At 71.7% G+C, this 57,387-nt stretch carries 50 protein-coding genes; 29 read left to right on the plus strand and 21 right to left on the minus strand.

Going from position 1 to position 57,387, the window contains the following annotated elements:
• Window positions 1–377 (plus strand): substrate-binding domain-containing protein (locus tag ACZ4MU_RS25735; protein ID WP_467880973.1); only part of this gene is annotated, 377 nt, incomplete at its 5' end.
• A gap of 66 nt (window positions 378–443) precedes the next feature.
• Here the strand turns inward: ACZ4MU_RS25735 and ACZ4MU_RS25740 are convergent.
• A complete protein-coding gene (locus tag ACZ4MU_RS25740; protein WP_467880976.1) occupies window positions 444–926 on the minus strand; it encodes a MarR family winged helix-turn-helix transcriptional regulator in 483 nt (160 codons plus the stop codon).
• A 115-nt stretch (window positions 927–1,041) separates the two neighbouring features.
• Between ACZ4MU_RS25740 and ACZ4MU_RS25745 the strand changes: the two genes are divergently transcribed.
• Window positions 1,042–1,452, plus strand: a complete 411-nt coding sequence (locus tag ACZ4MU_RS25745; RefSeq protein WP_467880978.1) for an organic hydroperoxide resistance protein — start codon at window positions 1,042–1,044, stop codon at window positions 1,450–1,452.
• 121 nt (window positions 1,453–1,573) lie between these two features.
• On the opposite strand, the gene ACZ4MU_RS25750 is transcribed toward ACZ4MU_RS25745, so the two are convergent.
• Window positions 1,574–2,008: a nuclear transport factor 2 family protein gene (locus ACZ4MU_RS25750; RefSeq protein ID WP_467880981.1), complete on the minus strand. Its 435-nt coding sequence runs from the start codon at window positions 2,006–2,008 to the stop codon at window positions 1,574–1,576.
• A 327-nt stretch (window positions 2,009–2,335) separates the two neighbouring features.
• On the opposite strand from ACZ4MU_RS25750, the gene ACZ4MU_RS25755 reads away from it, so the two are divergent.
• Complete coding sequence (locus ACZ4MU_RS25755) at window positions 2,336–3,970, plus strand: M4 family metallopeptidase (RefSeq protein WP_467880983.1); 1,635 nt, start codon at window positions 2,336–2,338, stop codon at window positions 3,968–3,970.
• A 62-nt stretch (window positions 3,971–4,032) separates the two neighbouring features.
• Here the strand turns inward: ACZ4MU_RS25755 and ACZ4MU_RS25760 are convergent, their stop codons facing one another.
• A complete protein-coding gene (locus tag ACZ4MU_RS25760; RefSeq protein WP_467880986.1) occupies window positions 4,033–4,224 on the minus strand; it encodes a hypothetical protein in 192 nt (63 codons plus the stop codon).
• Between the two features lie 450 nt (window positions 4,225–4,674).
• Here ACZ4MU_RS25760 and ACZ4MU_RS25765 point away from each other — a divergent pair, with 450 nt between their 5' ends.
• Window positions 4,675–5,685, plus strand: a complete 1,011-nt coding sequence (locus ACZ4MU_RS25765) for an isopenicillin N synthase family dioxygenase (RefSeq protein WP_467880988.1) — start codon at window positions 4,675–4,677, stop codon at window positions 5,683–5,685.
• Between the two features lie 456 nt (window positions 5,686–6,141).
• Window positions 6,142–6,804 carry a hypothetical protein gene (locus ACZ4MU_RS25770; protein WP_467880991.1) on the plus strand — a complete coding sequence of 221 codons (663 nt, stop codon included), beginning with the start codon at window positions 6,142–6,144 and terminating at the stop codon, window positions 6,802–6,804.
• 59 nt (window positions 6,805–6,863) lie between these two features.
• Here the strand turns inward: ACZ4MU_RS25770 and ACZ4MU_RS25775 are convergent, their stop codons facing one another.
• The 6 genes from ACZ4MU_RS25775 to ACZ4MU_RS25800 all read right to left on the minus strand — a co-directional run bounded on the left by ACZ4MU_RS25775 (window position 6,864) and on the right by ACZ4MU_RS25800 (window position 13,507).
• The gene (locus tag ACZ4MU_RS25775; RefSeq protein WP_467880994.1) at window positions 6,864–7,544 is read right to left on the minus strand and encodes a hypothetical protein; all 681 of its coding nucleotides are present in this window, start codon (window positions 7,542–7,544) and stop codon (window positions 6,864–6,866) included.
• 143 nt (window positions 7,545–7,687) lie between these two features.
• Window positions 7,688–8,077, minus strand: a complete 390-nt coding sequence (rbsD, locus tag ACZ4MU_RS25780; RefSeq protein WP_467880997.1) for a D-ribose pyranase — start codon at window positions 8,075–8,077, stop codon at window positions 7,688–7,690.
• The gene (locus ACZ4MU_RS25785) at window positions 8,074–8,979 is read right to left on the minus strand and encodes a ribokinase (RefSeq protein ID WP_467881000.1); all 906 of its coding nucleotides are present in this window, start codon (window positions 8,977–8,979) and stop codon (window positions 8,074–8,076) included. The genes rbsD and ACZ4MU_RS25785 overlap by 4 nt, the downstream gene beginning before the upstream one ends.
• A gap of 37 nt (window positions 8,980–9,016) precedes the next feature.
• Window positions 9,017–10,966 (minus strand): ABC transporter permease/substrate-binding protein, encoded by a 1,950-nt coding sequence (locus ACZ4MU_RS25790; protein ID WP_467881003.1) that lies wholly within the window; start codon window positions 10,964–10,966, stop codon window positions 9,017–9,019.
• Window positions 10,956–12,494, minus strand: a complete 1,539-nt coding sequence (locus ACZ4MU_RS25795) for a sugar ABC transporter ATP-binding protein (protein WP_467881005.1) — start codon at window positions 12,492–12,494, stop codon at window positions 10,956–10,958. The genes ACZ4MU_RS25790 and ACZ4MU_RS25795 overlap by 11 nt, the downstream gene beginning before the upstream one ends.
• The gene (locus tag ACZ4MU_RS25800; protein WP_467881008.1) at window positions 12,491–13,507 is read right to left on the minus strand and encodes a LacI family DNA-binding transcriptional regulator; all 1,017 of its coding nucleotides are present in this window, start codon (window positions 13,505–13,507) and stop codon (window positions 12,491–12,493) included. Before ACZ4MU_RS25800 ends, ACZ4MU_RS25795 begins: the two co-directional genes overlap by 4 nt.
• Window positions 13,508–13,843: 336 nt before the next feature.
• Here ACZ4MU_RS25800 and ACZ4MU_RS25805 point away from each other — a divergent pair, with 336 nt between their 5' ends.
• From ACZ4MU_RS25805 to ACZ4MU_RS25815, 3 genes are all read left to right on the plus strand, one after another.
• A complete protein-coding gene (locus ACZ4MU_RS25805; protein WP_467881011.1) occupies window positions 13,844–16,072 on the plus strand; it encodes a WD40/YVTN/BNR-like repeat-containing protein in 2,229 nt (742 codons plus the stop codon).
• A 193-nt stretch (window positions 16,073–16,265) separates the two neighbouring features.
• Window positions 16,266–17,555, plus strand: coding sequence for a YncE family protein (locus ACZ4MU_RS25810; RefSeq protein WP_467881014.1), 1,290 nt, complete (start codon window positions 16,266–16,268; stop codon window positions 17,553–17,555).
• Between the two features lie 407 nt (window positions 17,556–17,962).
• On the plus strand, window positions 17,963–19,768 hold the full coding sequence (locus ACZ4MU_RS25815) for a M4 family metallopeptidase (RefSeq protein ID WP_467881017.1): 1,806 nt from the start codon (window positions 17,963–17,965) through the stop codon (window positions 19,766–19,768).
• A 90-nt stretch (window positions 19,769–19,858) separates the two neighbouring features.
• Here ACZ4MU_RS25815 and ACZ4MU_RS25820 read toward each other — a convergent pair whose 3' ends face one another.
• Both ACZ4MU_RS25820 and ACZ4MU_RS25825 read right to left on the minus strand, forming a co-directional pair.
• Window positions 19,859–21,337 (minus strand): MFS transporter, encoded by a 1,479-nt coding sequence (locus ACZ4MU_RS25820; protein ID WP_467881020.1) that lies wholly within the window; start codon window positions 21,335–21,337, stop codon window positions 19,859–19,861.
• 159 nt (window positions 21,338–21,496) lie between these two features.
• A complete protein-coding gene (locus tag ACZ4MU_RS25825) occupies window positions 21,497–22,492 on the minus strand; it encodes a GNAT family N-acetyltransferase (protein ID WP_467881023.1) in 996 nt (331 codons plus the stop codon).
• Window positions 22,493–22,614: 122 nt separating this feature from the next.
• Here ACZ4MU_RS25825 and ACZ4MU_RS25830 point away from each other — a divergent pair, with 122 nt between their 5' ends.
• Entirely contained in the window at window positions 22,615–23,673 is a 1,059-nt protein-coding gene (locus ACZ4MU_RS25830) for a DUF6528 family protein (RefSeq protein WP_467881026.1), read from the plus strand.
• A 51-nt stretch (window positions 23,674–23,724) separates the two neighbouring features.
• Here the strand turns inward: ACZ4MU_RS25830 and ACZ4MU_RS25835 are convergent, their stop codons facing one another.
• Window positions 23,725–24,663: a carbohydrate-binding protein gene (locus tag ACZ4MU_RS25835; protein ID WP_467881029.1), complete on the minus strand. Its 939-nt coding sequence runs from the start codon at window positions 24,661–24,663 to the stop codon at window positions 23,725–23,727.
• Window positions 24,664–24,918: 255 nt separating this feature from the next.
• Window positions 24,919–25,395 carry an SsgA family sporulation/cell division regulator gene (locus ACZ4MU_RS25840; RefSeq protein WP_467881032.1) on the minus strand — a complete coding sequence of 159 codons (477 nt, stop codon included), beginning with the start codon at window positions 25,393–25,395 and terminating at the stop codon, window positions 24,919–24,921.
• Window positions 25,396–25,752: 357 nt separating this feature from the next.
• Between ACZ4MU_RS25840 and ACZ4MU_RS25845 the strand changes: the two genes are divergently transcribed.
• From ACZ4MU_RS25845 to ACZ4MU_RS25895, 11 genes are all read left to right on the plus strand, one after another.
• On the plus strand, window positions 25,753–25,980 hold the full coding sequence (locus ACZ4MU_RS25845; RefSeq protein ID WP_371656044.1) for a hypothetical protein: 228 nt from the start codon (window positions 25,753–25,755) through the stop codon (window positions 25,978–25,980).
• Between the two features lie 61 nt (window positions 25,981–26,041).
• A complete protein-coding gene (locus ACZ4MU_RS25850; RefSeq protein ID WP_467881036.1) occupies window positions 26,042–26,506 on the plus strand; it encodes a cupin domain-containing protein in 465 nt (154 codons plus the stop codon).
• 140 nt (window positions 26,507–26,646) lie between these two features.
• Window positions 26,647–27,429: a GntR family transcriptional regulator gene (locus ACZ4MU_RS25855; RefSeq protein WP_467881039.1), complete on the plus strand. Its 783-nt coding sequence runs from the start codon at window positions 26,647–26,649 to the stop codon at window positions 27,427–27,429.
• 18 nt (window positions 27,430–27,447) lie between these two features.
• Window positions 27,448–28,776 carry a hypothetical protein gene (locus ACZ4MU_RS25860; RefSeq protein ID WP_467881042.1) on the plus strand — a complete coding sequence of 443 codons (1,329 nt, stop codon included), beginning with the start codon at window positions 27,448–27,450 and terminating at the stop codon, window positions 28,774–28,776.
• 234 nt (window positions 28,777–29,010) lie between these two features.
• Entirely contained in the window at window positions 29,011–30,102 is a 1,092-nt protein-coding gene (locus ACZ4MU_RS25865; RefSeq protein ID WP_467881044.1) for a phosphatidylinositol-specific phospholipase C domain-containing protein, read from the plus strand.
• Window positions 30,103–30,189: 87 nt separating this feature from the next.
• Window positions 30,190–31,035, plus strand: a complete 846-nt coding sequence (locus ACZ4MU_RS25870; RefSeq protein ID WP_467881047.1) for a serine hydrolase domain-containing protein — start codon at window positions 30,190–30,192, stop codon at window positions 31,033–31,035.
• Between the two features lie 106 nt (window positions 31,036–31,141).
• Window positions 31,142–31,630, plus strand: a complete 489-nt coding sequence (locus tag ACZ4MU_RS25875; protein ID WP_467881050.1) for a hypothetical protein — start codon at window positions 31,142–31,144, stop codon at window positions 31,628–31,630.
• Window positions 31,631–31,866: 236 nt separating this feature from the next.
• Entirely contained in the window at window positions 31,867–32,571 is a 705-nt protein-coding gene (locus tag ACZ4MU_RS25880) for an SDR family oxidoreductase (protein ID WP_467881052.1), read from the plus strand.
• Entirely contained in the window at window positions 32,558–33,997 is a 1,440-nt protein-coding gene (locus ACZ4MU_RS25885) for an MFS transporter (protein WP_467881055.1), read from the plus strand. The genes ACZ4MU_RS25880 and ACZ4MU_RS25885 overlap by 14 nt, the downstream gene beginning before the upstream one ends.
• Before the next feature lie 351 nt (window positions 33,998–34,348).
• Window positions 34,349–36,838 carry a discoidin domain-containing protein gene (locus tag ACZ4MU_RS25890; RefSeq protein ID WP_467881058.1) on the plus strand — a complete coding sequence of 830 codons (2,490 nt, stop codon included), beginning with the start codon at window positions 34,349–34,351 and terminating at the stop codon, window positions 36,836–36,838.
• A gap of 168 nt (window positions 36,839–37,006) precedes the next feature.
• Window positions 37,007–38,146 (plus strand): hypothetical protein, encoded by a 1,140-nt coding sequence (locus tag ACZ4MU_RS25895; RefSeq protein WP_467881396.1) that lies wholly within the window; start codon window positions 37,007–37,009, stop codon window positions 38,144–38,146.
• A gap of 59 nt (window positions 38,147–38,205) precedes the next feature.
• Here ACZ4MU_RS25895 and ACZ4MU_RS25900 read toward each other — a convergent pair whose 3' ends face one another.
• Window positions 38,206–39,276 carry a DUF6397 family protein gene (locus tag ACZ4MU_RS25900; protein ID WP_467881061.1) on the minus strand — a complete coding sequence of 357 codons (1,071 nt, stop codon included), beginning with the start codon at window positions 39,274–39,276 and terminating at the stop codon, window positions 38,206–38,208.
• 121 nt (window positions 39,277–39,397) lie between these two features.
• Window positions 39,398–39,808, minus strand: a complete 411-nt coding sequence (locus ACZ4MU_RS25905) for a roadblock/LC7 domain-containing protein (protein ID WP_467881064.1) — start codon at window positions 39,806–39,808, stop codon at window positions 39,398–39,400.
• 358 nt (window positions 39,809–40,166) lie between these two features.
• Here ACZ4MU_RS25905 and ACZ4MU_RS25910 point away from each other — a divergent pair, with 358 nt between their 5' ends.
• The 4 genes from ACZ4MU_RS25910 (at window position 40,167) to ACZ4MU_RS25925 (ending at window position 43,386) form a co-directional block, all read left to right on the plus strand.
• Window positions 40,167–40,766, plus strand: coding sequence for a class I SAM-dependent methyltransferase (locus ACZ4MU_RS25910; protein WP_467881068.1), 600 nt, complete (start codon window positions 40,167–40,169; stop codon window positions 40,764–40,766).
• Between the two features lie 384 nt (window positions 40,767–41,150).
• Window positions 41,151–41,411 carry a hypothetical protein gene (locus ACZ4MU_RS25915; protein WP_467881072.1) on the plus strand — a complete coding sequence of 87 codons (261 nt, stop codon included), beginning with the start codon at window positions 41,151–41,153 and terminating at the stop codon, window positions 41,409–41,411.
• Window positions 41,412–41,606: 195 nt separating this feature from the next.
• Window positions 41,607–42,668, plus strand: coding sequence for a hypothetical protein (locus tag ACZ4MU_RS25920; protein WP_467881075.1), 1,062 nt, complete (start codon window positions 41,607–41,609; stop codon window positions 42,666–42,668).
• Between the two features lie 190 nt (window positions 42,669–42,858).
• Window positions 42,859–43,386 carry an SAM-dependent methyltransferase gene (locus ACZ4MU_RS25925; RefSeq protein ID WP_467881077.1) on the plus strand — a complete coding sequence of 176 codons (528 nt, stop codon included), beginning with the start codon at window positions 42,859–42,861 and terminating at the stop codon, window positions 43,384–43,386.
• 299 nt (window positions 43,387–43,685) lie between these two features.
• Here the strand turns inward: ACZ4MU_RS25925 and ACZ4MU_RS25930 are convergent, their stop codons facing one another.
• Window positions 43,686–43,865 carry a hypothetical protein gene (locus ACZ4MU_RS25930; RefSeq protein WP_467881080.1) on the minus strand — a complete coding sequence of 60 codons (180 nt, stop codon included), beginning with the start codon at window positions 43,863–43,865 and terminating at the stop codon, window positions 43,686–43,688.
• Between the two features lie 145 nt (window positions 43,866–44,010).
• On the minus strand, window positions 44,011–45,135 hold the full coding sequence (locus ACZ4MU_RS25935; RefSeq protein ID WP_467881083.1) for a fatty acid desaturase family protein: 1,125 nt from the start codon (window positions 45,133–45,135) through the stop codon (window positions 44,011–44,013).
• 239 nt (window positions 45,136–45,374) lie between these two features.
• Here ACZ4MU_RS25935 and ACZ4MU_RS25940 point away from each other — a divergent pair, with 239 nt between their 5' ends.
• Window positions 45,375–48,464: a DEAD/DEAH box helicase gene (locus tag ACZ4MU_RS25940; protein WP_467881086.1), complete on the plus strand. Its 3,090-nt coding sequence runs from the start codon at window positions 45,375–45,377 to the stop codon at window positions 48,462–48,464.
• Window positions 48,461–49,756: an SWIM zinc finger family protein gene (locus tag ACZ4MU_RS25945; protein WP_467881089.1), complete on the plus strand. Its 1,296-nt coding sequence runs from the start codon at window positions 48,461–48,463 to the stop codon at window positions 49,754–49,756. Before ACZ4MU_RS25940 ends, ACZ4MU_RS25945 begins: the two co-directional genes overlap by 4 nt.
• A gap of 22 nt (window positions 49,757–49,778) precedes the next feature.
• Here the strand turns inward: ACZ4MU_RS25945 and ACZ4MU_RS25950 are convergent, their stop codons facing one another.
• A complete protein-coding gene (locus ACZ4MU_RS25950; protein WP_467881092.1) occupies window positions 49,779–50,186 on the minus strand; it encodes a hypothetical protein in 408 nt (135 codons plus the stop codon).
• Between the two features lie 401 nt (window positions 50,187–50,587).
• On the opposite strand from ACZ4MU_RS25950, the gene ACZ4MU_RS25955 reads away from it, so the two are divergent.
• The 3 genes from ACZ4MU_RS25955 to exaC all read left to right on the plus strand — a co-directional run bounded on the left by ACZ4MU_RS25955 (window position 50,588) and on the right by exaC (window position 54,318).
• Entirely contained in the window at window positions 50,588–51,163 is a 576-nt protein-coding gene (locus ACZ4MU_RS25955) for an N-acetylmuramoyl-L-alanine amidase (protein WP_467881095.1), read from the plus strand.
• A 140-nt stretch (window positions 51,164–51,303) separates the two neighbouring features.
• A complete protein-coding gene (locus ACZ4MU_RS25960; protein WP_467881098.1) occupies window positions 51,304–52,617 on the plus strand; it encodes a GAF domain-containing protein in 1,314 nt (437 codons plus the stop codon).
• 177 nt (window positions 52,618–52,794) lie between these two features.
• Entirely contained in the window at window positions 52,795–54,318 is a 1,524-nt protein-coding gene (exaC, locus tag ACZ4MU_RS25965) for an acetaldehyde dehydrogenase ExaC (protein ID WP_467881101.1), read from the plus strand.
• 836 nt (window positions 54,319–55,154) lie between these two features.
• Here the strand turns inward: exaC and ACZ4MU_RS25970 are convergent.
• From ACZ4MU_RS25970 to ACZ4MU_RS25980, 3 genes are read right to left on the minus strand one after another with little or no spacing between them, the layout of a single operon-like run.
• A complete protein-coding gene (locus ACZ4MU_RS25970) occupies window positions 55,155–56,288 on the minus strand; it encodes a hypothetical protein (RefSeq protein WP_467881104.1) in 1,134 nt (377 codons plus the stop codon).
• Window positions 56,285–56,593 carry a helix-turn-helix domain-containing protein gene (locus ACZ4MU_RS25975; protein WP_467881107.1) on the minus strand — a complete coding sequence of 103 codons (309 nt, stop codon included), beginning with the start codon at window positions 56,591–56,593 and terminating at the stop codon, window positions 56,285–56,287. Before ACZ4MU_RS25975 ends, ACZ4MU_RS25970 begins: the two co-directional genes overlap by 4 nt.
• Window positions 56,590–57,333 (minus strand): hypothetical protein, encoded by a 744-nt coding sequence (locus ACZ4MU_RS25980; protein ID WP_467881110.1) that lies wholly within the window; start codon window positions 57,331–57,333, stop codon window positions 56,590–56,592. Before ACZ4MU_RS25980 ends, ACZ4MU_RS25975 begins: the two co-directional genes overlap by 4 nt.
• Window positions 57,334–57,387: the final 54 nt, after the last annotated feature.

The following is a 57,387-nucleotide window of genomic DNA, read 5'->3' on the forward strand; positions in this document are numbered from 1 at the left end:
GCGGCATCATCACGGCCCTGAAGGCCGCCGGTCTCTCCAAGCTTCCCCCCGTCACCGGCCAGGACGCCGAACTCGCCGGAGTCCAGCGCATCGTCATGGGCGAGCAGTTCATGAGCGTCTACAAGCCGTACGTCCAGGAGGGGCCCGTGGCCGCGCAGATGGCCGTCGCCCTGGCTAAGGGCCAGCCGCTGACCATGATCACCAAGACAACGGTCGACTCCCCCACCCGGCAGGCCATCCCCTCGGTGATCATCCCGATCGTCTCCCTCACCCGGGCCAACATCAAGGAGACGGTCATCCGCGACGGCGTCTACACGAAGGCCGAGATCTGCACGGCCAACGTGAAGGACGCCTGCGACGCGATGGGCCTGAAGTAGCCGCGCCACGCGCGAGGCGGCACGCGTGGCCGCCGGGTGCCCCCCGATCGCCGGGGCCCGGCGGCTTCAGTGCGCCTGGTCCAGGGAGGTCGTGATCCGCCCCAGGAGCTGCTGGAGGGAGAGGACCTCCTCGACCGAGAGACCCGTCGCCGAGAGGATCTTCAGCGGGACGGGCAGGGCTCGCTCCCGCAGGCCGGAGCCCTCCTCGGTGAGGCGGACCGTGACCGAGCGCTCGTCCTCGGCGCTGCGCTCCCGGGTGACGAGGCCCGCCGTCTCCAGCCGCTTGAGCAGCGGCGAGAGCGTGCCGGAGTCGAGCCGCAGCCGTTCGCCGATGACCTTGACCGGCTGCGGCCCGTGCTCCCACAGCACCAGCATCACCAGGTACTGCGGATAGGTCAGGCCGAGGTCCTTGAGCGCCTCCCGGTAGACACCGCCGAAGGCGCGTGACGCGGCGTGCAGGGAGAAGCAGACCTGGTGGTCCAGGCGGAGGAGATCGACGTCGGACGGCAGGGGCGCGGACGACGCGGCGGGGGTCGACGAGGAGCTCATGTCACCAGAGTAGCGGGCCGGACGCCATTTAGTTGCGCACAATTTAGTTGTGTGCAACTCTTTGTGCGAAGGAGAGCGGCAGCCGCTCACCACCGGACGGAAGAAGAGGCATCCCATGGACGCGCTGTACACCGCCGCCGCCACCGCCAACGGGCGCGAGGGCCGGGCCGTGAGCTCGGACGGCCGACTCGACCTGCCCCTGGCCATGCCCCCGGCGCTGGGCGGGAACGGCGAGGGCACCAACCCCGAGCAGCTCTTCGCCGCCGGGTACGCGGCCTGCTTCGCCAGCGCCATGGGAGCCGTCGGGCGCGAGATGAAGCTCGACACCAAGGACGTCTCCGTCACCGCCGAGGTCTCCATAGGCAAGGACGACACCGGCTTCGGCCTCGCCGTCGTCATGCGCGTGGAGCTGCCGGACGAGCTGGGCGGCGAGACCGGTCGCCGGCTGGTGGAGGCCACCCACGCCTTCTGCCCGTACTCCAAGGCGACGCGCGGCAACATCGAGGTCGAGCTCGTCATCGAGTAGCCGACAGCGAAAAGCCGCCGGTCGCACGGCGGCCGCCGGCACGCACGCAAAGGCCCGGGTCTGCGAGGACGTCCTCGCAGACCCGGGCCTTTGCGTGCCCCGTCCCGGCTCCGCGCGGCGCTCAGCCCGCGGCCGCCGCCTCCTCGCGGATGCGGCCGAACTGCGCCCCCATCGCCTCCGACAGCGCCCGAGCCCCCGACAGCGGGCGGACCATGACCGTGAAGTCGTCGATGAGGCCGTCCTCGTCGAAGTGGAGGAAGTCGCAGCCGTTGACCTCCAGTTCGCCGACCTTCGCCGTGAAGACCAGCGCCTGGTCGCGGCCGTCGACGCCGACGATCTCCCGCACATAGCGGAAGTCGGTGAAGACCCGGCTCACCCCCCGCAGGATCGCCGCCGTGATCGCCCTGCCCGGATACGGCTTGAACGCCACCGGGCTGGTGAACACCACGTCCGGCGCGAGCAGTTCCTCGATCGCGGCATGGTCACCGGACTCCACGGCCTTTCGGAAGGCACTCGTCGTCGCCATCTTCCCGATCTCTCTTCCCTCGTCAGCCATACTCAATTTTTTGAATAGGTGACGGCGACAGTAACCACCCACCTCTCCCCGGTCCAGGCCCTCGCAGGCCCCTTCACATCTCGCTGGGTCACTTTTCAGCCACAACGGAACGTGACAGCCGGTTCACAGCTTGACGTGCGACGACCTGGGGCGCCCGAAATCCCTTGACCGGAAAGCCACTTCCCGTTCCGCCCCGGCTCGGCGCCCCTCGGATGCTTTCCGGTCATTCTGCTGACACCTCAATGACATGTACGCGCCCCTCCTGCAACGCTGTGCTCGCACGTGGCACCCGCACCCCCCACCTCCCCCTCAGAAAGGGACGCTCGCGTGACCTCTCGTATAACGCGTTCTACGCGCGTCGTCGGCCCCGTCGCCGGCGCCGCCCTGCTCGCCGCCGGACTGACCGGCCTGGCCTCCGGATCCGCCGGAGCCTCCCCCACGGCCGACGGTCCGTCCGCGCAGCCGCTCCGCCTCTCCGCCTCCCAGCGGGCCGAGCTGATCCGTGAGGCGAACACCACCACCGCCAAGACCGCGGCCGAACTGGGCCTCGGTGTCCAGGAGAAGCTCGTCGTCCGCGATGTGATCAAGGACGCCGACGGCACCGTCCACACCCGGTACGAGCGCACCTACGCCGGACTGCCCGTCCTCGGCGGCGACCTCGTCGTGCACGAGACCGAGGCGGGCGCGACCGCGGGCGTGACCCGGGCGACCAGAGCCGCCATCAAGGTCGCCTCCACCACCCCCGCCCTCGGCACGGCCGCCGTCCAGCAGAAGGCGCTCGCCGCCGCCAAGGGCGCGGGCGCCGCGAAGGCCACCGCCGACCGGGCGCCGCGCAAGGTGATCTGGGCCGCGGGCGGCACCCCGGTCCTCGCCTACGAGACGGTGGTCGGCGGGCTCCAGGACGACGGCACCCCGAGCCAGCTGCACGTCGTCACCGACGCCACCACCGGGAAGAAGCTCACCCAGTGGCAGGCCGTCAAGACCGGCACGGGCAACAGCGAGTACAGCGGCAAGGTGACCCTCGGCACCACCAAGTCCGGCTCGTCGTACCAGCTCAGCGACGCCGCGCGGGGCGGCCACAAGACGTACAACCTCGCCCACAAGACCGGCGGCAAGGGCACGCTCCTGACCGACACGGACGACGTGTGGGGCAACGGCCTGGCCTCCAACACCCAGACCGCGGCCGTGGACGCGCACTACGGCGCCGCCGTCACCTGGGACTTCTACAAGAACGTGCTGGGCCGCAACGGCATCAAGAACGACGGCGTGGCCTCCTACAGCCGCGTCCACTACGGCAACGCCTACGTCAACGCCTTCTGGGACGACAGCTGCTTCTGCATGACGTACGGCGACGGGACCGGCAACGCCGCCCCGCTCACCTCGCTGGACGTCGCCGGGCACGAGATGTCGCACGGTCTGACGGCGGCCACCGCCAACCTCCAGTACAGCGGTGAGTCCGGCGGCCTCAACGAGGCCACCTCGGACATCTTCGGCACCTCGGTGGAGTTCTTCGCGAAGAACGCCACCGACGTCGGCGACTACCTCATCGGCGAGAAGATCGACATCAACGGCGACGGCACCCCGCTGCGCTACATGGACAAGCCGAGCAAGGACGGCGGCTCCAAGGACGCCTGGGCCTCCGGCATCGGCAACCTCGACGTGCACTACTCGTCGGGCCCGGCCAACCACTTCTTCTACCTGCTCTCGGAGGGCAGCGGCGCCAAGACCATCAACGGCGTCAGCTACAACTCGCCCACCTCGAACGGCTCCACGGTCACCGGCATCGGCCGGGACAAGGCCGTGCAGATCTGGTACAAGGCGCTCACCACGTACATGACGTCCACGACCAACTACGCGGGCGCCCGCACCGCCACGCTCAGCGCGGCCGGCGCGCTCTACGGCACGAGCAGCACCGAGTACAAGGCGGTGAACGCGGCCTGGGCCGCGGTCAACGTCGGCTGACCCCGGCACACGGCCGGAGGCGGGCGTCCACCCCGAAGGGGGCGGGCGCCCGCCTCGTCGTGTCAGAGACCCGTGCCACGCATCGGCGCACCGCCGAAGATGCCGCCGAGCAGCTGGCCCGCGAACTGCAGACCCGCCTGCTCACGGGGCGTCAGATCGTTGGGCCCATCGGTGGGGAGGGCGGTCGCGGTGCCCGCGGTGAGGCAAGCGGCGGCGGAAAGAGCGGCGAGAACGACGGCGAGACGACGGAGCATGGGAATCCCTTGGCTGCTGTACGGGGCCGGCGTGCGGCTGGACGGTACGATTTTCGCCAACCCGGGGCACCCGACACGGGAGGCGGGGCTGGGGGATGCCCCGATCGGATGAGCGGACCGCTTCCATCGCGCGCGATTGTGGGGAAGGTCTCCTCCGCGACCGGGCGCCGCGGGCGTACCCTCATGGCATGACTCTTCTGGTGATGCGCCGACACGTGGACTACGTGCGCGTCACCAGCATGAGCTGTCGCCCGCAGGACTGACCCTCGCGGCCTTCGCGGCCATGGCCCCGGCCCGGCTCTCCGCCCGCCCCGGCCCTCGCCCTTCGCCCACGGTCCTGTCGCGGTCTCCCGGTTCCGGCGCACCCCTTCGCCCTGCCGTCCCGGCCGTCCTCCCGCCAACCCCGGGAACAGGACCTCCGTACATCCCGGAACGGAAACGGAACCGCTCATGTCCAGCACCACCCTGCTTCCCACCTCCCTGCCCGTCGTCGACCTCTCCCTGGCCGACGACCCGGCCACGCGCGACGCCTTCCGCGACGGGCTGCACCGAGCGGCTCGCGACACCGGGTTCTTCCATCTCACCGGGCATGGCGTCGACGCCGCCGAGTTCGCCCGCATATTGCGGCTGACAAAAGAGTTCTTCGCGCTGCCCGAGGCCGACCGGCTCGCCCTGAGCAATCTGCGCTCGCCGCACTTCCGCGGCTACACCCGCATCGGCCACGAGCTGACCGGCGGGCGTTCGGACTGGCGCGACCAGCTGGACGTGGGGGCCGAGCGGCCGGTGCCCGTGGTGGGCCCGGACGACCCCGCGTACCGCTGGCTGGAGGGGCCGAACCAGTGGCCCGAGGCGCTGCCGGAGCTGCGTACGGTCGTGCTCGACTGGCAGGACCGGCTCGCGGCCGTCGCGCACCGGCTGCTCCAGGAGCTCCTCGCCTCGATCGGGGCCCCGGCCGATTTCTTCGACGCCGCCTTCGCGGACCGCCCGCATCTGCACACCAAGCTGATCCGCTACCCCGGCAGCGCGCCGGAGGGCGACGGCCAGGGGGTGGGAGCCCACAAGGACTACGGCTTCCTCACGCTGCTGCTCCAGGACTCGGTGGGCGGCCTCCAGGTCCGGCTCGGGGACGGCTTCGTGGACGTGCCGCCGCTGCCCGGCGCCTTCGTCGTCAACCTCGGCGAGCTCCTGGAGATCGCGACCCGGGGGTATCTGTCCGCGACCGACCACCGGGTGGTCTCGCCGCCCGGAGCGGTGGAGCGGTACTCGGTGCCGTTCTTCTACAACCCGCGCCTGGACGCCCGTATCGACACGGTCCCCGGCGACTATCTGGCCCAGGCACCGGGAGTGGCGCACAGCGCGGACAACCCGCTGCACGCCGAGTACGGCCGCAACGAGCTCAAGGGGTGGCTGCGGGCCCATCCGCAGGTGGCCCGGCTGCACCACCCGGAGCTGGTGGCCTGAGCACCCCTTTTCGGGGCGCCGTCCTCCCGCGGTCGGCGGCGCCCCGGAGGGAGCGGGGCCGTCTGCTCGGGGTGAGACGGCCCGGCTCCGCTTCCAGCTTGCGCCGCAATTCCCGGAAAAGCACCAGGTGTGCGACCACGTAAAGTGGCCAATTCGGCTGCGCCAGGGCGCCCTGTGGAGGGCGTGCCGGGTGGGGCGCGCGTGGTCACCTGGCGTAACCGTGTGAGCCTGTCAGGGTGACCGAGGAGTGGAGCGGCCCCGGTGCCGTCCTCGGCTCGGCGCGCGGCTACCACGGGCGGCCTACCGCCGGGGTATGAGCCGCCCGCCGCGGCTACCCCTGAGGTTCATCCGGGTTCAACCCCACGGTGAATGCCGTGCGGTGACCGTGATTCCTAGGGTGTTCGACACACCGGGGACAGCGGTCCTCGGGGGAACCCTCAGGAAGGGAACGAGTCCATGACCACGGTACGGGGGAAGTCCGGGTTCGCTTACGGCGCGGTCGTCGCGATGGCGGTCGCCGGGATCGGCGCCCTGCCCGCGCAGGCCGCCCCGGCGCACGCCAAGGCCGCACAGCAGCAGTCGGCCGCGTCCGCCACCGGCACCACGGGCGCCACCGGCAAGGCCGCCGCGTCCCGCAGCTACACGTATCTCTCCTTCAAGATCAACCGCAAGGACACCTCCAACTCGCGGCTGAGCCTGGTCTACGTCCAGGTCGTCAACCCGGACAAGGTCCGCACGTACACCGTGAAGACCTGGCGCGCCGGGTCGGGGACGGGCAGCACCAACTCGTGCCTGAAGAACCGCGGCGTGCTGCCGAGCGGCGACTACAAGATCCGCACGTTCGAGGCCCACAAGGACGGCGGGCGGGGCGGGATCCACGGTCTGGCCTGGTACATCGGCGAGCGCCTCTGCAAGCCGCACGGGACGAAGAGGGACGCCCTGTTCGTCCACAGCGAGATGCTGCCCAACGGCAAGCAGGGCTCCACCGAGCCCTACCGCTGGGACGGCAACAAGGACTACAAGTCCAACGGCTGCATCAAGCTCAAGCCGTCCGACGCCCGTTCCCTGGCCGGTTTCCGGTCCACCTACCCGCACCCCGGGAAGCTGTACGTGTCATAGCCGCGGCGCGCGCCTGGGCCCTCCTCGACATCCGTCGAGGAGGGCCCTTCGGCCGTGGGTCAGCCGCCGACGAACTCCTCGTCCCCGTACCGCACCTCCGCCTTGTTCCAGTCGACACCCAGCTCGCCCACGAACTTCCTGGCGAGCGCCAGGTCGGCGAGGGGGGCGATGAGGACGAGGCGGCCGTCCCGGACGGTGACCGAGCCGCCGCCGAGCTCGTCACGGGCCTCGGGGTCCGCCAGGAGCGCGTCGTGGAGCGTGCGCGCGGTCACCCCGCTCGCCTCGATGCCGACCGCGTCGGTCTCGGGCGAGGTACGCGGGAGGTGACGGAAGGTCAGCACGGACTCCTGGTGGTACTGCTTGCGGATGACGTCGGCGATCTGGTGCAGCCCGGCCGCGCCGACGTGGTTGACGTCGAACTCGCGGGAGCGCTCGTACGTCGCCTGCTTGAGGTCCGAGGACCAGAAGACGCCGTCCAGGAGAGTGGAGCGGCCGGCCTTCGCGCCATGGGCGCGGATGATGTCGCGGACCTGGTGGCCGAAACGGACCAGCCGCGTCCGCAGGCGCGGGTCGGCGGGGTCGGTGATGGTGGCGGTGTTGTCCGTGGCGAAGATCTCGGCCGTCGCCGTGGCGTGTCCCGTCCCACCCGAGGACGGGGCCGAGGCCGTCGCCGTGCCCGCGCCCGTCACCGCGAGGCTCAGCGCGCCGGCCGCCGCGAGGGTGCCCAGTCGTCGTCCCATTCCCGTACTCCCCGGCCGCGGCCCGCTGGGCCGTCTGGTGCTGCGTCGGCCGACGCATCGGGGAACACGATAAGGGTCGCGAGGAGGTGTGTTGTGGGACTTGTACGCGTATGGCCGACCGTCGATGTCGCCGCCGTACCGTCCTAGAAGAACACCCCGCACCTGAGCAGCACGTTCGCGTACGGCCGCGCCTCCCCCGTCCGTACGACCAGGCGCGCGCCAGCCGACAGCGCCTTCAGCTCGTCGTGCGCGACGAAGCCGAGCCCCGGGAGGCGGGCCGCCAGCAGCCGCGCGGCCTCCGGGTTCGCCTCGCGCACCTCCCGCGCGGCGGTCGCGCCCTCCACCACCAGCTCGGCCAGCAGCCCGTCGAGCACCTCCGCGAACGAGGGCACCCCGGCCCGGAAGGCCAGGTCGACCACGCGCGGGCCGGCCGGGATGGGCATGCCGGCGTCGCAGACGAGGACCCCGTCGCCATGGCCCAACTCGGCCAGCGCGCCCGACAGATGACGGTTGAGGATGCCGGCCTTCCTCACCGCGCGAAGACCTCGTCGGCGGTGGGGAAGGACTCCTGCGCCCCCTGCCGGGTGACGGCGGCCGCGCCGACACGCGCGGCGAACGCGGCGGCGTCCGCCAGGCTCTCGCGCAGGCTCAGCCGCCAGGCGAGCGCCGCGGTGAAGGCGTCGCCGGCGCCCGTCGTGTCCACCGCCTCGACCCGCGGGCTCTCCACCCGGACGAACGAGCTCGTACTGCCGGCCGCGACCAGGGCGCCCGCCGCGCCCAGAGTGATCACCACCGAGCGCGGCCCGCGCAGCAGCAGTGCCCGCGCCCAGTCCTCGGGGGCGGGGCCCGCCGAGGGGCCCAGCAGGGACCGGGCCTCGTGCTCGTTGACGATCAGCGGGTCGCAGGCGGCGAGCACCTCGGCGGGCAGTGGACCGGCCGGCGAGGGGTTGAGGACGAACCGGCTGTCGAAGGCGAGGCTGCGGACGGTCTCGACGACCGTCTCCAGCGGGATCTCCAACTGCGCCGAAACCACCCGGGACGCCTGGAAGAGACTGGCGGCGGCACGTATGTCCTGCGGGGTCAGACGGGCGTTGGCGCCGGGCGAGACCACGATGCTGTTGTCCCCCGACGGATCCACCGTGATCAGCGCGACCCCGGTGGGCGCCCCGCCGACCAGCAGGCCGACCGTGTCGACTCCGGCCGCCCGCTGGGAGTCGAGCAGCAGCCGCCCGTACTCGTCGTCCCCGACGCGGGCGAGCAGCGCGGCGCGCGCCCCCAGGCGGGCGGCGGCCACCGCCTGGTTGGCGCCCTTGCCGCCGGGGTGGACCGCCAGGTCCGAGCCGAGGACCGTCTCGCCGGGCCCGGGGCGCCGGTCGACGCCGATGACGAGGTCGGCGTTGGCGGACCCGACGACCAGGAGGTCGTAGTCGTACATCCCTGTCCTGCTTTCGCTGAGTGGCGGACGGCGTCCGTCAGGAGAAGTCGGCGACGTTCTGCCGGGTGACGACCTTGACCGGGACCTTCACGGCGCTCTCGACCGTGCCGCCCTTCGCCGCCCGGACCGCGTTGCGCACCGCGATGCGGCCGAGTTCGGCGGGCTGCTGCGCGACCGTCGCGTACAGCGTGCCCGCTGCGACCGCCTTCAGGCCATCGGGGGTGCCGTCGAATCCGACGACCGTGACGGAGGCGCCGGCCCGGTCGCCGAGCGCCTTGACCGCGCCGAGCGCCATCTCGTCGTTCTCGGCGAAGACCCCGGTGACCCCGGTGTGGGACTGGAGCAGGTTGGTCATGACGTCGAGGCCCTTGGCGCGGTCGAAGTCGGCGGGCTGGCGGGCGACGACGGTGATGCCGGGGTACGCCCTGATGCCCTCGGCGAAGCCCTGGCCGCGCTCGCGGCTGGCGGAGGTGCCCGCGGTGCCCTGGAGGACGACGATCCGGCCCTTGCCGCCGAGCCTGTCGGCGAGGGTCTTCGCGGCGAGCCTGCCGCCCGCGACGTTGTCGGAGGCCACCAGGGTCGCGGTGTCGGCCTTGTTGACGCCCCGGTCGGCGGCGACCACCGGGATGTCCGCCTTGTTGGCGCCGCGCACCGAGGGTCCGACGGCGTCGGAGTCGACCGGGTTGACGATGATCGACTTCACTCCGGCGCCGGTGAAGTTCTGGATCTGGTTGGCCTGCTGGGAGGCGTCGTTCTGGGCGTCGGTGACGGTCAGGTCGACTCCCGCCGCCTTCGCCTCCGCCCTGGCCCCGGCCTCCATCTGCACGAAGAAGGGGTTGTTGAGGGTGGAGAGCGACATGCCCACCTTGGTGGACGAGCCGGAGGAGCCGGTGTCGACGAACGACAGGGCGCCCAGGACCGCTGCCAGGGCGACGGCCGCGACCGCGAGCTTGGCCGCGCCCCGCCTGCCGCCCGACCCGGGCGCGCTCCCCGCGGCGGAGGCGCTCGTCGCCCCGGCGCGACGGCGTGCCGTGTCGAGCAGCACCGCGAGCGCGATGACGACGCCGATGACGACCTGCTGCCAGAAGGCGGACACCGACAGCAGGTTGAGGCCGTTGCGCAGCACCGCGAGGATCAGCGCGCCGATGAGGGTGCCGGACGCCTTGCCGACGCCGCCGGACAGACTGGCGCCGCCGATGACGACGGCCGCGATCGCGTCGAGTTCGTACCCCTGGGCGGCCTGCGGCTGGGCCGAGACGAGCCGGGAGGCGAGCACGATGCCCGCGACGGCGGCGAACAGGCCCGAGAGCGCGTAGATCGCGATCTTCTGCCGCCGCACGCGCAGCCCCGAGAGCCGGGCCGCCTCCTCGTTGCCGCCGATCGCGTACATGGAGCGCCCGATGTACGTACGGGACAGGATCAGGGCGGTCAGCAGGCCCATCACCACCATCACGATCACCGGGACCGGCAGATGCCCGCCGAGGGTGTCGCCCACGCGGGAGACGGACTCGGGGAAGGCGATCGGACTGCCCTGCGAGAGCACCAGGGACAGGCCCCGGCCGACCGAGAGCATGGCCAACGTGGCGATGAACGGCGGGAGTTTGCCGTAGGCGACGAGGGCGCCGTTGACAGCGCCGCAGGCCAGGCCCGTGCCGATGGCGAGGAGGACCGCGAGCCAGACGGGCAGGCCCTGCTCCGTCGCCGTCCAGGCGAGCACGGTGGCGCTGAGGGCGGCCACCGAGCCGACCGAGAGGTCGATGCCGGCCGAGACGATGACGAAGGTGACGCCGAACGCGAGGATCGCGGTGACGGCGGCCTGGACACCGACGTTGAGCAGGTTCTGCGTGGTGAGGAAGTCACCGGAGAGCAGCGACATCGCCACCGCCAGGACCACCAGGGCGCTCAGGGCGCCGTTGTCGAGCAGCAGACGGCGCACGGCCCGGGCGCCGCTCGCGCCCGTGGTGCTCCGGAGCGTGTCAGTGGCCACGGGGGCCCTCCTCTTCGTGCGGTGCCGGGGCGGCGGCAAAGGCCGTGCCGACGGCGAGTTCCATGACCGCTTCCTGGGTGGCCCGGGCGGCCGGGAGTTCCCCGGCGATCCGCCCCTGGGCCATGACCAGGACCCGGTCGCTCATGCCGAGCACTTCGGGCAGATCGCTGGAGATCATGAGGACGGCGTGCCCGGCGGCGGTCAGTTCGTTGATGAGCCGGTAGATCTCGACCTTGGCGCCGACGTCGATGCCCCGGGTCGGCTCGTCGAGGATGAGCACCCTGGTCTCGGCGAGCAGCCACTTGCCGATGACGACCTTCTGCTGGTTGCCACCGGACAGGGTGCGCACCTGCTGGCCGATCCCGGCCATCCGTACGCCCAGCCGCTCGGCGATCCGCGCGGCGGCCGTCCGCTGGCCCCTGCGGTCCACGAGTCCGGCGCGGGTGGCGGAGCGGAGGGTGACCAGGCCGAGGTTCTCCTGGACGGAGGCATCCAGGACCAGGCCCTGGCCCTTGCGGTCCTCGGGGACGAGGCCGATCCCGGCGCTCATGGCGGCGTTCACGTCGTGCCGGGCGACGGGTGCGCCCAGCACCTCGACGGTTCCGCTGTCGTAGCGGTCGGCGCCGAAGACGGCCCGGGCGACCTCGGTGCGGCCCGCGCCGACCAGCCCCGCGAGACCGACGACCTCGCCGGCGCGCACCTCGAAGCCGACGTCGTGGAAGGCGCCGTCGCGGGTGAGCCCGCGCACCGAGAGCAACGGGGCGCCCGGGTCGGGGCGTTCGCGCGGGTACTGCTGGTCGATGTCGCGTCCGACCATCAGGCGGACGAGTTCGGCCTCCGGGGTGGCGGCCGGCACCTGGCCGACGCTCCTGCCGTCGCGCAGGACGGTGACGCGGTCGCCGAGCGCCGCGATCTCTTCGAGGTGGTGGGTGATGAAGACGACGCCCACGCCGTCCGCCCGCAGCGAGCGCACGATCGTGAAGAGCGTGTCGACCTCCTCGGAGGTGAGGACGGCGGTGGGCTCGTCCATGATGAGCACGCGCGCGTCCAGGCTGAGCGCCTTGGCGATCTCGACCATCTGGAGCCGGGCGATGCCCAGGTCCCGTACGCGCGCGTGGGGCGGCACGTCGACGCCGACCCGCTCCAGGAGCACGGCGGCGTCCGCCTCCATCCGTCTGCGGTCGATCATGCCGAAGCGGCGCGGCTGGCGGCCCAGGAAGATGTTCTCCGCCACCGAGAGGTCGGGGACGAGGGTGAACTCCTGGTGGATGGTGGCGATGCCGAGCCGTTCGGCGTCCTGTGCGGAGCGCAGGCGCACCTCGCGTCCGTCGACCAGGACGCGGCCGCTGTCGGGGTGGTGGGCGCCGGAGAGCACCTTGATGAGGGTGCTCTTGCCCGCCCCGTTCTCACCGAGCAGGACGTGCACCTCGCCGGGGCGCAGGGCGAAGTCGACGCCGTCGAGGGCGAGTACGCCGGGGAAGGCCTTGCGTATGCCCTCGACGCGCAGAAGTTCGGCGGAACCGCTCACGGGGTGCTCCTCCGGGTGGGGGCGGCCTCGCCGCAGGAGCTGCGGACGACCAGGCGCGCGGGCAGGGTGACGGACTGCGGGGGCCGGCCCTCGATACGGTCGACGAGGGCGCGGACGGCGGCGCGGCCCAGTGCGCCGGTGGGCTGCGCGATGGCGGTGATCGGCGGGTCGGTGTGCACGAACCAGGGGATGTCGTCGAAGGCGGCGAGCCCGATGTCGTGCGGCACGCGCAGGCCGTGCGCGCGAATGGCGTCGAGCGCGCCCAGCGCCATCAGGTTGTCGGCGGCGAAGACGACGTCGGGCGGCTCGGGGAGGGCGAGGAAGCGCTCGGTGCTGCGGCGGCCGCTGTCTGCCTGGAAGTCGCCGTGGCCGATGTAGGCCTCGGGCAGGGGCAGGCGGTGCTCGTGCAGGGCGTCGCGGAAGGCCTCGACGCGTTCGCTGCCGGTGGTGGTGGCGGCGGGGCCCGCGATGATGGCGAGCCTGCGGTGGCCCAGGGCGTGCAGATGGGCGACGAGGTCGCGGACGGCGGCCCGGCCGTCGGCCCGTACGACGGGCACGTCCACGCCGGGGATCCAGCGGTCGACGAAGACCATGGGGGTGCCGGCCCGGGCCGCGTCCAGGATCAGCGGGGAGCCGCCGTCGGTGGGCGAGACGAGCAGGCCGTCGATCCTGCGGTCGAGGAGGGTGCGGACGTGGTGGTCCTGGAGCTCGGGCCGCTCGTCGGCGTTGCCGATGATGACGCTGTAGCCGAGCGTGCGGGCCTCCTCCTCGACGGAGCGGGCGAGTGCGGTGAAGTACGGGTTGAGTACGTCGCTGATGACCAGGCCCAGGGTGCGCGTCTGGTCGGTGCGCAGCGACCTGGCCACGGCGTTGGGCCGGTAGCCGAGGGCGTCGACGGCGGCGAGGACGCGGGCGCGCGCCTCGGGGCTGACGGACGGGTGGCTGTTGAGGACCCGGGAGACCGTGGCGACGGACACGCCCGCGCGGGCGGCCACGTCCTTGATGCTCGCCATGTGCCGGACCACCTCCTTGTGCGTCCGTGGAATCGATTACACGGAGGATTGGAATCGATTACAGGCCTCCCGGCAACCCCCTGCCCCGGCTCCGAGATCCGATCGTGATGAACCCCCGCTCCGGGCGTGCGCCACGGCGGGACGTGCGGCCCGGCGCGGGCCGCCCTCGTCGGCGGCGCCGCCCCGAGGGACGGGGGGCGGCGCGTCCGGGTCGCAGGTGCGCCCCAACCACTGGTGGGGACACGGCCGTTGCTGAACACTCTGCTGCTGTCACGTGCCGGGAACGCTCTTCCCCTCGTCGCGCGCCGGGCACACCGGCCGCGGAAGGAGCCGTCCATGCGTACAGGGAGATCGAGAGCTCTGCGTACGGCCGCGGTCGCCGTCCTGGCGATCGCGGGACTGCTGGTCCCGGGCGGTCCGGCCGCCGGAACCGGAGCCCAGGAGGAGGACGACGAGGGCGGACCGGCCGCCCCCGCCGAGTACAGCTACCTGCAGAAGGCGGTGCCGGGGCAGCCGCTGCCCCGGCACGCCTACGACACCGCTGCGGCGCAGGCCGCCGCCCTGCCCGCCACCGGCGGCACCTGGCGGTCCGTCGGGCCCACCAACATCGGCGGCCGGGTCGTCTCGCTCGCGCTCGACCCGCACCGGGCCGGCACCGTGTACGCGGCCGCCGCCAGCGGCGGGGTGTGGCGTTCGGCAGACGCGGGCCGGACGTTCACCCCCGCCTGGCCCGAGCGCGGCACCCAGGCCATGGGCGCGCTCGCCGCGGCCCCCGACGGCACCCTCTACGCCGGGACCGGCGAGCCGAACCCCGGCGGCGGCAGCGTCACCTACGAGGGAACCGGCGTCTACCGCTCCACCGACCGGGGCCGCAGCTGGCGGCCGGCCGGGCTGCGGGACTCGGGGGCCGTCGGAGCGTTCGCGGTGGACCCGCGCAGACCCCGCCGGGTGCTGGTCGCGGCGACCGGCTCGCTCTACAACCCGGGCGGCGACCGCGGTGTCTACCTCTCCGAGAACGCGGGCGGCTCCTGGCGCCGGGTGCTGGACGTGCCCAACGCCTTCACCGGCGCCGTCGACGTCCAGCGCGACCCGGCCGACCCCGACCGGGTGTACGCCGTGCTGTGGGACCACCGGCGCGAGCCGGACAAGCGCACCTATGGCGGCGCGGGCTCCGGGGTCTACCGCTCCGACGACGGCGGCGCCCACTGGCGGCGCCTCGGCGGCGGGCTGCCCACGGCCGGCTCGGGGCGGATCGGCCTCGGTGTCGCCGCCTCCGAGCCCGGCCGCCTCTACGCCCTCGTCGGCGCCACCGACGGCACCTTCGGCTCCTTCCTCACCTCGGCCGACGGCGGCGACAGCTGGACCGCGCTGCCGCCGGACGAGACCCTGGCCGACTCCCAGTCCAACTACTCGTGGTGGTTCGGCAAGGTGTGGGTGGACCCGGCCGACGCCCGGCACGTCCATGTGGCCGGGGTGGCCCTGCTCACCACCAAGGACGGCGGGGCCACCTGGAGCGCCGAGGAGGACGCCGTCCACGCCGACCAGCACGCCATGCTCTGGGACCCGCGCACACCCGGCCGCGTCTACCTCGGCAACGACGGCGGGGTCTACCGCTCCGACGCGCGCGGGGACGGCGGCTGGACCAAGGCGGTGTACGAGCCGTGGACCCAGCTCTACACCGTGGCGGCGACCCCGCAGGGCCCGAGCCGGATCTCCGGCGGCGCCCAGGACAACGGCTCCGTCCGGTCCTGGGGCGGCGACCGGTTCAACGAGTACCTGGGCGGCGACGGACTCCAGAACCTCATCGACCCGACCGACGTGAACCGGGTGTACGCCTGCTACCAGTACGGCAACTGCTTCCGCTCCACCGACGGCGGCGCCACGCTCACCGAGTACACCGACGCCACCACCGCCGACCGGCGCAACTGGCTCACCCCTGTCCAGTTCGACCCGGTGAATCCCGATGTCCTCTACTACGGGGGCAACCGGCTGAACCGTTCCACCGACGGCGGCGCCACCTGGCAGCCCATCAGCCCCGACCTGACGGGCGGCCCCGGCGACGACTCCTACCCGTACGGCACGATCACCACGGTCGCGGCCGCGCGGGACGGGCACACCGTCTGGGCGGGCACGGACGACGGCCGGGTATGGGTGACGCGGGACCTCGGCGCCCACTGGACCAAGGTCCTCACCGGCCGGCCGTGGGTGACCCGGGTCGCGGTGGACCCGGCCGACCCGGCGACCGCGTACGTATCGCTGTCCGGGTACCGGTCGGGCTCGCCGCGGCCGCATGTGCTGCGGACCCGGGACGCGGGGGCGCACTGGAGCGATCTGTCCGGAAACCTTCCCCAGGCACCGGTGAACGACGTGGTGCTCGGTGGCCGGAACACGCTCTACGCCGCCACCGACCAGGGTGTCTTCGTCGGTGGCCGGGGCGGCTGGCGCAGGCTCGGCGGCGGGCTTCCGCTCGTACCGGTGTCGGACATCACGTATGACCCCGTCCACCACCGCCTGCTGGCGGCCACCTTCGGGCGCGGCTTCTACAGTCTCCTTGTGCGCCAGTAGATCTGACGGCGTATCAGGCCCCCGGCGGCATGCCCGGCCGGGGGCCCTTCACCGTCCGGGCGCGGGGCCGCCGGGCCGGCAGCCATCCGTCGCCGTCGTGGCTCTTGTCTTGTGGGGCGCGGCTCACTACCGTCCGGTGGCCACATCGCACCGTGATTGTCATGCCCCCCCCACGAGATCATCCGGAGTGACGATGCCCGTCCACCGAACCCTCGGCTCCCTGGCGGCCGTGATAACCCTTGCCGTGACCGGTGCCTCCGCCACCGCTTCCGCGTCCCCGCCGGCTTCCGACTCCCCCAGGGCGCGGGGCGCCGGTGCCGGGGCCCTGCGGGAGGTGATGTTCGTCGGCAACAACTGGGACGGCACCGCAGATGTGGTGAGGTCCGGTGGCGACCTGGCCCGGATCGGACGGATCAGTGTCATCCCGGACAAGGACCAGCGGCTCGCCGAGATCTACCTCAACCCGATCAAGCTGGCCTATTTCCTCGGCATCCGACAGGGCCCCGGCGAGGGTCACGACCAGTTCGTGGACGACATGTACTCCACACCCGACGGCTCCGCGGTCGTGGTCTCCCGGCCCAGCTTCGCCGACGTGGTCTCCATCGACCTGGCCACCGGACACCTCAACTGGCGCTTCCCGGTGTCGGGTTACCGCTCGGACCACATGGCGGTCTCCCCCGACGGCACCCGGGTCGCCGTCTCCGCCTCCACCTCGAACACCGTGCACGTCCTGGACATCGCGACCGGCCGGCAGCTCGGCTCGTTCGCGACCGGCGACAAACCGCACGAGAACGTCTTCACCGACGGCGGGAAGTACCTGTGGAACATGGCGATCGGGGAGGTGAACACGGCCCTCGACGACCCGGCGTGGGACTGGACGAAGGGCGACCGGCGCATCACGGTCGTGGACGCGCACACCTTCAAGCCGGTCAAGGTCATCGACATGCGCGACCGGCTCGACGCGTTCGGGCGCAAGGACCTCTCCGACGCCGTACGGCCCGTGGTCTTCACGCCCGACGAGTCCACGCTCTACTTCCAGGTGTCGTTCTTCAACGGCCTGTTGGAATACGACATCGCCACCGACCGGATCACCCGCTCCAAGACCCTGCCCAAGAACCCCGCGACCAGCGAGGACCGCACCACCTGGGTCAATGACTCGCGCCACCACGGCCTCTCGATCAGCCCGGACGGGGCCCGCCTCTGCGTCGCCGGGACGATGGACGACTACGTGACGGTCCTCGACCGCGCCACCTTGCGGGAGGGGCCGCTGGTCCCCGCGTCCAAGCCGTACTGGGCGACCGTGAGCGGGGACGGGAAGTCGTGCGTCATCTCCGAGAGCGGCGCGGACCGGATCACCGCGATCGACTTCGCGACCGGGCAGAAGACGGTGTCCGTCGCGGTCGGCGACCATCCACAGCGGGTCCGTCTGGGCCATGTCACCGCCGACTGGACCGGCCCGGCGGCCCACCGCACGGTGAACTGAACCGGCTGGGGCCGGGGCTGGGGCTGCGACTGCCGTTGCGACCGCGACTGCGCCCCGCCAACGATCCGTGCATTTCCGCCCGTACACGAGGAAATCGCCGCCCGCGCACTGTGATGACCGGCACAGTGCGCGGCAGGCGCAACCATCCTGGTCGGGTGCGCATCTGGACCGGTGGGATGATCGGGGGAACACGCACTCCGCACGGCCGGTAGCCCTGTGTCCACGGGGGCGGGGGAGATTGTTAAATCTCGGCTCCAAAGACGCCCAAGCCGCACAAACGGCTTTACATGCGCATGTCAGGCGTAGCAGTGTTCGCCCGGGACCACACAGTCCCCGCGGTGCTCAGAAACACCGTGCGTACGGGCGGTCGCAGCCGGCCGCCCCGCAACACCTAAGGATCCTCCATAGTGCGTACACCCCACATACGCAGACTGGCGATCGCCCTGGCCGTCACCACGGCCGCGACCATCACGGTGGGGGGCGTGGGCACCGCCGTCGCGACTTCCTCCGCCACCGGGACCTCCCCCGTCGCCTCCGCCAGGTCCGCGAAGTCGGTCGTGGACGCGGCGCGTGCCGCCGCCTTCGCGCACGCCGCCGCCACCGGTGTCTCCAAGGACGACACCCTGACGGCCACCGACACCCTGGTCGACCCGGACGGCAAGCAGCACGTCCGGTTCGCCCGCGCCCACAAGGGGATGCCGGTGCTCGGTGGTGACCTGGTCATCCACCTCGACGCCAAGTCCGCGTACCTCGACGTGACCCGGGCCACCCGCCGCCAGGTCGCCGTCACCGCCAAGGCCCCGAAGCTGACGGCCGCGCAGGCCAGGGCGAAGGCCGCCGCCAGGGCGAAGGGCGAGCCGGGCACGCCCGAACTCGTCGTCGACGTCCGCGCGGGCCGCACCGCCCTCGCCTACCAGATCAAGGTCAGCAACAGCAGGACCACCGAGGCGGGCGGCGTCCGCACGGTCGTCATCGACGCCACGACCGGCGCCGTGCTCACCGACATCCCCGCCGCGGACACGTTCATCTCGCCGCGCCTGAAGAGCAAGCTGCGCAAGAGCGGCGTGAAGGCCGCGCCGCTCACGGGGGCGAAGACCTCGGCCGCCGCCGTCACCGCGTCCGCGGCCAAGCCGTTCAACCCGCCGCGGACCGCGGGCATCCCCACGGTCGGGTCCGGCTCGTCGCTGTTCGTCGGCAAGGTGCCGCTGAACACCCTGAAGACCGGCGGCACTTCGTACCTGCTCAAGGACGCCACCCGCGGCAACACCGAGACACGCGACGCGGGCGGCCGTGAGCTGGAGCGGTTCACCCAGGGCAAGGCGTTCACCAGCACGTCCAACACCTGGGGCAACGGCGCCACGAACAACCGGCAGACCGCCGCCGTGGACGCCCAGTACGGCATCGCCAGCACCCTCGACTTCTACAAGAAGGTGCTGGGCCGCAACGGCATCAAGAACGACGGCGCCGGGGCCCGCGCGATGGTGCACTTCGGCTCCAACATCGGCAATGCCTTCTGGTACTCCGAGTGCGGCTGCATGCTCTACGGGGACGGCGACGGCGCCACCTTCACCAAGCCGCTGGTCGTCCTCGACGTCACGGGCCACGAGCTGAGCCACGGCGTGGTCGACGCCACGGCCAACCTGCAGCCGACCCGGGTCGACGACCAGGGCAACCAGTACGGTGAGCCGGGCTCGCTCAACGAGTCGCTCGCCGACATCTTCGGCAGCAACGTCGAGTTCCAGACCAACAACCCCAACAACGAGCCCAACTACCTGGTGGGCGAGAAGCTGGGGCTGGCGCAGACCTTCCTGCGCCGCCTGGACAAGCCGTCGCTCGACGAGCTGGAGGGCACGGTCGACTACTGGTCGCCGGCCTCCTACGACGCCGAGGTGCACGGCGGTTCGGGCGTCTCCTCGCACGCGTACTACCTGCTCGCCGAGGGCAGCGGCAAGAAGACGATCGGCTCGGTCGCCTACGACTCGCCGACCTACGACGGCGCCGCCGTGACCGGTATCGGCCGCGCCAAGGCGACGCAGATCTTCTACCGCGCCCTGACCCGCTACATGGTCTCCACGACCGACTTCCACGACGCCCGCACGGCGACGCTGAAGGCGGCGGGCGACCTGTACGGCACGTCGAGCGTCGAGTACAAGACGGTCGACCGGGCCTGGGCCGCGGTCAACGTCACCGCGGCGAACACGCCGAGGCGCTGACACCCCGGCGCGGACAGGGAGGCGCCCCCGCGGGAATCCGCGGGGGCGCCTTCGCGCTGTCCGGCCGCCCCAGGACGGCGCTCCGCCACCTCAGTCTCCGGCGGCCGCCTCCCGGGCCGACAGGGGTGTGGCGATGTCCTCCAGCGCCTTGCCCTCGGCGTCGACCGCGAAGAACGCCGCCACCCCGCCCGCGATCGTCATCAGGGCGGCGCCGACGCAGAACGCCACCACCGCGTCGTCGACGATGCCGCTGGACGTGAGACCGGAGAAGACCAGGGGCCCGGAGATACCGCCGGCCGCTGTGCCGATCGCGTAGAAGAAGGCGATCGCCATCGCCCTCGTCTCCATCGGGAAGATCTCACTGACCGTCAGATAGGCCGAACTGGCCCCCGCCGAGGCGAAGAAGAGCACCACGCACCAGCAGGCGGTCATCGTGGTCGCGGTGAGCCACCCCTGGCTGAAGAACCAGGCGGTGACGAAGAGCAGGGCGCCGGAGAGCAGATAGGTCCCGGCGATCATCACCCTGCGCCCGATGGTGTCGAAGAACCGGCCGAGCAGCAGCGGCCCGAGGAAGTTCCCGAAGGCGACCACGGCGAAGAAGTAGCCGGTGTGGCCGCTGTCGACGTCGAAGAACTTCACCAGGATCGAGCTGAAGCCGAACGTGATGGCGTTGTAGAGGAAGGCCTGCCCGATGAAGAGGGCGAAGCCGAGCACCGCGCGCTTGGGATAGGAACGGAAGAGGGTTTTGGCGATCTCCAGGAACCCCACGCTCTCGCGCTGTTCGATGGTGATGGCCCGCCCCGGGGCGGGCAGCGGCTCGCCCCTCTCCTCCTCGACCTGCCGTTCCACGTCCTTGACGAGCCCCTCCGCGCCCTCCTCCTGGCCGTGGATGAACATCCAGCGCGGGCTCTCCGGCACATGCCGCCGCACCAGCAGGATGACCAGGCCCAGCACCACGCCGAGCGCGAAGGTGAGCCGCCAGCCGAGGTCCTTGGGGAAGATGTTGGTGTTCAGGGCGAGTACGGACAGGAGCGCGCCGCCCATCGCGCCGAGCCAGTAGCTGCCGTTGATGATGAGGTCCACCCGGCCGCGGTACTTGCTGGGGATGAGCTCGTCGATCGCGGAGTTGATGGCCGCGTACTCGCCGCCGATGCCGAAACCGGTGAGGAAGCGGAACAGGAAGAACCACCAGGCGGAGAAGGACAGCGCGGTCATGGCGGTGGCCGCCAGATAGACCGCGAGGGTGATGAGGAAGAGCTTCTTGCGGCCGTACCGGTCGGTGAGCCAGCCGAAGAAGAGGGCGCCGAAGCAGGCACCGGACACGTAGAGCGCGGCGCCGAGACCGGTGATCTGCGCGTCGGTGATGGCCAGGCCGCTGCCGTCCTCGGAGAGGCGGCTGGCGATGTTGCCGACGACGGTCACTTCGAGACCGTCGAGAATCCACACGGTGCCGAGCCCGATGACGATCATCCAGTGCCAGCCGGACCAGGGCAACCGGTCCAGCCGCGCGGGGACCTCGGTGGTGATGGTCCGGCCCCGCGCCTTACTGCCCACCGTCGCACCGTCCATGCGTGCCTCCTGCCTGCCGAGGTCCGATGAGCGTCCGGGATACCGGACGTGTCCGCCACGGGTACCCGAAGATCATCGCGATTAACCCGCCCGGACGCGGCGCGTACCCGCTCGTGCCGGCACCCGGCGGGCCCGGCACGCCCCCTCTTCGCGGCGCTCTCAGCCGCCCCTCAGCGGTCGGGCGTAGGTCACGTACTCGCGGTGGGCGGTGAAGCCCAGCCGTTCGTAGAGGCCCAGGGCGCCGGACGGGTTGGCCGTGTCGACGGTGAGGGAGGCGCTGTCGTACCCGTGGGTGAGGGCGGCGTCGAGGGTGGCGGCCATCAGGGCGGGGGCGGCGCCGCGGCCGCGGTGCGAGCGGCGGGTGGCGAGGTAGCCGACATGGCAGTCGCGGGTGCCGTCGGCGGCGGTGTCCGCCTCGTACTCCTCGGCGATCAGATACGCCACCACCTGCTCGCCGTCCAGCAGCAGCCGGGACAGGGCCGGGCGGAACGAGCGCGCGCCCACGACCTGGGTCCGCCAGTCGGTGGAGTCCATCGCCGTGAAGTCCCAGTGGTCCCGGAAGGCGTCGTTGTGGGCCAGCCGGGTGGGCTCGTCCCAGGCGGGCCCGAACGGCACGAGCCGCAGCCCCTCCGGTACGCCCCCGGTCATCGGGCGGCCCGTGCTGAGCGGATGGGTCATCTCGAACCACCAGCGGCAGGCGGTGAACCCGCCGCTCGCCGCCAGCGCCTCAAGGTTCGGATCCCCGGACTTCCCGCTGATCAGCAGTTCGCCGGGCAGGTGCGCGAAGCGCTCGGCGTGGAGCGCGCGGGCCCGGGTGTCCATCCAGGAGACCAGATGGCGGCCGATGCCCTGGCGCCGCCAGTCGGGGTGGACCGCCGCGTCGCCGCGGAAGCGGGCCGCGTCCACGGCTCCGTCCGGGGCGTGCACCAGGGCGTGGGCGACCAGCCGGGCGCCGTCCCACAGCGTGAGCGTGTCCCGCTCCAGGTCCAGCTTGGGGTTCTCCAGCTCTTCGGCGAGGTCGTCGGCGTCCACGTGGTGGCCGCTCCTGTCGACGCGCTCCGCGTCGGCGCGCAGCTTCAGCCAGGCGGGCACGTCGGCCTTGTCCATCGGGCGCGTCAGGAATCCCCCGGGTGCGATGTGCGACGTGGTGTTCACCGCCCCATCGTCGGTCGCTTGCGCGGTGGCCGCCCGCTGGCCCGTCCGGGTGGAGTACGCGGGGACCGCGCGCCCCTCACCACCGGGGACGGCCGCGCCTGTCAACGTGGGACCTCGTGCCCATGCCACCTCCCGCGTCCTCGTCGCGCGCTCCCCGCCGGGCCCTGCTGCGCGCCGCCGTGGCCGGCGGGCTCGCCGCGCTGGCGGCCCCGACGGCCCGCGCGGCCGGGCGAGCCCCCTCCCCCGCCTCCGCGCCCCGCTACCCGCAAGCGCCGGGGACCCAGATCCTCGCCTGCGACCAGGCGTCCCAGTCGGTGATCCTGCTGGACGCGACCAGCGCCTACTGGCGCTCCGGGAGCCCCGACCGGACGGCCCGGGCCGCCGATCTGCAACCGCTGTGGTCCTGGTCGCCGCTGGCCGACCCCGCCCTCGCCGATCTGGATCCGGGCAGCGGCTGGCAGAACGTCAGCGAGGCCAAGGCCCGTGCCACCACCGCCGGGCCGCTGCTGCTGACCTGCGCCTCCGGCGGTTTCGTGGCGGCGGTGCACCGCGAGGGCGGGGCGGTGTACTGGGCGGCCTCCCTGCCCGCCGCCGCCAACCCGCACAGCGTGGAGCTGCTGCCGGACGGCAATGTGGCGGTGGCGGCGAGCACCGGCGGCTTCGTCCGCGTCTATACCGCCTCGCGGGGCGCGCGCTCGGGGACGCACGCCTCCTTCGCGCTGCCCGGGGCGCACGGACTGCTGTGGGACGCGGGCAGCGGACTGCTGTGGGCACTGGGCGAACGGCTCCTGGTGGGCCTTGCCGTGGAGGGCGGCGCCGCGAGCCCGAGGCTGACGGCGGCGCGGACGGTCACCCTGCCTGAGACCGGCGGCCACGACCTGGCGCGGGCGCTCGGCACCGACAGCGCGATGTGGCTGTCGACCAGCACCCATGTGCGCCGGTTCGCCGTCCGCACCGGCACGTTCGTCCCGTACACGGACGAGGGCGCCGTGGACCGTCCCTCGGTCAAGAGCATCAGCCAGAACCCGGCCACCGGGCAGCTCCTGACCGTGAGCCCGGAGCCGGGCGCCCCCTGCACCTGGTGCACCTCGCGCATCCGCTTCCACGGGCCGGGCGGGGAGGAGGAGCTCAAGGGGTCGAGCCTGTACAAGGCGCGGTGGTGGACTGCCGACGCTCCCTGACGCCCCGCCGCGGGAGCGTGGCCGGGCGCGGGCGCCGCCTCCGGGGGACGGTCACTGCCGTACGGTCCAGTGGTCGTTGGCGCCCGCCTGGAGGAACTTCAGGGGCGGGCAGAGGAAGTCCCGCCCTGACGGGTTGGCCTCGGTCCAGGGGGAGTCGGCCGGGCGCGCGGGCTTCCAGACGCCCGCCTTGCGCAACTGGATGGCACTGCTGTCGAAGACGGTGTTCCTGGCCTCCGTGCAGTAGTAGCCCACACCGGTGGCCGGGTTGACGCTCGCGTAGATCTCGAAGATGTCCCAGCCGTGGTCCAGGTCGCTCCGGTCGGTGCCGGACTGGCGGTAGAGCAGTTCCCACCGCGCGGTGCGGTGGTTGTACAGGTACGAGGACCAGCGGTTGCCCGAGCCGCTGTCCTTGACGAGCTGGACGCTGAAGGCCGGGCGGCCGTCGACGGAGGTGGTGTACTTCGCGCGGAAGTCGGCGTCCAGCGGCAGGATCTTGGCGGGGCCGCCGTCGCGCGAACACCAGTCCCACGCCCACAGTTCACTGCCGCTGTTCCAGTAGGCGGTGACCACTTCGATGCAGGAGCTCTGCGCCTTGGTGGTGGGCGCGTAGGTGAAGTTGTCCGCGTCGCTCACGCGGTAGGCGGGGTCGAGGCTGTGGGTGGCGGTGATGCCGTCGTGGGTGCCGGGCTGCGGGAAGATCCCCCACCAGTTGTGGGTGAGGGCGGCGGGGCGTGCGGCGCGGCCTTCCTTGAGCGCCGCCACCGCCCGGTCGCGGCCCGCGTCGTGGCCGGGTGCGCGGGCCGAGACGACGGCGCCGCGGTGCGGGGCGTCGGGCGAGGGCGGGGTGCCGGGGCGTTCGGTGGGGCGGGCGGCGGCGGTTCCCGCGCTCCGCACGGTGCCCAATGCCGCGGCGGCTACGAGCAGGGCGGCCGCGAGGGCGGTTCTCGCGGATCTGGCAGACCTCGCCCGGGTGCGCGTTTCCGTGTTCACGTGGCTCCTCCAGGCCGGACTCGGAGTCCGGACGTCATGGGGTACGACGGTGGGGGGTGGGAGCACGGTCCGGCGGCGGCGCGGGGTGGTGCGCCGCGGCGGAACCGGATGAGCGACTAGTAATGTCCATGTCATTAACACGACTGTCAACAGCCGCTGGAGCCACACGCGTTGATTCGGGGCGCTTTCGAGCCGCGCCCGCTCCGGAGCGCCGGGGCGGGCGGCGGCCTCAGGAATCCGTTCCCCCCGTCTGGCCTACTGTGGGCCGTGGTCCAGACAGGGACACTCCCGGCCGCACCAGCGGCAGGCCGGGGCGGGCGAGGGGGTCGGCGCCAGCAGCAGCTCCAGGACCGCGTCCACGTCATAGCCGTCCAGCTCGCTTCCTTCCGGAACGAGTTGGTACGTACGGGAAAGGAACTCCGCGACGTCCTCCAGACCGGCCAGCAGATCGGCGCTGCCTTCGTCCGAATCCAGCCTGATCCGTAACCCCCCGTCGCCGCAGTACCAGACGCGGACGTCCCCCATCCCGACCGGACGGCGGGAGGTCAGCCCCTCAGCGACCAGGTCCCGGCCCATCGTCCAGGTGGTGTGGGTGCCGTTGCCGCACACGAAGTCCACGGACACCGCGAGCGGGTCGTCGGAGTCGTACGTCATCACGGCTTCCACCGGCGTCATGGCATCACCCCCCTCGTGCAGCAGCTCCACATACAGCGGTACGCAGATCTCTTCCATGTCTCCCCCCTCGGGACGGGCACCAGCGTTGTCTCTATGTCCTCTATGACGAAATGGACCGTGGTGTTAGTGACGGATTCCACCACCTCACATACGCACCGCGCGCCAGAACCCGCTCAACTGGCCACAGCGGCCCGGAAAACGTGTAGGCGCACCCCCGGTGAAGGGGGCGCGCCGGACACACGCAGGCGGCGGAGGGACCCAGCACGCCCCCTCGTCCTGCCACACGCCCCGCGCGCCGGAGGTCCCGGGCTCCTTGTCCGGGGCCCACCCCTTGGCGCACCCCCCGTTGTCAGTGCCGCGAGAGATGCTTGACGATCCGACACCTTTATCGACGGACACGAGGGAGAAGCCGAGATGACCGAACCGGAGCGCACGGCCGCCAAGGCGTACGTCCGGCTGCTGCAGACCGCGCAGGCCGTGCTCGCGGACCCGGCGACCGCGCCGCGCGCCCTGGCGCTGCTGGCCGGGCCGATGGCCGAGGCCGAGGAGTCCCTGCGGGCGGCGGGCCTCGCGGGCAACGAGGCCCGTCTGTTCGCGCTGGTGGAGGACCTCCAGACCGATACGTGCGCCTCGGGTCCCTGAGCCCGGAGCGCGCCTGCCACTATGGGGCCCGGGGGCGACGGCGACGGAGAGGGTGCATGCCATGCGGGACTGGGTTGCCGAGCTCGGGCTCGAACCCCACGCGGAGGGCGGGTACTTCCGCCGGATCTACACCAGCGGGCACACCCTGTCGCTCCCCCGGGGCCCCAGACCCGCCGCCACCTCCATCCACTACCTGCTCACCCGGGACCAGCCGCTCGGCCGTCTGCACCGCAACCGGAGCGACATACTGCACTTCCTCCTCGACGGCGGACCGCTCGAATACGCCACGCTCACCCCGGACGGCAGCCTCGACCGTGTCCGGCTCGGCCCCGACGACTCGCGGTTCCTGCTCGTCCCCGGCGGCCACTGGAAGGCGTCCCGGCTGGTCGACGGCGCCGAACACGGCCTGGTCGCCGAGGTGGTCACGCCCGGCTTCGACTACGCGGACCACGAGTTCGCGACCGAGGCGGACCTGCGCGGCTTTCCGGACGCGACCGACGCGCTCCGGCCATTCCTGCCTTTCTGACCCGCGCGCCGCCCCTCACGTATGTGGCAATCTCGCCAATGTCCGCCTGCGGTTCACCCTGGCGGTCTAGACCAATGATACAAAGGCAGTCGCTCCACAGAACCATTCAGGCACCCGCAGTAATCGATCTAGGGAGACACATGCCCGGCACACATGGTCATTCCCTGCCCCCCGTCCCCCGGTATCTGGAGATCGCCCACGACCTCTTGTCCACGATCGAGTCCGGCACTTCGACGCCCGGACACCGGCTGCCCGCCGAGCGGATCCTCGCCGAGCACTACGGCAGCAACCGCCAGACGATCCGCCAGGCCCTGGACGTCCTGCGCCAGGAAGGGCTCATCAGCACCGAGAAGCGTGGCTCCTTCGTCCGTGGCGACCGCCCCGGCGAGGCGCACGCACGACTCCTCCAGGCGCCCCCGGAGGCGCAGTTCCCGCTGGGCGCGCTAAGCCCCCGGGCGGGCATCGCCGCCGCGACCCGGCTGGTCTGGGAGGCCCCGCCCGCCCCGTACGCGGCGAAGCTCGGCCTGCGCCCCGGCGTACGCACCCTCGTCCACTACTACACGGCCTCGGCCGGTGAGAGGGAGATCCAGCACGCGGTCAGCTACCTCTCCCCCAGCCTGATCGCCCAGGTCCCGCTCCTCGCGCGCTACGAGCGGACGCTGTCCCACCACACCCACAGCGATCTGCGCCGCCTCTACGCCTGGGCGGCGGACGCGGGGCTCAGCCTGGAGCACAACGAACAGCTCACCATGGCCCCCGGCGACGACCGCTCCGACGGCGTCCCTCAGCTGGAGATCCACCGCGAGGTGCGCGACCAGCACCACCGCACCGTGGAGATCACCCTGCTGACCTTCCCCCATGCCGAACAGGGCCCGATATATCACTTCACGTCCCCGGCCCGGGATGTGCGCCCGCCGCTCTGACACCTACTCTTCCTGGTCATGACCAGATCATGGAAGACCGGGCTCACCGCCCTGGCCGCCGGCTTCGCCGCCGTCGCCGCATCCCTGGCGACGGCCGGTCCCGCACACGCGGCCACCCCGTTCGGCTCGATCGACAGCGCCGTCGTCAGCCAGTTCGCCCTCGACCCCGTGGCGGACTTCGGCGGGCAGCCCCAGAACACCTTCGACGTCTACGACGAGGCGATCAAGGCGGTGGAGGCCAGGGGTGCGGTCGCCCGCACCAACGCCACGAGCGTGCTCACCTCGGGCGGCCGCACCGGCACCAACGGCCTGTGCCACAGCACGGGCCTGGCGTCGAGCCTCAGCCCCACGGGCTTCTGCTGGGACAAGGCGGACGACACGTCCAACTCCTACACCGACGCGGGCGGCTGGACGCCGCAGGGCCTGACCGGCTCCTACGACGCCCAGCCGGGCGGTCTGTGGGACGGCCACAAGGCGTTCCTCGCCTCCTGGCACTTCAGCCGGGGCCTGGGCGGGGCGAACCCGGTGCCGAACGAGTTCGCCCGCGTCAGCCTGGTCAACGCCGACAACAACAAGATCACGTACAACCATCTGCTGCTCGTCGAGCCCACCGGCACCCAGGCGGGCGGCGACGGCAACTTCCGGGCCGTCCAGGGCACCCACGCCGACGGTGTGGTCTGGTACGGCAACAAGGTCTTCGTCGCCAACGGCCGCTGGCTCCAGGTGTACGACCTCCAGCACATCTGGAAGGTCAACTCCAGCCAGGAGTCGGTGGGTATCGCCGGCACGGCCTCCTCGGCGCGCTGGAGCACCTACGCGCTGCCCATGGTCGGCCGCTACCGCACCACCGTCGACGACAACACCGCCTGTGTGGTGGTCACCGGCACCAGCCCCTGTCTGAACTCGCTGAGCCTGGACCGCACCGGCCAGGACGGCCTGGTCTCCGCCGAGTACAAGTCCGGCGGAGCGGGCGGCCGGGTCGTGCGCTGGCCGCTGAACCACCTCACCGCGCTTCCCTCCACCACCGACCCCTCCGGCCACGGCGTCAGCCACGCCACCGTCGGCTACTCGTCGCCGGTCTGGGCGATGCAGGGCGCCACGACGAACGGTCAGTACTGGTACATGAGCGGCACCTGCCCCACCGGCACCGGCGGTGGCTCCGGTGACGCCGTCGACTACTCGTGCATCCACCGGGCGCTCCCCGACGACGCCCCGCACGTGTACACCACCTCCCCGGTCCTGACCCAGAACCTCGGTTACTCGCCGGACACGGGGCGGATCTGGGGAATCAACGAACGCATCAACTCCACCACCGGCATACGGGTCGTCTTCTCCATCACCGGCTGACTCCCTTCGGAATTACCGGCCGATCCCTTCGGAAGGCCACACCTCCAACCGCCCCGAGCGCGCCGCAGTCGCCGCGCCCGGGGCGGTCGGCGACCGCTCGGCGACGGCCCAGGGACGGCTCAGCGACGGTTCGACGACAACGGGAATGCAGCGCGTGTTGCTTGTCATGACTCCGTCGATTCACACTCTGCTGTCACCGTCCGACGAACAGCCGTCCCCCCACCGGAGGTCCCCGTGTCAGAACCGCTGCCCGGACGCCGCATCACCCGCCTGCGCACCACCCTGGCCGCCGCCGTCGCCGTCGGCCTCGGCCTGGCGCTCGTCGGCGCGGGCGGTGGCGCCGACGCCTCCGCCGCCGGTAACGACAGCCTGCCACTGTCCGGCGCCACCTCCTCGGGCCTGCACAACGCCTATGACCCGGCGTCCTTCCGGTATCTGGCACAGGCACTCGACACCGGCACCTCCATGATCGAACTGGATGTGTGGGACGACTTCATCACCAAGGAGTGGAAGGTCAGCCACTCCAACCCGCTGGGCAACAGCAACAACTGCGTCAACGCGAGCACGCCCGCACAGCTCTACTCCGGCAGCGCCAACAAGAACCTGGAGAGCTGTCTGGACAACGTGCGGATCTGGCTCGCGGCCCACCCCGGACACGGGCCGCTCGTGATCAAACTGGAGATGAAGGCCGGGTTCCAGTCCCGCTTCGGCCTCGGCCCGGCCCAGTTGAACCAGGCGATCAGCGCCCACCTCGGATCGGCGGTCTTCCGCCCGGCCGACCTGCTGGCCAAGCCGGACGGCGGCCAGTACGCCACCCTCGACGAGGCGGCCACGGCCGGTAACTGGCCCACCCGCGCGCAACTCGCCGGAAAGGTTTTCCTGGAGATCATCCCCGGCACGGTCGAGGAGGGCAATCCGACCGACACACTGTGGACGGACAAGGAGTACGCGACGTATCTGCGCGATCTGCACGCCGCCGGACGCACCGCGCAGGCGCAGATCTTCCCCACCGTTCACGGCGCCCAGTCCGGCGACCCACGCACCCGTTACGCGGACACCTCGCTGCGCCCGTGGTTCGTCCTCTTCGACGGTGACGCCGCCGCCTACCTCAACGGCACCATCGACACCGCCTGGTACGACGTCCGTCACTATCTGCTCGTGATGACCGACTCCCACGGCGTCGCCCCGGCGCTGGACGCCAAGAACCCGCCCGCGGCCGATGCCCGGGCCCGTATAGCGCTGCTTGCCAGGTCCCACGCCACCATCGCCTCCAACGACTGGACCGCCCTGCCCCAGGTCCAGGGCCTGACACTGCCCCGCGGCTGACCCGGGGCGCAGTACGCGGGGCCGCCCCAGCCCAGTCACGGCGGCCCCGCCGCACGCCGGAACACCCTCGTCGGTGATCATGGAACGATGCGCCCCGTACCCCTGTGCGTCCTCAGCAGCTCCGCCCCGCCGCGGGTGGAGCACGGCCACGACCCCGAACTGTTCGTCCAGATCGGCTCGTTGACGAAGCCGCTCACCGGCACGCTTCTGGTCCGTCTGGCCGCCGCGGGCTTGCTCGGGCTCGACGATCCCCTCGAACGCTTCCTGCCCGCCCCGGCGGGAACCCGCATCACCCTGCGGCACCTGGCCACCCACACCTCCGGCCTGCCCCGGCTGCCCCCGGGCCTCGACCGCCGCGATCCGTACGCCCCGTTCGACGCCGAGACCCTCGACGCCCTGGTCCGACGCCTGGACACCCTGGCGACTGCGCCCCCGGGCGAACGCGAGGAGTACTCCAACTTCGGGTATGCCGTACTGGGTTCTGCCCTCGCCGCCGCGGGCGGCGCCCCGTACGAGCACCTGCTGCGCCAGTACGTACTGAGCCCGCTCGACATCACCGACGTCACCTCCACCCCGCCGCCGGAGCGACGCCTGGTCGCTCGGGGACTCTTCGGCCGTCCCGTCCGACCGTGGACCATGACCGGCGCGATCCTCCCTGCCGGTGGCCTGTGGGCCACCCCGGTCGCGGCCTCCGGACTGCTTACCTCGCTGCTCGTCGACCACCGGCTGGGTGAGCCCGCCCCCTCCTGGCAACGGGCCGGCCTGCTGGTGTGGCACAACGGCGCCACCAAGGACGCCTCCGTCTTCGCGGGCGCGCTGCCGAACGGCGCCTGGGTCCTCGTCCACCGACTGGGCGGGGACGCCGACACCACCGACAAGATCGGCATCGAGCACCTCAAGGGCGCCAGCGGGGCCAGGGGGGCCGCATCCTGAGGGGGGACAGCCGCGCTCGCTTGCCCGCGTCCCGGGGGCCTGACAGCCTGGCCGCCCGCCGGTGCGGCGACACACGCCGTCCCCGACAGCTGGAGAAGGGATCACGATGGCGCCTCCCCAGGAGCGCGGTGAACAAGCCCCGGCGGCCGCATTCGAGGCGGCCACCGGCGACGGGCCGGCGTCGGCGGACCCGCCCGCCCAACGGGAGGCCGCAGTGCGGGTCGCCTTCGAAGGGCTGCGACAGATCCGGCACCTGATGAACAGCGGGCACACCGACCCGCTCTCCGTACCGGCCGCCTGGGAGCGGAACCAGATGGTGCGCGCCATCTCCCTGACCCTGGAGGCCGCCGGCATTCCTCCGTCAGCCGTGGACGGGACCGGACGGCGGACCGCGACGGGCTACCGCGTCTGCCCTGCGGACCAGCCCGGGACCGTCCGGGTGGAGTGGCTGGGCCCGACCGGGAGCGGTGCCGCCCAGCAGGAGGCAGAGGCGCTGCGCCGATGCGCGGACGCGCTGCGGCCGTTGGGCTGGGAGGCGCTGGCATACCGGGGAGCGCGCCGCCACCGCTATCTGGAGGTGGAAGCGGCGATCTGACCGCCGCCTCCACACACCGCCCCCACCACTGCCACTGCCACCGCCACCGCATCGATTTGCCCCGAGTCTCCTGGTCGCACCCCCATCCCTTCGCGCTGGGCACCCCCGACACCTGATCCACGCCCCGCACCCCCATCCATTTGAATATCCAACTCACTCGGCTAGAGTGAGTCCAGATTTCCTACTCACTCGGCTTCGGGCCGACCGGCTTCCATGACCCCCGAAAGAAGACGCGCATGCGGAACACCACGGCACTCGTGACCGGCGCCAACCGAGGGCTGGGGCGCGCCTTCGCCCTCGCCCTGCTGCAACGGGGCGCGAAGACCGTCTACGCGGCGGCGCGCGATCCGCGCACGGTGACCGACCCGGGACTCACCCCGGTCGCGCTCGACATCACCGATCCCGCCCAGGTGGCCGCGGCCGCCGAACTCTGCTCCGACACCTCCCTTCTCCTCAACAACGCGGGCATTCTGCGCGGCAGTTCCCTGATCGGCGCGGACTCACTCGAAGGGGCGAGGGCGGAGCTGGAGACCAATCTCTTCGGCACCCTGGCGATGTGCCGCGCCTTCGCGCCCGTGCTCGCCCGGAACGGTGGCGGCGCCGTCGTCAACATGCTCTCCGTGCTGTCCTGGCACACCCTCCCGCAGATCGGCTCGTACGGAGTGTCCAAAGCGGCCGCCCTGTCGATGACCAACGCGATACGCGAAGAGCTGCGCCCGCAGGGCACCTTGACCGTCGCCGTCCACGCGGCCTTCATCGACACCGACATGGCGGCCGGGGTCGACCAGCCGAAAACGAGCCCCGTCGACGTCGCCCACCAGGTACTCGACGCGGTCGAGGCGGGCCACGAGGAAGTACTCGCCGACGAGATCACCCGTCAGGTCAAAGCCGCCCTCTCGGGGGCCTCGGACATCTCGGAGTCGTCCCGTGCCACGCGCTGACCTCCGCACCAAGGGCAGCCCCACGGCTGTCCTCGTGGCCGCCTGCCTCGGCCTGTTCACCGTCTTCCTCCAGACCACCCAGACCATCGCCACCCTCAGCGCCGTCCAGGACGACCTCCACATCGCCCCGGCCGATCTGGTCTGGGTGCCCAGCATGTACACGCTGGTCGTCGCCTCCTTCGTCCTCGGCGCCGGTGCCCTCTCGGACCGTTGGGGGCGCCGCAGGGTCTTCCTCGCGGGCGCCGTGGCGATGGGTTCGGGAGGACTGGTCCTCGTCCTCGCCTCCTCCCTCCCGGCGGTCCTGACCGGCCAGGCTCTCGCGGGCCTCGGTGGCGCGCTCATCACACCGAGCTCGCTCGCGCTGGTCAGCCACGCCTTCCCCGACCCGCGCCGCCGTGCGGGGGCCATCTCCGCCTGGGCCGCCACCTCCGGACTCGGCCTGGCCATCGGCCCGGTCACCGCCGGACTCGCCCTGCGGTGGTGGACCTGGCACGCCGCGTTCTGGCTGAACGTGGCACTCGGCGTCCTGGCCGTCCTCGTGGCGCTGGTCCGGGTGGAGGAGTCACGCGTTGCGGGCGGCCGCCCCGACTGGTCCGGTCAGATACTCGGCACAGCCGGACTCGCCCTGTTCATCTACTGGTTGATCGACGGCGGTCACCACGGCTACGCCACCGCCCGCTCCCTCTCCTGCCTCACCGGAGCCCTCCTGCTCCTCGGCCTCTTCGTCGCCGTCGAGCTGCGCCGCGAGTCCCCCATGGTCGATCTTCGCCTGATGCGTGATCCGTCCTACAGCGCCTCCCTGCTGCTCGCGGCCACCGTCCTCTTCGGCTTCGTCGGCGTCTCCCTCCTTCAGGTCCTGTGGCTCCAACGGGTGCGTGGCCTGAGCGCGCTGGAGGTGGGCGTCCAGCTCCTGGCGGAGTTCGGCACCTTCATCGCCGCGTCGGTGGCGGCGGGTCTCCTCGTACGCAAGTGGGGCCCCCGACCGCTGATCATCGCGGGGCTCCTCCTGGCCGCGTCGGGCGCGGCACTGTTCGCCACCGTGGAGCCCGGTGACACCTTCCCCGCGTACGCCGCCGCGCTCGTCGTCTTCGGCCTGGGCTGCGGGCTGGCCAACGCGCCCTCCACCGCGCTCGGCGTCAGCCATGTCCCACGCGGTCGCGAGGGGGAGGCCAGCGGTACGGTCAACGCAGCCCGCCAGGTCGGCGCGGTCCTGGGGACCAGCATCCTCGGCACCCTGATGACCTCCCGCTTCACGGACCGCCTGGCCGCGGGCGTGAAGGACCCGGGCGCGGCCTTCACCGACGCGGTGCGGTACGCCGCGTGGACCGGGGCGACCGTACTCGTCGTCGCCACCCTCACCGGCGTCGCCCTGCTCGCCCTTGCGGGCCGCCGAGCGGGCGTGCCTGCCTACGAGGCGACCGGCTGACACCTTCCGGGGGCGGTCACGGGTTCCCTGATCCCCGGCGGGGGCCCCGCCGCCCCCCGCCTGTCGGAGCCGTCCGGTCGGCAGGGCCCCCTCCCGGGCCGCCGCCGACCGGTGGCCGCACGGACTCCGCTGCCCGAGAGCGCGGAGAAGCGGTGCGAAGAAACGTGCGGTGTACGTACACCTGGCACGTTCTTGGCCTGGACCACCAGGGGGGCAAGGGCGCGTCATCCGCGCTTTCCGGCCAGGGCCTGCGCGAGCGCGGCGCGATTCCGGCTTCCGACCTTGACAGGGCACCCACATGACCTAGCTTCAGCCGGAGCATTGCCGCCATATTTCCGCCGGGGGGCTCGTATGACATCCAGGTTCTCGCGTACATCGTTCCGTCTCACCCGCTTCAGACCGCGTGCCCTCGTCCTCATCGCGGCGGTCACGACGACCGCCGCGCTGCTGCCGCTGGTGCCGAGCGACGCCGCCGCCGGCCACCGCCCCGCACCCCCGGTGATCGATCCCAACGCGTCCCCTATCTCCCCCCACCATGGAGTGGTCCCCGCCGAGGCCATGCGGTCCACCGCACCGGCCCTGGACGAGTCCGGCTGGTCCGTCACGGCGAGCGGCACCTCCCTCACCGTCGACATGCACCGGACGGACGTCGTCTCCGCGCTCGTCTACCGACCGCGCAAGGCCGTCGACGGCAGCCGCCTGACCGAGTACGCCATCCGTCTCAGTACGGACGGACGGCGCTGGACCCCGCCCGTCGCCACCGGCACCCTGGCCGACGACTTCACCACCAAGACCCTCGACTTCGCCGCCCAGGGCGCCCGATACATACGGCTTTCGGCCACGACCACGGCCGGCGGTCACCACGGCTGGGCCGCCGGAACGGAACGCACTTCCCCCGGCTCCGCCCCCACCCCCCTGGCCGCCGGAGCCGACGTCGGCCTCCTCGGCGCCCCCGGCCTCCCGGCCCCCTCCACCGCCTTCCTGCCGGTCAACGGCTGGACGGCCACCGCGACCGACGAGGAGACGGCCAAGGAGAACGACCGCGCCTCGAACGTCCTGGACGGCGATCCGGCCACCTTCTGGCACAGCAAGTGGTCGCCGAAGAGCGCACGGTTCCCGCACGCCCTCGTCATCGACATGCACCGCACCACCACCGTCTCGGCGCTCACCTATCAGCCGCGTCGGACCAACGCGAACGGGCGCATCGGGACCTACGCGGTCTCCACCAGCCTCGACGGCGTCTCGTTCGGCGCACCGGTCGCGAGCGGCCACTGGAAGGACGACGCGACCACGAAGACCGCCCCCTTCACCCAGGCGGTCTCCGCCCGCTACGTACGCCTCGTCGCCCTCAGCGAGGCAGGACAGCGGGGGACCTGGAGCTCCGCGGCCGAGATCCGGCTCAGCGGTCCGAGCGACCCCTCCGTGGGAGGCTCCTGGGGTCCCGTCACCGGTTTCCCCCTGGTGCCGGTCGCCACGGCCGTCCTGCCCGGCAACAAGCTGCTCGCGTGGTCGGCGTACGCCGTCGACCGGTTCGGTGGCAGCAACGGCTACACCCAGACGGCCATCATGGACCTCACCACCGGCCGCGTGACCCAGCGCCGCGTCGACAACACCGGCCACGACATGTTCTGTCCCGGCATAGCCCTGCTGGCCGACGGACGGGTGCTGGTCACCGGCGGCAGCAACGCCGCCCGGGCGAGCATCTACGATCCCGCCAAGGACTCCTGGTCCTCGACGGCCGACATGAACATCACCCGCGGCTACCAGGCGATGACGCTGCTCTCCAACGGAGACGCGTTCGTCCTCGGCGGGTCGTGGAGCGGCGGGGACGGTCCCAAGAACGGCGAGGTGTGGTCGGCCGCCACCCGCACCTGGCGCAAACTGCCGGGCGTGCGGGTCGAGGGCGCGATGACCGCCGACCCCGCCGGCCCCTACCGGGCCGACAACCACATGTGGCTGCACGCCACCTCCCAGGGCCGTGTCCTCCAGCTCGGCCCCAGCAAGCAGATGAACTGGATCACCACCGCCGGCGATGGCACCATCACCCCCGCCGGCACCAGGGCCGACAGCCCGGACGCGATGAACGGCAACGCCGTCTCGTACGACATCGGCAAGCTGCTCACCCTGGGCGGCGCACCCGCCTACCAGAACACCCCCGCCACCCGCCGGGCCTACACCGTCGATCTCAACGGAGGCGGCCGTCCCGTCGCCACCCGCACCGGTGACATGGCCGCCGCCCGTGCGTTCAGCAACAGCGTGGTGCTGCCGGACGGAAAGGTCGCGGTCTTCGGCGGCCAGGAGACCCCGGTCCCGTTCAGCGACGCCACGGCGGTCATGACCCCCGAGATCTGGGATCCCGCGACCGGCCGTTTCACACCACTCGCCACCATGGCGGTGCCCCGCACCTACCACAGCACCGCGAATCTGCTGCCCGACGGCCGGATCTTCTCGGGCGGCGGCGGACTGTGCGGCGACTGCGCGACCAACCACCTCAACGGCGCGATCTTCACCCCGCCCTATCTGCTGAACCCGGACGGCACCGAACGGCCCCGGCCGGTGATCACCAGCACCCCGCCGGCCCATGCGGCACTCGGTTCGACCCTGTCCGTCTCCACCGGCTCGCCGGTCAGCGCCTTCGCCCTGGTCCGCTCCGGGGCCGCGACCCACTCCACCGACAACGACCAGCGCCGGGTGCCCCTGACCTTCCGACAGGTCGGCGAGGGCTCCTACCAACTCTCCATTCCGAGCGATCCCGGCATCGCGCTCCCCGGCACGTACCTGCTGTTCGCGCTCAACGCGGACGGCGTACCGAGCGTCGCCAAGGTGATCGGCGTGGGCTGACCCCTTCGTCACCCTTCGGGTGTGGGGGGAAGCACACCTGCGTCCCCCGATGAACGAGTCGTACCGGACTCCCGTCTTCCCTGCCGGGCTCCGCAGGCCCCTGCGAGCTGTCGACGTACCCGGCGGGGAAACAGGAGCTGAACGAACGTGCCGGCCATCAGTCAGCGGATGCACCTCGTGCTGCTCACCGCGTGGACCGTCCTGTGGTTCGCCGTGGTGGAGCCCAACGGCGGTTTCTCCTGGCATTACCTGCGCACCGGCGGGGAGCTGATCTACCAGGGACCGTCCGGCGACGGGACCGGCGGACTCAATCTGTACGCCCACCACCCCGAGCTCCAGATGGGGCCGGTCAGCTTTCTGATCGCCGGACTCTTCAATCCGTTCCCCGACTCGACCGGGCAGTTCCTCGCCGCGGCGCTGATGTCGGTCCTCGGGCTGGTGATCGTGGTGCTGGTCGGCCGCAGCGCCGCCTGGCACTTCCTGGGCACGGGCACCAACCACCAGCGCCTGCGCCGTCGCGCCCTCATCGCGGGGCTGGCCTTCATCCCCATGTGGATCGAGGTCTCGGTCCGGTTCGGCCATCTCGACGATGTGCTGGCACTGTTCTTCACCACCCTTGCCGTTCGCGCGGTCACCCGGGGCAACGCGGCCGGGACGGGCATCTGGCTCGCCCTGGCCATGGACTCCAAACCCACGGCGCTGGGCTTCGCCATGCTGCTCTTCGCCCTGCCCCGCCAGTCCTGGCCGCGCGCCGGACTGTGGTGCGCGGCTCTCGTCGCCCTGGCGTGGCTGCCGTTCTTCATCGGCAACGCAGACAGCTTCGCCGCCACCGGGTTCGCGATACCCAACCAACCGGCCTCGGCGCTGCGCTGGCTGGGGGTGGGTGACGCGGAGACCCCCGGCTGGGACCGGCCCGCCCAGGCCGCGCTGAGCCTGCTCCTGGGAGGCATCGCCGTCTGGCGTGGGCGCTGGACGGCGGTGGTGCTGCTGGGCGCCAACGCCCGCATCGTCCTCGATCCGAGCGTCTACACGTACTACACGGCGTCCGTTCTGCTGGGCACCCTGCTGTGGGATGTGATCGGCCAGCGCCGGCTGGTGCCGTGGTGGAGCTGGCTCGCGCTGATCGCCCTGTACGGAAGCGTCTTCGTCGTCCCGGACGACTCGGCACGGGGACTCATACGTCTCGCGTTCGTCGTGGTCTCCACGGCATACGTCCTGCTGTGGCCGCAGCGGGACCGTCGGCGCAAGCGCGGCCACGGGCGGCGAGGGCGGCCTTCGGCCACCGCTCAGCACACGGTGCAGACCTGAGCGGAGCGCCGCACCAGCCTCTTTGAGGAACCCTGATTTCACCATGGCGGCCGCCGGGTTCAGGGCGCGGTGGTCGTCGGACGGGCGGCCGGCCTGGGCCGCCGCAGACGCGCCAGGCCGCGCCTGAGCCTTCCGTGGCCGACCCTGGGCTCGCCGGGTTGCCCGTGCTCCCTGCGCTCCACCCGCTCCGCGCCCACATGCTGAAGCGCCCTCCTGTCGGGCCGACCTCGCATGAGCTCGCTCCGGCTGAGTGCGCTCGCCTCGGCCTCTACCGGTACGGGAGCCGAAGCGGCGACAGGGACGGGGACCGGCCGCGCGGCGCGGACCACATCGAATGCCGGGCGCGTGCCCTCAGGTCGCGGCGCCGGACGGAACGAGCGGGCGACACCGAGATGCTGGGCGAGATCCATGCGGTACCACAGGACCTCGTCCAGGTCCTGGGCCCGTTGCAGCTTCTCGATGATCTCCCGAGCGGCGGGCGAGTCCGGGCCGACCCGGATCGCTTCGGGCCGGAGATGGATCAGGTAGGCGCGCTCATGCGGGTCCGGAACCACCTCCGCCACGTGCGCGGGATCGAGTGCGGCGGCGATTCCCGCGGCCCGCTCCCAGGGGTCATCGGTCTGTCGCAGCAGCATGGCGGCGCGGCGGCCGCGCCAGTTGCGCGGCCGCCGATCCTCGCCGGCCCCCAGCCGGACCAGCGTCTCCTTCGGCAACTGCCGATCGTTGATCAGCTCGGGATGCCGAAGGGCCAGGTCGGTGACCTCCTCGGCCAGGTACAGCCAGACGACGGCCCTGTAGCGGTTGAGGTAGCACTTGACGGGCGTGAAGTGGCCGCCGCGGGCGAGCCGCGTGAAGCGGTGGGCGGGAACGCCGAGCAGTTGTGACGCCTCGGCCGTGCCCACCGCGCGTACCCGTTCGCGCAGGGCTTCCGGGAACCCCTCCGTCGAGCGGATCCGCTCGACCTCCTCCTGCGCGACCCGTGGGCGCCCGCCCACGGCTTCCCGGACGGTACGGACATGGCCCAGCTGGACAGCGAGCTCGCATTCGCCTCGCTTCAGCTGTAGTTGCTGGGCAGCCCGCCCCAGGGCGACTGTCCTCCCCGTCACTTCTGCCGTTGTCGTGGTGGTCATGAGGTCCTCCCCCGCGAGTTGTGAATACTCTCGGTGACGACCGTAACCCTCCGCGCAGACATCCCGCCGGGCCTGTGGATAACTTCCCCGAGCGGGACCTCACCCCCGGTAAGGCTGCTGGTCAGAGGCCGGATATCGGAGGGCCGGGGCGGCGCGCCGCCACACCGAGGTGCTCACCGACGCGGTTGACCAGCAGCGTCATCTCGTACGCGATCTGGCCGATATCGGCTTCCGCGGCACTCAGCACACACAGGCAACTCCCGTCGCCCGCCGCCGTGACGAAGAGGACCGCCTCGTCGAACTCGACCATCGTCTGCCGCACCCCGCCCGCCCGGAAATGACGGCCGGACCCCTTGGCCAGGCTGTGCAGGCCGGAGGAGACCGCGGCCAGGTGTTCCGCGTCCTCGCGCGGGAGTTCGGCGCTGGCACCGGTGACCAGACCGTCGTTGGACAGGACGATGGCGTGACGTACGTGCTCGACGCGCTTGGTCAGGTCGTCGAGCAGCCAGTCCAGTTCCTTGTTCAATGCCATTGCAGGCTCACCCCGTTCATGTGTTCCCCGTTTTTCCCCCAGGTCTGCGGCAAGCCTTACGCATGGTTCCCACGGGGGCAAGCAGAGGGTTCCCGACGGTAACGGCAAGGCCCGCCCGACGGAGCCGAAGGGGCGGGCGGGTTGGCTGGCCTCACGTACTCGACGAGGCGGGAGCGGGCTTCCTCTGCGGATTCGGAGAGCCCGTTGTCAGGGGTGTGCGCCTACAGCACAGCCGCCGTCGTCGTCGTGGGCTCATCGCGGGCATGCTCCTCGCAAACGTGCTCCTCGCGCGCATGGAGGGAGCATCGGGCGCGTGGAGGAAGCGTCGGGCGGACAGCCTGTGCGGGATCATGGACAGATGGCCAATGACCAGAAGCATGTTCAGGAATTCTTCGGCACCCGAGCTGCGGACTGGGACAGTCGCTTTCCGGACGACGGGCCCGCCTACGCGGCGGCGATCGCGGAGCTGGACCTGCCCGACGGGGCGGCCGTGCTCGACGCCGGGTGCGGGACGGGCCGCGCACTGCCGCCGCTTCGGGACGCGGTGGGCCCGGATGGCACGGTGCTCGGTCTCGACCTGACTCCGGAGATGCTGGAAGCGGCGGTACGGGCTGAGCGAGGACGCTCCGGTTGCCTGGTGCTCGGCGACGTGTCCAGGCTGCCGCTGCGGACCGGGGTACTGGACGCGGTGTTCGGTGCGGGTCTGATCTCGCATCTGCCGGATCCGGAGGCGAACCTGCGCGAGTTGGCGCGGGTGGTGCGCCCCGGGGGCAAGCTGGCGCTCTTCCACCCCATCGGCCGTGCGGCCCTCGCCGCACGCCAGGGGCGGCAGATCACCCCGGACGACCTGCGGGCGGAGCCGCAGTTGCGGCCGTTGCTCGCGGGGTCCGGTTGGCGGATGGTGTCGTACGTGGACGAGGACGCACGGTTCCTTGCGGTGGCGGTGCGGGAGGGGTAACCCCGGAGGGGGCGAGCAGGGGGCGGCCCCGGGTTGCGGTCACTCCCGACAGGACCGTCACCGGCCCGCCACCGCCGGGGCACTCGCCAAATCCCCTGCGGGGACGGGCGGCGCCACAGACGTCAACGGCGCGTAGAGGCGTCCGCGTAAGTCACTGCGACCGAACCGGCCGAACGGCGTGTCGGGGTCGCGCGGTTGGACGCGCCCGTGAGCCGTTCACGGCACGCGTCAGCGGTGCACGTCGGCGTTTCGGATCGGCTCTTCGCGTCAATCGACCCGTTCCGACCCCTATCTGTCACCAGCTCGGCAACTCTAGCTTGGGAAAGGCACTTTGGTTTCTACCGGGTGAGCGCACCTGCGAGGAAGGCGGTCCGGATGTTTCACATGTTCGGCAGATTCCGGAAGCCGATACGGCGCGAGCCCGCGCGGCAGCACAATCTCTTCGAGGCCGCTGCCATGTACGTCGCCGCCTGCGCCGACGACGACCAGGAGGTCTTGGAAGAGGCGGTCGGGTGGGTGTCACCGGAGGCGATGTCCTTCGGGGTGCGGGAGCTGGCGTGCCGGGCGGTCATCGCGCTGGCGCGGGAGCGGGACGAATCACCGCAGACCGTCGCGCGTTCACTGATGGGGTTACCGGTCGCCTGACTACGTATCGTCCGATCGGGCGGCGATATCAGACGTACGCGATCCGAGCCTGCTGCTTCGCCGTGCTCTCCGCCGCCCTCCGGCCCCATCACCACCTTCGGGTCCTGGCGCCACCTTGTGCTGCCTCAAACCCTCGACGATCGGGTTACCCACTGGTTAGGGTGCGCCGACGAGCGATCCGAAGGGGAGGGTTCCGTGACCGGGACGGACGAGGCCGCGGCTGTCACAGCCGCGGCCGATGCGGTCGATGACGACGCGCTGTATGTGCTCACGGCGGTGTTGCTCACGCCCGCGCAGTTCCCCAGTGTGCTCGGGGACGACTTCCCGGAGGCGTGCGCGGCCCTCGGCCTGGAGCCGTACCCGGGCGGCTACGGCCTGGTCCTCGGCCAGGACGGGAGCGGCGCCCGCTGGACCGTGATCGTCGACGACGTCTCCCTGGTCGCGGTGGCGATCGCGTCGTGGGACTGCGGGATGGAGTACGACCTGTCTCCGGACGAGCGTACGGTGGTGGCCGCGTTGCCGGGCTGGCCGCTGGAGCTGGCCGTCGCCGCGCCCGGAGTGGCGCCTCCGCACGATCCCGAGCCGGAGCCGGACGCCGACGGCGCCGTGCGTCCACCGCTCTCGCCGCCCGACACAAGCGTGTGGGGCTCGGCGCAACGACGCCTCGGCGCCGACCAGGTCGCCCTCCACTGGGCGATGTGGCGCGGACAGATAACCGACGACGGCGAAGGCCAGGACGAGGACGGAAGCAGCGGGGGGAGCGACGAATCCCTGGCGGCAGACGCATCCCTGGCGGCGAGGGAGGCAGCGGCGTCGGAGATCTCGGCCGAGTCGCGCGCCGCGGCGGGTGCCGCATCCATTGTGTCCGAAATGCCCGCAGCTGAGGCGACGGCGGGCGAACCGAAGGCCGTCGACGCGGTGGAGGAGCAGGCCAGTGCCACGGCCGACTTCCCCCGCGACCCTGACTCCGCCCTCGCCTCCGCCGGTCTCAGCGGGCGGGTGGAGCGAGTCCTCGACGAGGTGCGGCAATACCTCGACTCCCCTCCCCCGCTCGGGCGTGTCCGGTCGAGTTTCGCGCCGGGTGGCGCGCGTATGTTGCGGGCCGACGGTCCTGGCTGGTCGATCGTCGCGAAGACCGACGACATCGCTTTCGTGCTGCTGGACGACGAGCCGGGCGAGGTGGTGCCGGTGGGACGCGGACCCAGGTTGCCGGGGCTTCTCCAGGCCCTGGACGCGATGGCCGTACGGCCCTCTTGACCTCCTTTCCTGTTCCCGCTTGGGCCACCCGTCCGTGTCCGTCGTCGTGCGCGCACACTGATCACAGACGGCTGACCGGGGCGACGCAGGCTCCGGGGCTTGCCGGACTTCGGTCGACGGACGAGGCGATTCCAGGCGGCCGGACGACCGGGCGGGATCAGATATGGGATCAGATACGAGAGGAACGGACATGGCGGACGCGGGAACGGGCCGACCAGGCGACGAAGTGGTGTGCCGGGCCGTGGGGCGGGTGGTAGGCGGGCGGGCCGAGGTGGTCGACGATCACTGGGGTGGCGAGTCGGCGGTGATCCGGCTCGATGCCGAACAGTTCGGTCCCGAGGCCCTGTTCGGGCTGACGGACTTCTCCCATCTGGAGGTCGTGTTCCACTTCGACCGGGTGGCGCCCGAGAAGGTCGTGTCCGGTGCTCGCCGTCCGCGCGGGAACCCGGACTGGCCGCTGGTCGGGGTCTTCGCCCAACGGGGCAAGAACCGCCCCAACCGGCTCGGCGTATCGCGTTGCCGTGTGGTGAAGGTGGACGGGCTGGACGTGCACGTCACCGGCCTGGACGCGGTGGACGGCACTCCGGTGCTGGACATCAAGCCGTACCTGGCCGAGTTCGGCCCCCGGGGCGAGACCGTACAGCCGCAGTGGTCCAAGGAGCTGATGCGGGACTACTACGCGGGAGAGCCGGAGCCCGGGCGCGGCCTCGAGGAGTGAGGGTGAGGGGCTGAGCGAGCCGAAGGGGCCGATGGACGGGGCTGTGCGCCCGTTGCCTCGGCCTCGACGAACGCCCGAGGTCCCTCGGCCCGACCAGCCCAAGCCAACCCGTACCCGTCAGTCAGCCGGGCGGCACGTCCGCACCTTCGCACGTCCGCGTCCCAGCGCCGGGGTCGTCTCACGCTCGCCGCACCTCCGCGCGTCTGCACCTGCGCACGTCAAGAACGCCTCCGCGCCTTCGCACGTCAAGAACACAGCACAGGTCCCGGCCGCCGGGGCGACGCCACGGCCCCCGTCCGTCAGCGCAGCTCCTTGCGGCTGATGTGCCGCAACCTGCGCCGCTGACTGCGGTCCAGCATCAGATATCCCAGGACGGGCAGCCCTATCAGCACCAGCAGCGCCGGCAGGAAACCGATCAGCGGGATCAGGATGAGTCCCACCACCACTCCACCGGCGGCGATCATCGCGCGCTTCGACATGTCCGTCGCCTCCTTCGCGGCCGCAGCTGCCGCCGCTCTCTGTCCAGGGAACGCGCGAACGCGTCGTCCGGTTCCCGGCCCGGCACCGGCTTCCGTCCCCGGCGCCCCGGCCGCCTGCCTCCACTATGCGCCAGAAACGTCACGTCTATGCGGCAGCGCCTCGCCGCAGCGGTGCTCCGACGGCGTGCATGTGCCGTAGGGCCTGCCGGTAGGAGTCGAGCAGTGAGGTCTCGGCGTAGGCGATGCCGAGGCTACGGCAGTGGGCACGGACCAGAGGCTGTACGAGTCGGAGGTGGGGCCGGGGCAGGTTCGGGAAGAGATGGTGCTCGATCTGGTAGTTCAGTCCGCCGAGGAACCAGTCGGTGAGCGGTCCGCCGCGCACGTTGCGCGAGGTCAGGACCTGGCGGCGCAGATGGCCCCAGCCGTCGTCGTCGGCGTCGGGCATCTCCATGCCCTTGTGGTTGGGTGCGAAGGTCATCCCCAGGTGGAGCCCGAAGAGGGCGTGGTGCAGCAGGGCGAAGACCAGCGCCCGGCCCGGTGAGAGGACGCTCAGCAGGAGACCCGCGTAGCAGCCCAGGTGCACCAGAAGGAGCGTGCCCTCGACCGCGCGTTCCCGCCCCGCTTGCCTGCGCAGGTCCTGGAATCCGTACACCTTCAGGGCGATGCCTTCGAGCAGCAGCATCGGGAAGAACAGCCGGGCCTGGTTGCGGGTGAGCCAGCGTGCCAGACCCTCGCGGTGCTCGGCCTGCTTCTCGGTCCACACGAGCGCGCCGACGCCGACGTCCGGGTCCTTGTCGACGTGGTTGGGGTTGGCGTGGTGGCGGTTGTGCTTGTCGTTCCACCAGCCGTAACTCATACCCAGCAGCAGATTGCTGTGGAGCAGGCCGAGGATCCGTCCCGCGCGTCGGCCACGCGTGATCTGGGCGTGGCCGGCGTCGTGGCCGAAGAAGGCGGTCCGGGCCCAGAGGACCGCTAGCGGTACGGCGTACAGAAGGGTCCACCATGTGTCGCCGGTGACGGCCATCGCGCTCACGGTGGCGGCGAGGGCGATGAGGTTGACGGCGATACCCCTCGCGTACCAGCCGGTGCGCCGCTCAAGCAGCCCCTGCCCCTTCACCGCCTTCAGGAGCGGCGCGAATTCGCTCCCCCTGCTGCCGGTGGGGTCTCCCGTGGAGGCTCTTGCGGAAGGTCCGGTGAGGAGGGGGGCGTCGGTCGGGCACGGTGGTGCGAGCACGCGGGTGCTCTTGGCGTTCGCAAGGGCTTGGGGCATGGTCGTTCTCCGGTCGCTGGTCCACCGCAGTCACCTGCGCTGACCTCATAGAACGTAGGAATCCGGGGGCCCTTGCCGCCATGGCGCCACCACCCGGACCGTGCGGGGGGCTGTCCCGGGGCCGGGGTGGGGCTGACGCCACCCCGGACGGCAGCCCCATCCCGTACCATGTGCGGCAGTGATCCAGATCACATCAGGCATTCGCCCGTCTTCCCTCCTATCGGTGTACTCTCGGCGACTTGAGACCCGCAGTAGTCAAGTTTGAGGAATGCGTCATCGCCGAGCACAGGCTTCCCGCGCCCACACCCTCCGAGATCGACGAACTCGCCCGCTGCCACGTCACCTTCCTGCCCGCCGACCCCGCCCGGCTCGGCCGTGTCGCCTTCTGGCACCCCGACGGATCCGCCCCGTTCGCCCACTCCGGCCGCGTCGACGAAGTGGTGGAGGACCTGACGGTGATGGGAGTCGGCGTCGGACCCGACGCCGCTGCCGAACCGTACGCGGTACGTGCCGTCCTGCTGCCCGTACGCGACGCGCTGCCCGTCCTCACCCGCGCGCGGCCCCGTCCCGACGCCTCGCGGACCGCCGTCTTCTGGGGTACGGCCGCGCTGCGCGCCCTGCAACTCGTCGCACGTGGGCTGCTGTTGCCCGGACTCACCGCCACCGACCACGATGCGTGGCGGATCGGGCCGCTGGGCGCCGACGAGCTGGGACGCGTGCGTGAACTGGCGGCCTCGATGCCGCCCGAGGCGCACGCGGTGCCGCTCGGCGCCGATGGCGAATCCGACACCGGGGCCGACACCCGAGCCGATGCCGACGCGGGACCGTGGCTGCTGCCCGAACCCGAGGTGCTGGTGCGGCAGTTCCTCGACGCGGTCGCGGACGGGCTGCCGCGTACGCCCGCCGCCGCCCTGGTGACCGGCTCCCCCGCCTTCGCGGCCGACCCGCCCCGGCGGCTGCCCGAACAGCGCGTCTGGGCCTCGGAGGTGGCCGCCGGGCACGACGCGGGGGTACGCGTCTCGCTCCGCGTCGAGCTCCCCGGCCTGGAGTCGGCGGACCCCGGCACAGCGGGACCGGCCTTCCGGGCCGTGCTCCAGGTGCACAGCGTGAGCGACCCGGCCCTGGTGGCGGACGCGGCCGACGTGTGGGGCGAGTCCGGTCCCGCCGCCGGGGCCTTCGGTCCGCACGCGCGCATGGACGCGCTGCTGGCGCTGCGTCGCGCCACGCGCGCGTGGGCGCCGCTCGCTCCGCTGCTGGCGGCGGCCGTGCCGGACGCGATCGAGCTGGCCGACGAGGAGGTGGGCGAGCTGCTCGGCGGAGCCGCGCGGACGCTCGCCGCGATCGGCGTCCAGGTCCACTGGCCCAAGGGCCTGGCCCGGAAGTTCACCACGCGCGCGGTGATCGGCCCCGTACAGGACACGTCCGTACCGAACACGTCCTCCCAGGGCCCCTCCGCGCCAACCTCTTCCGCCGAGGACACCCATGACGCCTCCGTGGACGACGCCCGCCCGCACGACTCGCGTCAGGCGTCGCCGGACAGTGCGCGGTCCGGGGCACCCTCCATGCTCTCCGCCGACGCCCTGCTCGCCTTCGAGTGGTGGTTCGCGCTCGGCGACACCCAGCTCACGCGCGCGGAGCTGGACCAACTGGCCGAGGCCAGCCGTCCGGTGGTGCGGCTGCGGGACCAGTGGGTCCTGATCGATCCCGAGGAGGTGCGTCGCGCCCGCGCGGCACAGGACCGCAAGGTGACGCCCGTGGACGCGCTGGGTGCCGTCCTGACCGGCTCGACGGAGGTGGACGGGCGCCGGGTGGCGGTCGAGGCCTCGGGGTGGCTCGCGGGGCTGCGTGACCGCCTCGCGGACCCCGAGGGCGCCCGCGGCCGGCCCGTGGAGCAGCCGGCCGCGCTCGCCGCGCGGCTGCGCGACTACCAGGTGCGCGGCCTCAACTGGCTGGCCGACATGACCTCGCTGGGATTGGGAGGCTGTCTCGCCGACGACATGGGTCTCGGCAAGACGATCACCCTCATCGCCCTGCACCTGCACCGCCAGAGCGCCCCGGAGACCGCCGGGCCCACGCTGGTGGTCTGCCCGACGTCCCTGATGGGCAACTGGCAGCGCGAGATCGAGAAGTTCGCCCCCGGCACGCCCGTACGCCGCTTCCACGGCGCCGCGCGGCGCTTGGAGGACCTCGCGGACGGGGAGTTCGTCCTCACCACGTACGGGACGATGCGGCTGGACGCCGCGAGACTCGGCGAGGTGGCGTGGGGCATGGTCGTCGCGGACGAGGCCCAGCACATCAAGAACCCGTATTCGGCGACCGCGCGGCAGCTGCGCACCGTCGGCGCACGCGCGCGCGTGGCGCTCACCGGCACTCCGGTGGAGAACAACCTCTCCGAGCTGTGGGCGATCCTCGACTGGACGACACCCGGTCTGCTGGGCCGCCTCGGCACGTTCCGTACCCGGTACGCCCAGGCCGTGGAGGGCGGCAAGGACCCGGCGGCGGCCGAGCGGCTGTCCCGCCTCGTCCGTCCGTTCCTGCTGCGGCGCCGCAAGTCCGACCCGGGCATCGCGCCCGAGCTGCCGCCGAAGACGGAGACCGACCGGGCGGTCTCGCTCACCAAGGAGCAGACGGGGCTGTACGAGGCGGTGGTGCGCGAGACCCTCGCGGAGATCGCGGCCGCGGACGGTTTCGAGCGGCGCGGGCTGGTGGTGAAGCTGCTCACCTCGCTGAAGCAGATCTGCAACCACCCCGCCCAGTACCTCAAGGAGGAGCAGCCGCGCATCGAGGACCGCTCGGGGAAACTGGAGCTGCTCGACGAACTCCTGGACACCATCCTCTCCGAGGACGGTTCGGTGCTGGTCTTCACCCAGTACGTGCAGATGGCGCGGCTCATCGAGCGGCATCTGGCCGCGCGCGGGGTCGCCACGCAGTTCCTGCACGGCGGTACGCCCGTGGAACAGCGCGAGCGGATGGTGCGGCGCTTCCAGGACGGTGAAGTGCCGGTGTTCCTGCTGTCGTTGAAGGCGGCGGGCACCGGTCTGAACCTCACGCGCGCGGGCCATGTCGTCCACTACGACCGCTGGTGGAACCCGGCCGTCGAGGCGCAGGCCACCGACCGCGCCCACCGCATCGGCCAGACCCAGCCGGTGCAGGTCCACCGGCTGATCGCGGAGGGGACGATCGAGGACCGCATCGCCGAGATGCTGACGCGCAAGCGGGAGCTGGCGGACGCGGTGCTCGGCACGGGCGAGTCGGCCGAGGCCGCGCTGACGGAACTCTCCGACGCCGAACTGGCGGACCTGGTGGCACTGCGAGGGAGCGGGCGATGAGCGGATACGCGGACGGTTCGCAGGAGCGGATGTACGGGGAAGACGGCGCCCGGGGCGGTCGTGCGCCCGAGGAGCGGATCTTCGCGGCGCTGCCGCCCGCCCAGGGGCGCGGATTCGCGCGGACCTGGTGGGGTCTGGCCTGGCTGAAGGCCCTTGAGGACACGGCCCTCGACGGCGGACAGCTCAAGACGGGCCGCCGCTACGCGCGCGAGGGCGCGGTCGGGGCGGTGTCGGTGCGGCCGGGACGGATCACCGCGGTCGTGCGCGACCGGGACGGCACGTCCCACCGCGGTGACGTGCTGTGGCAACCGCTCTCCGAGGAGAGCTGGGACCGCTTCCTGGGGATGGCGGTGGAGCGGGCGGGGCACATCGCGGCGCTCCTCGACCGCGACATGCCGCCGCACCTGGTGGAGGACGCCGCGTCGGCGGGTGTGGAACTCCTGCCCGGCATAGGTGACCTGGAGCCCGAGTGCACCTGCGGGGCCTGGGACCACTGCCCGCACACGGCGGCGCTCTGCTACCAGATGGCGCGGCTCCTCGACCAGGATCCGTTCGTGCTGCTGCTGATGCGGGGCCGGGGCGAGCGGACGCTGCTCGCGGAGCTGGAGGAGCGCAGCGCGGCACCCCGACCGGCGGAGCCGGACGTTCCGGCCGGGGTGCCGGCCGCCGAGGTGTTCGCGGCGCGGGACGTCGTGCCGCCGCTGCCCGGGGCACCGGAGCTCCCGGCCGAGGCGGGAGCACCGCCGCGCCTCGACACGGAGACGGCTCCCGAGCCCGGTGTCGACCCCGCCGCGCTGGAGTTCCTCGCGACGGACGCGGCGCGCCGGGCACGGGAGATGCTGGCGGAGGCGCTGGCTCCGGGCCACGCGTCGCAGCCGACCACGGCTGGGCTGACGGCCGATCAGGACGCGGTACGGCTGGCGGCGGAGTGCGCGGACCGGCGGATCGCGGACCGTCTGGCGGCCGGTTCGGGGCGGCGCCCCGCCGAGCTGGAGCTGGCCGTACAGGCGTGGCGGCACGGAGGCGCCGCCTCCCTCTCGGTACTGGAGGAGGAGTGGACCCCGGGCCCGGAAGCGCTGGCCCGTGCCAAGGACGCGCTCGCGCGGGCCTGGCAGGACGAGGAGCGGCCGGTCCTGCGTGCCTCGGGGGCGAACCGCTGGACTGTGGTCGGGGGCGGCGCACAGCTCCGGCTCGGGCGGGACGGCCGCTGGTGGCCGTACCGCAAGGAGCGCGGGACCTGGGCGCCGGCGGGGCCCGCGGACATGGATCCGGGGGCGGTGCTGGAGCGGTAGGGGCGGGCGGCTCGCGGCACGCCTACTCATAGGAGGCGACGGCGTCGCCCGGTCCCCTCACCACCGAGGGGATGGCGCCACCGGGGAGCTCGCCGGGAGGGTCCGGCCAGTCCGGCAGGTCCGGCAGCTCACCGGGCAGGTCGCCGGGGAACCCGCTCGGCAGCGCCGTGGACAGTCCTGACGGCAGGGTCGTCGGAAGCGCCGACGGCAGGTTCGACGGGAGATTCGACGGAAAGTCCGTGGGGAGCTGGGAGGGCAGCCCGGTCGGGAGTCCGCTCGGCCGACTCAGGGACGGTGTCGGGGTCGGAGCCGTGGTGCCCGTCGGGCTGTTCGTCGGTTTGTCGTCGGCCCCGCCGCCGCTGCCGTTCACCATGAGCACGACGGCGACGAGCACCGCCGCGGCCACCACGACAGCGAGCAGTATGTACACGCCCCGCCGACCGCCCCCGCCCGGTGGGACAGGGGGCGACGGCGGCGGGGTCGGCGGCTGCCAGGTGGGGGGACCGAAGCCCCCGCCCGAGGGAGGCGGCGGCCCGGGAGGGCGCGGGGGTACGGGGGGCGTGGCCATGGCCCTCAGCGTCGGACGGAAACGGTTCATCTCGCGACTCCTGCCCGGAATTTACGCCAAAGTCGGTCAGCCGCGGTGCGTGCGGGAGCCGTCCGGGTGGTGGTGGCGCACCGCCCCGCGCGCGAGCGCCGCCACGCGCCGCCGCTTGTCTTCCACGCTCCGGCACCTCCCCGTACCGTAACCTCGGCGAGGTTCTTGCCGGTTGAACGTGACGTATCGACACACATACGACGCACACACGACGTACAGGAGCTCCGTTGACCGTGGACCGCCGAAGACTCCTCCAGGGCGCCGCCGCCAGCGTGGCCGCGAGCGCGCTCTTCCCCGCGACACGAGCCGAGGCCATGGCCGACACCGACTACCCCCAGGCGCACTGGGTCGCCGCCTCGACGTCCAACTACACCGTCTCCCAGCGTCCCGTCTCGTACGGCGTCGACCGGGTGGTCGTCCACGTCACCCAGGAGTCGTTCGCGACGACCCTCCAGATTTTCCAGAACCCGGCGAAGAAGGTCTCCGCGCACTATGTGGTGCGCTCCGCCGATGGCTATGTGGCACAGATGGTGCGCGAGAAGGACATCGGCTGGCACGCGGGCAACTGGGACTACAACACCCGCAGTATCGGCATCGAGCACGAGGGCTGGGTGGACCAGCCCGCCTACTTCACGAACGCGCTCTACGAGCAGTCGGCTCGCCTGACCGCCTCGATCTGCGACCGCTACGGCATCCCCAAGGACCGCGAGCACATCATCGGCCACTACCAGGTGCCCGGCAGCGACCACACCGATCCCGGGACGAACTGGGACTGGGTGCGGTACATCCGCCTGGTCAACTTCTCCTGACCGGAGCGCGCCGACGGCACACCGAGCCGAGCGCGGGGACCGGCCGGACGCGGACCCGTCCGTGCGAGGTGGCTTGCCGGGTGTGCGGGGCGGGCCGACGATGGTCCGGTCCCGTCCGCATCGCCCGTCCGGAGGCCCAGTTGACCGACACGCGGACCGACACGCGGTATGAATCGCGGTACGCGTCCTGGGTCGCCCTGGAGGCGGGCGCGGACCCGGCCGAGCGGACCGGCGAGCTGCGCCGCGCCCATGAGGCGTTCACTTCGGCCGGACGAGTGGTCCGGCCCGTGCGCCCGCTGGTGGCGGCGTCCTGGCGACGCTCGGTCCGCGCACGGGTGAACCCGGACGGCACGGCCGGTCTGGAGCTGGACGAGGACGAGCTGGCCGCTTACCGCGACGAGCACCCCCTCGCCCGCGCGATGGCGGTCATCCGCGAGCTGACGGGTACGTACGCGACCGACGGCGGACATCTCGTCGCCGTCTGCGACGCGCGCGGGCGGCTGCTGTGGGTCGAGGGTGACGCCGGGACCCGGCGCAAGGCGGGCGCGATGAACTTCGTGCCGGGGGCCCGGTGGGCGGAGTCGGCGGTGGGCACCAACGCGCCGGGCACGGCGCTGACCGAGGACCGGCCCGTACAGGTCTTCTCCGCCGAGCACTTCCGGCGCCCGGTGCACCCCTGGACGTGTGCGGCGGCCCCGCTCCACGACCCGCGTACGGGACGGCTGCTCGGCGCCGTGGACATCACCGGCGGGGACGGCCTGGCGCATCCGCACAGCCTCGCGTTCGTCCAGGCGGTGGCGCGGGCGGCGGAGGCGGAACTCGCCCTCCTCGTCCCCACGCCGACCGGCGACGCGATCGAGCTGAGCGCTCTCGGCCGCGACGAGGCGCTCCTGCTGGCGGCCGGACGCAAGCTGCGTGTGAGCCGACGCCACAGCGAGCTCCTGGTCCTGCTCGCCCGCCACCCCGAGGGCCTGACGGGTGATCAACTGATGATCGGCCTGTACGAGGACGAGTCCGTGACGCCGGTGACGCTCCGCGCGGAACTGTCCCGCCTGCGCCACCTCCTGGGCCCCGACCTCCTCGCCTCCCGCCCCTACCGTCTCACCCTCCCCGTCGACACCGACTTCGACATGGTGGCCCGCCGACTGGCCTCCGGCGCGGTGGCAGCGGCGATGGGCGCGTACCCGGGCCCCCTGCTGCCCGCCTCACAGGCGCCCGCGGTGGTACGGATACGGTCCCGGCTTGCCGCGCAGCTGCGCGCGGCCGTGATCGAGCGGGGCGACCCCGGACTGCTGGCGGACTGGGCGCGCAGCCCGTGGGGCGAGGAGGACCCACGGGTGTGGCGGGCACTGGTAGGGGCGCTTCCGGTGGGACAACGGGGTTCGGCGCAGGCCAGGTTGGTGGAGCTGGAGGCGGAACTGGGGCTGATGGCGGGGCCGGGCGACACCATCTGACGAACGGGCCCGCGCGCCGCCCCCGCGACTACGACGGCGACCGCGACGGCGACCGCGACGGCCCAGGGCCGATCGCCCGGGCCCCCAGGACCTCGCAACGAGGGCGCAACGTCGTCGTCCCTAGCCTGCGCTGCGAGTGCCGTCCCAGGGCGGCGGCGCCGGAGGGAGGCCCCGGACATGACCCGTTACGCAGCGCCCGGCACCGAGAGCGCGATCGTCTCGTACGAGTCGCGCTACGACCATTTCATCGGCGGCGAGTACGTGCCGCCGGCGGGTGGCCAGTACTTCGAGAACCCGAGCCCCGTCAACGGCCGCCCCTTCACCGAGATCGCCCGGGGCACGGCCGAGGACGTGGAGCGCGCGCTCGACGCGGCCCATGCGGCGGCCCCCGCGTGGGGCCGCACGGCCCCGGCCGAACGCGCCGACATCCTCAACAAGATCGCGGACCGGATGGAGACGCATCTGGAGGAGCTGGCGGTCGCCGAGAGCTGGGAGAACGGCAAGCCGGTCCGCGAGACGCTGGCGGCGGACATCCCGCTGGCGATCGACCACTTCCGCTACTTCGCGGGGGCCCTGCGGGCGCAGGAGGGGTCCCTGAGCCAGATTGACGAGGACACCGTCGCGTACCACTTCCACGAGCCGCTCGGCGTCGTCGGCCAGATCATCCCGTGGAACTTCCCCATCCTGATGGCCACATGGAAACTGGCGCCCGCGCTGGCGGCGGGCAACGCGGTGGTCCTCAAACCGGCGGAGCAGATGCCGGCGTCGGTGCACGTATGGCTGGCCCTGGTGGCCGACCTCATCCCCCCGGGTGTGCTCAACATCGTCAACGGCTTCGGTGTGGAGGCGGGCAAACCACTGGCATCGAGCCCGCGGGTGGCGAAGATCGCGTTCACCGGCGAGACGACCACGGGCCGTCTGATCATGCAGTACGCGTCGGAGAACATCCGCCCGGTGACGCTGGAACTCGGCGGCAAGTCCCCGAACATCTTCTTCGACGACGTCTGGTCGGCGGACGACGACTTCCGCGACAAGGCGCTGGAGGGCTTCACGATGTTCGCCCTCAACCAGGGCGAGGTCTGCACGTGCCCGTCCCGGGCGCTGATCCAGCGCGGCCACTACGGCGAATTCCTGGACGCGGGCATCGCCCGCACGGAGGCGATCGTGGCGGGCCACCCGCTGGACACCGACACGATGATCGGCGCCCAGGCATCCAACGACCAGCTCCAGAAGATCCTGTCCTACCTCGACATCGGCCAGCAGGAAGGCGCCAAAATCCTGACGGGTGGTCAGCGCATCGAGTACGACGGCGAGCTGGCGGGCGGCTACTACGTCCAGCCCACGATATTCGAGGGCGACAACCGCATGCGGATCTTCCAGGAGGAGATCTTCGGCCCGGTCGTCGCGGTGACGTCCTTCACCGACTTCGACGACGCGATCCGCACGGCGAACGACACGCTGTACGGCCTGGGCGCAGGCGTCTGGACCCGCGACGGCGCCCAGGCGTACCGCGCGGGCCGCGCGATCCAGGCGGGGCGCGTCTGGACCAACTGCTACCACGCGTACCCGGCGCATGCCGCCTTCGGCGGATACAAGCAGTCGGGGATCGGGCGGGAGAACCACAAGATGATGCTGGAGCATTATCAGCAGACGAAGAATCTTCTGGTGTCGTACTCTCCGAAGAAGCTCGGATTCTTTTAGAGGCCCGAAAAAAGGCGCCTGACCTGGTCTTTTGCCGGTCAGGCGTCTTCCGTCCGGCTCGCCTGGGGCAGGGGCCAGTTTGTGCCGCAACTTTCGCTATCTCCCCCTGCTCTCCCGCTCCTGACCAGAGCTTCCGGACCAGTCACGGACCAAAACCCGGCTCACCCAGCCCGTTCCAGCCCCTGACTGACGCGGTCCCATTCCGGCGTGGATTGCTCGATGAGGCGGTAGGCCTGCTCTTGGACGCCGTCCAGGAACTTGGCACAGAAGCGGAAGAGAACATAAGGTCCGTCGTCGCACGCTCCGTCTACGCAGACCCCCATCGAACCAAGCCATCAGAAACGCCTCACGTGTCACGTTCCTGTCACCAACACCATCGACACACCCGGCCACAATGGGCTCCGCCTGCGTGAACAGCGTCGATCTAGACCACGACCCCAGAAGACGGTTCTGCCCACCTGTGCCCTGTGGAACCGGGGGGCCTCCCCCACGTACAGCGGCGACCGACCAAGATCCGGACCAGGGGCGGGCCAACTCAACTTCACATCAGCGATTGCACGCGCCACCCCAGGTCAGAAGCAGATAGGGACGTGTACCACCGGCAGACGAAGAACGTCCTTTGTTCCTAAGCCCGAAGAAACTTGGGTTTCCTGAAGCCTGAAGTCGGTTGCCCCGAGGCCTCGGCAATCCCACGGGTCGTTACCCTCTGCCGGTCCCCACCGCCGTAGGGCGAATGAGCGCAGGTCACCATCCGACCCCGCCTCTGAGCACGCGAGCAGCAGCCACGTCGACACAGGACCCGGGCCTCTGAGGTCCGGGTCCCTGCGAACGAAGTATCACGCAGTGTCACCATGTGCCAGCGTATGGGCCTTGGCCGCCCACTCCCCCATCCTCGTGATGGCGGAAGTCATCTGCTTCACCGCGGCGGAGATCTCCTTCACCGGCTTGCGGAGATGCCGGCTAACCCGAACCAGGGCACCCGCCGAGGCGCCGAAGGAGCCGATCTGCGCCAGACTGTCTTGCGCAGCCTTGTCCAGGGACATCAGCTGCTCCAAAAACTCCTCGGCTCCGTCACCGCGCTCGTCGGGCGGCGTCATCTCGATGAGCCCCAGCACGGCCCGTACCCCGCTGTCCAAGGTCACCATCCGCTCTGCGAACGTGGCGGCGACGGTGTTCAGTTCACCCGCCGGTGCGTTGATCGTCTCCGCGTACCGGGCGACGGCGGCGAGCCTGGCGCTCATGGGCGCGTTCGCCTGGGTCAGATCGAGCATCTCGGTGCCGGACTGGTCGGTCAGGGCTACGATCGTCTCGATCGTCTTCGTGATCGCCTCCATATCGGCGACCATCTCGCCCAGCCCGTCCTCGATCACGGCGAAGTCATCAAGCAGACCTGGCGAGTCTTCGCCCTCCCCCTTCCCGCCGTCGGCCTCCGAGGCGGAGGACGGTCCGTCACCAGCCTGGAGTCCGCGCAGCACCCGTGCTGGCGTGAGGAGTTCGAAACCGTCCCGGAGTCCCGCTTCCAGGGCGCTCTCGATCTCCTTGCGCGCAGCGGCCAGATGGCTGCGCGTCCGCTGGTAGCGGATCGTCCTGATCGACGCGATGTCGAAGGGCAGCTGCCCGACCTCCCCGATGTGAATCGTCGGCTTGCCGGTGATGTGCCGCAGCCCCAGCTCGTACATCACGTTGGGGTTGCCTCCGCTGACGTCTGCGACGACCAGGTCGGACTCGACGACGTGCCGGCAGATCTGCTCGTTGATGTCACCGGCGTGCGCGATGCCGTCCGCGCGCACGGCAGTCATGCCGTGCTTCTCGCAGGCAGGGACGATCACCTGCTCGAAGATGCCCAGGTGGTGCTCGTACGCTTCCCGCTCCGGGCTGCCGTGGGTGGCATGCGGCTCGCCGATCGGGCCGATGACGAAGCACCTCCGGGGCTGGCCGGACTCCTGTCGGAGCGTCTGTGACGTGATCATGCGGGAATCTCCGATGCGTTAGCGTGGGTGTCGTGGGGCCGCACTGCGGGCGCCTCGTCGCCCTCCAGGGGGACGGTGTACACCGGCCGCTCCTCGATGCCGAGGGTGTGCAACAGGTAGGCGGTGGGGATGCGGTAGCGTCCACCGACCCGCAGCACGGGGCACGGGAAGACGCCGAGGCGAATCAGCTTGTACGCCGTCGCGGGGCAGATGCCGAAGGCTCGGGCGGCTGTGCGCAGGTCGACGCTCAGGGGGAGGTCGAGAGCCTCCGCGAAGCCGAGCGGTGGGCCGGACCGCCGGCTCACCGCCGTGCTCCCGCGGGACGCAGGACCAGCGTGCCGATAAGGTCGGCCTCCTCGTGGCGGCGAGCCCGGAACACCAGGTCGGGCAGGCGGCTATTGGTCCGCCGACCGTCGTGCTGACCGTGCGGCTCGACGAAGCGGAGCGTGGCGTACACGTCCCTGCGGCGGGGCGGGGGCGAGATGTGCACTTCCCATCCCTCGGGCGGGCGGGGCTGTTCCTCCGGCGGTACGACGGCGTTGCGGACCTCGGCGAAGGCGCCGATGTCGACGTAGGGGATCTCCCGCGTGACACGCTTCGCGTAGTCCCACATCCGGTTCACCGCCTCCTTGATCAGGCAGCCGCCCGCGTCCCGACCGTCCGGGTCCGCCGAATCGAGCACAGTGAGCACGGCCAAGACGGCCTCCGCCTCCAGGTCAGCCCGGTCGACCTGCCGCCAGAGGCGCAGGATCCGGTGCAGGTTCCGGTACAGCCCAGGGAGGACCAGCCAGACAACGAACAGCCGTCCGGTGCCGTCGCCGTCCCGCGGCTCCAGCCGGGCCTCGGTGACGGCCTGTCGCCAGATGGCCGCGCCCAACGCCGTGTCCCGTCGTGGGCCGTAGAGCACCCTTCTGCTCTCTTCCGGGGAAAGCAGGAACACACGGGAGCCGACGTGCACTGTGAGGGACGGTCGCGTGGCGCCGGGCGGCCCGAGGACGCCCCGGTCGATCCGGGCGAAGATGCTCCCAGGTTGCGTCGAAGTCATCCTTCCTCCTTTCCGGCCTCGTCGGGCCGGAGGTACGCCAGGGCAACAGCGGCT

Source organism: Streptomyces sp. NPDC026377 (assembly GCF_055567715.1).

Bases quoted from the DNA above. Each gene is read 5' to 3' on its own strand.
- ACZ4MU_RS25875 (WP_467881050.1), top strand. From the start codon at position 31,142: ATGGCGCCTCCCCAGGAGCGCGGTGAACAAGCCCCGGCGGCCGCATTC.
- ACZ4MU_RS25860 (WP_467881042.1), top strand. From the start codon at position 27,448: ATGACCAGATCATGGAAGACCGGGCTCACCGCCCTGGCCGCCGGCTTC.
- ACZ4MU_RS25900 (WP_467881061.1), bottom strand. From the start codon at position 39,276: ATGACCACCACGACAACGGCAGAAGTGACGGGGAGGACAGTCGCCCTG.
- ACZ4MU_RS25765 (WP_467880988.1), top strand. From the start codon at position 4,675: ATGTCCAGCACCACCCTGCTTCCCACCTCCCTGCCCGTCGTCGACCTC.
- ACZ4MU_RS25925 (WP_467881077.1), top strand. From the start codon at position 42,859: ATGGCGGACGCGGGAACGGGCCGACCAGGCGACGAAGTGGTGTGCCGG.
- ACZ4MU_RS25880 (WP_467881052.1), top strand. From the start codon at position 31,867: ATGCGGAACACCACGGCACTCGTGACCGGCGCCAACCGAGGGCTGGGG.
- ACZ4MU_RS25935 (WP_467881083.1), bottom strand. From the start codon at position 45,135: ATGCCCCAAGCCCTTGCGAACGCCAAGAGCACCCGCGTGCTCGCACCA.
- ACZ4MU_RS25930 (WP_467881080.1), bottom strand. From the start codon at position 43,865: ATGTCGAAGCGCGCGATGATCGCCGCCGGTGGAGTGGTGGTGGGACTC.
- ACZ4MU_RS25980 (WP_467881110.1), bottom strand. From the start codon at position 57,333: ATGACTTCGACGCAACCTGGGAGCATCTTCGCCCGGATCGACCGGGGC.
- ACZ4MU_RS25945 (WP_467881089.1), top strand. From the start codon at position 48,461: ATGAGCGGATACGCGGACGGTTCGCAGGAGCGGATGTACGGGGAAGAC.
- ACZ4MU_RS25905 (WP_467881064.1), bottom strand. From the start codon at position 39,808: ATGGCATTGAACAAGGAACTGGACTGGCTGCTCGACGACCTGACCAAG.
- ACZ4MU_RS25785 (WP_467881000.1), bottom strand. From the start codon at position 8,979: ATGTACGACTACGACCTCCTGGTCGTCGGGTCCGCCAACGCCGACCTC.
- ACZ4MU_RS25740 (WP_467880976.1), bottom strand. From the start codon at position 926: ATGAGCTCCTCGTCGACCCCCGCCGCGTCGTCCGCGCCCCTGCCGTCC.
- ACZ4MU_RS25770 (WP_467880991.1), top strand. From the start codon at position 6,142: ATGACCACGGTACGGGGGAAGTCCGGGTTCGCTTACGGCGCGGTCGTC.
- ACZ4MU_RS25805 (WP_467881011.1), top strand. From the start codon at position 13,844: ATGCGTACAGGGAGATCGAGAGCTCTGCGTACGGCCGCGGTCGCCGTC.
- ACZ4MU_RS25970 (WP_467881104.1), bottom strand. From the start codon at position 56,288: ATGATCACGTCACAGACGCTCCGACAGGAGTCCGGCCAGCCCCGGAGG.
- ACZ4MU_RS25745 (WP_467880978.1), top strand. From the start codon at position 1,042: ATGGACGCGCTGTACACCGCCGCCGCCACCGCCAACGGGCGCGAGGGC.
- exaC (WP_467881101.1), top strand. From the start codon at position 52,795: ATGACCCGTTACGCAGCGCCCGGCACCGAGAGCGCGATCGTCTCGTAC.
- ACZ4MU_RS25840 (WP_467881032.1), bottom strand. From the start codon at position 25,395: ATGGAAGAGATCTGCGTACCGCTGTATGTGGAGCTGCTGCACGAGGGG.
- ACZ4MU_RS25915 (WP_467881072.1), top strand. From the start codon at position 41,151: ATGTTCGGCAGATTCCGGAAGCCGATACGGCGCGAGCCCGCGCGGCAG.
- ACZ4MU_RS25910 (WP_467881068.1), top strand. From the start codon at position 40,167: ATGGCCAATGACCAGAAGCATGTTCAGGAATTCTTCGGCACCCGAGCT.
- ACZ4MU_RS25845 (WP_371656044.1), top strand. From the start codon at position 25,753: ATGACCGAACCGGAGCGCACGGCCGCCAAGGCGTACGTCCGGCTGCTG.
- ACZ4MU_RS25830 (WP_467881026.1), top strand. From the start codon at position 22,615: ATGCCACCTCCCGCGTCCTCGTCGCGCGCTCCCCGCCGGGCCCTGCTG.
- ACZ4MU_RS25850 (WP_467881036.1), top strand. From the start codon at position 26,042: ATGCGGGACTGGGTTGCCGAGCTCGGGCTCGAACCCCACGCGGAGGGC.
- ACZ4MU_RS25855 (WP_467881039.1), top strand. From the start codon at position 26,647: ATGCCCGGCACACATGGTCATTCCCTGCCCCCCGTCCCCCGGTATCTG.
- ACZ4MU_RS25760 (WP_467880986.1), bottom strand. From the start codon at position 4,224: ATGCTCCGTCGTCTCGCCGTCGTTCTCGCCGCTCTTTCCGCCGCCGCT.
- ACZ4MU_RS25890 (WP_467881058.1), top strand. From the start codon at position 34,349: ATGACATCCAGGTTCTCGCGTACATCGTTCCGTCTCACCCGCTTCAGA.
- ACZ4MU_RS25895 (WP_467881396.1), top strand. From the start codon at position 37,007: ATGCACCTCGTGCTGCTCACCGCGTGGACCGTCCTGTGGTTCGCCGTG.
- ACZ4MU_RS25800 (WP_467881008.1), bottom strand. From the start codon at position 13,507: ATGGCGAGCATCAAGGACGTGGCCGCCCGCGCGGGCGTGTCCGTCGCC.
- ACZ4MU_RS25870 (WP_467881047.1), top strand. From the start codon at position 30,190: ATGCGCCCCGTACCCCTGTGCGTCCTCAGCAGCTCCGCCCCGCCGCGG.
- ACZ4MU_RS25810 (WP_467881014.1), top strand. From the start codon at position 16,266: ATGCCCGTCCACCGAACCCTCGGCTCCCTGGCGGCCGTGATAACCCTT.
- ACZ4MU_RS25820 (WP_467881020.1), bottom strand. From the start codon at position 21,337: ATGGACGGTGCGACGGTGGGCAGTAAGGCGCGGGGCCGGACCATCACC.
- ACZ4MU_RS25750 (WP_467880981.1), bottom strand. From the start codon at position 2,008: ATGGCTGACGAGGGAAGAGAGATCGGGAAGATGGCGACGACGAGTGCC.
- ACZ4MU_RS25775 (WP_467880994.1), bottom strand. From the start codon at position 7,544: ATGGGACGACGACTGGGCACCCTCGCGGCGGCCGGCGCGCTGAGCCTC.